We start from the raw sequence: 57,671 nt of genomic DNA, 5'->3' as shown, positions 1-57,671 counted from the left end.
GGTCGAGCAGGCTGGCCAGTTCGTCGATGAACTGACGCAAGCGGTCCAGGCGAAGGGGGTCGGTCATGGTCGGGGCTCTGGCTACGGTTTCGAATCACCCTAGCAACCGCCTGATGATTCTCAAAATTCAAATTGAGCATAAGCTAATATGCGTAAAGTGAATTTTAAAGTCATTTCGTTATAAATCATTTTTTATATTAGGTTATGCCTAAAATGAATTTCACAAGGGGTGGCGGGCTCGGTAGCTTATAAGCGTTCGTTTTGAAGAAAGAACCTTCTATAACCAATAAGCTTTCTTCGCCCTCTTCAAGGAGCCCCCCATGAGCGTTCAATTCATCGGCATGATCGGCCACCGCCTGTCTTCGGAGACCCTCGATCCGGCTGGCCCGATCTTCGACAAGGCGTACATCACCCGTTTTGCCCAGGTGCACGAGCAGGCAGGCTTCGACCGGATTCTGGTGGGGTACTGGTCGGATCAGCCCGACGGCTTTCTGGTCACGGCCCTGGCCGGGCTGGCGGCGCCGCGTATCGGCTTTCTGCTGGCGCATCGCCCCGGCTTCGTGGCGCCGACCCTGGCCGCGCGCAAGCTGGCAACCCTCGATCACCTGCTCGACGGACGCCTGGCGCTGCACGTGATCAGTGGCGGCAATGACGGCGAGCAACGCAAGGACGGCGACTACCTCGACCACGACCAACGCTATGCGCGCAGCGACGAGTTTCTGGAGGTGGTGCGCAAGGTCTGGACCCAAGACACCCCCTTCGATCATCACGGCACCTTCTACCAGGCGCAGAACGCCTTCTCTGCCATCAAGCCTGTGCAAAAGCCGCACCTGCCGGTGTTCTTCGGTGGTTCTTCGGCGGCGGCCCTGGAAGTGGCCGGCAAGCATGCCGATGTATTCGCGCTGTGGGGCGAGTCGCTGGAGCAGACCCGCGAAACCATTCAGGCAGTACGTGCCCAGGCGGCCTTGCACGGGCGCCAGGTGCAGTTCAGCGTGTCGTTCCGGCCGATCATCGCCGATACCGAAGCTGCGGCCTGGGCCAAGGCCGATGCCATTCTCGATACCGCTCGCCAGCGCCTGGAGCGCGCCGGCCCGGTGGTGGCCAACAAGCCGCAGAGCGTCGGTGCGCAGCGCCTGCTGGACACCGTGGCGCAAGGCGAGCGCGTGGATGAGCGCCTGTGGACCGGTATGGCCGCACTGGTTGGCGGTGGGCACAACTCCACCGCGCTGGTGGGAACCCCCGAGCAGGTGGCCGATGCCTTGCTGGCGTACTACGACCTGGGCGTGACCACCTTTCTGATTCGCGGGTTCGACCCGATCAACGACGCCGCCGACTACGGCCGCGAGCTGATCCCGCTGACCCACGCCAAGGTCGCGGCGCGCCAGGCACAACGCAGCGCCTGAACGGCGCAGCTACCCCAACCCCACCCCGAGACCGCACGCGCGGATCGCCTTGCCTTGTGCCGTACCGGCACCTGGAGACCTGCGTGCGAGATGCTCTGCAACGGGCCGCCACTGCGCGCCCGCATTCCCTGACCCTGAACCTCGATGCCCGCGAAGTGCTGGCCGGCTGCCTGTTCCTGGGCTTCGGCCTGACCGGGCTGCTGGTGGGCAGCGCCTATGCCAGCGGCACGGCGATGCGCATGGGCGCAGGCTACTTTCCCTGGCTGGTGAGCCTGGCCCTGTGCGGGCTGGGCGTCGCCTTGCTGGTGCGCGGCCTGTGGCTGGGCCGCGAGAAGGTCACGCTGGACGGGGTGTTCATCGTCCGCCCGGCGCTGGCCATCAGTGCCAGCGTGGTGGCGTTCGCGCTGCTGCTGCCCAGCCTTGGCCTGGCGCTGGCGACCCTGTGCATGACGCTGCTCAGCGGCCTGGGCCGGCACAAGGCGCACCTGGGCGAACTGCTGGCGGTGGGCAGCGCGCTGGGGCTGTTCAGCGTGCTGGTGTTCGGCTACGGGCTGGGCCTGAACCTGCCGGCCTGGCCTGTCTGAGGAGTGACCCATGGAGCTGTTGGCACACCTGGGTATCGGCCTTGAAGCCGCCTTCACCCTGAACAACCTGCTGTACTGCCTGATCGGTGTGACCCTGGGCACGCTGGTGGGGGTGCTGCCCGGCCTGGGGCCGGTGGCCACCATCGCCATGCTGCTGCCGATCACCTACGGCCTGAGCCCGGCCGCGGCATTGATCATGCTGTCGGGCATCTATTACGGCGCCCAGTACGGCGGCTCGACCACGGCGATCCTGGTCAACCTGCCGGGCGAGTCGTCCTCGGTGGTGACCTGCCTGGACGGCCATGCCATGGCACGCAAGGGCCGGGCCGGGGCGGCCCTGGCCATTGCCGCGATCGGTTCGTTCATCGCCGGCAGCCTGTCGATCCTGCTGCTGGCCGCTGCTGCCGCACCGCTGGCCGAGGTGGCGCTGAAGTTCGGCCCGGCCGAGTACTTCTCGCTGATGCTGCTGGGCCTGGTGGCCGCCGTGGTGCTGGCCCAGGGCGACGTGCTCAAGGCCGTGGCCATGACCCTGCTGGGCCTGCTGCTGGGCCTGGTGGGCACCGACGTGAATTCCGGGGTGGAGCGCTTTACCTTCGGCCTGCCCCAGTTGAGCGACGGCATCAGTTTCGTGGTGATCTCGATGGGCATCTTCGGCATCGCCGAAATCATCGCCAACCTGGAGCGCAGCCGCGGCCAGCCGCCCCAGGTGGCGCGGGTGGGCAGCCTGATGCCGACCCGCGAAGACTACCGGCGCAGCTGGAAGCCGATGCTGCGCGGCACCGGCCTGGGCGCGGTGCTGGGCGTGCTGCCGGGGGGCGGGGCGATGCTGGGCGCGTTTGCCTCGTACATGGTCGAAAAGCGTATCGCCAGGCACCCCGAGCGCTTCGGCCAGGGCGCCATCGAGGGCGTGGCCGGGCCGGAGTCTGCCAACAACGCCGGGGCGCAGACCTCGTTCATCCCGATGCTGGTGCTGGGCCTGCCTTCCAACGCGGTGATGGCGCTGATGGCCGGGGCCATGATGATCCACGGCATCGTGCCGGGCCCGCAGGTGATCGACGAGCGCCCCGAGCTGTTCTGGGGGCTGATCGTGAGCATGTGGATCGGCAACCTGTTGCTGCTGGTGCTCAACCTGCCGCTGGTGGGGATCTGGGTGCGGCTGCTGTCGGTGCCGTACCGCCTGCTGTACCCGTCGATCCTGCTGTTCTGCTGCATTGGTGTGTACAGCGTCAACAACAGCCTGTTCGACGTGCTGCTCACGGTGGCGTTCGGGTTGCTGGGCTACCTGTTCATCAAGCTGCGCTGCGAGCCGGCGCCACTGCTTCTGGGTTATCTGCTCGGCCCGTTGATGGAGGAGAACCTGCGCCGGGCGATGCTGCTGTCGCGGGGCGACCCCACGGTGTTCGTCACCCGGCCATTGAGCCTGACCCTGTTGATTCTGTGCGTGCTGGCGGTGGGGCTGATGCTCATCCCGCGGGTGCGCGCCACGCGCAATGTGGCCTTCAGTGAAGACTGAGGGCTGCTTCAACCCTGACTGTTCCAGGACCCTTGCATGAAAATCATCCTACCGCTCAAGTTTGCCCTGGCCGCACTGGCCCTGGGCGTTGCCGCACTGGCCCAGGCCGATACCTACCCGAGCCGCGCCGTGACCCTGGTGGTGCCGTTCCCGCCGGGCGGCGCTGCCGATACCGTGGGGCGCTACTACGCCGAGCAGTTGTCGGCCTCGCTGGGCCAGCCGGTGGTGGTCGACAACAAGCCCGGTGCCGGCACCGCAATCGCCGCCGAGGCGGTGGCCAAGGCCAAACCCGATGGCTACACGCTGTCGCTGGCCACCGCCGGGCAGCTGACGATACTGCCCAACCTGCAGAAGGGCCTTCGCTACGACCCGCTGCAGGACTTCACGCCCGTGGCGGTGCTGGCCTCGGTGCCCAACGTGGTGGCCGTACCGGCTGCCAGCAAGGTCGACACGCTGCAAGCGCTGATCGACCAGGCCAAGGCGCGCCCGGGCGCGTTGAGCTATTCGTCGTGCGGCAACGGCACCCTGTGCCACCTGTCCGGGGAGTTGCTGAAGAACCTGGCGGGCATCGACCTGCTGCACGTGCCGTACAAGGGCAGTGCGCCGGCGGTCACGGCGGTGCTGGGCGGCGAGGTGGATGTGGCGGTGGATACCCTCACCGTGCTGGCCCCGCAGATCCAGGCCGGCAAGCTCAAGGGGCTGGTGCTCAGCAGCGCGCAGCGCTCGCCGTTGCTGCCAGGGGTGCCGAGTGCCAGCGAGGCAGGCCTGCCGGGGTTCGAGGCATCTGGCTGGTTCGGCCTGGTGCTGCCCAAGGGCGCTTCGCCGCAGCTGGTCGAGCAGTTGAGCGCGGCGATTGCCGCGATTGCCCAGGCGCCGCAGACCGCCGAGCGGTTCGCGCAGAACGGGATCAGCGTCGAGCACAGTACCCCGGCGGGGTTTGCCAAGCTGATCGCCGATGACGGCGCACGGTGGGGCGAGGTGATCCGGGCGGGCAACATCACGCTGGAGTGAGGCCCGCTGCCTTGGCTGATGCGGGGCAGGGCGGGGCTGCTACAGCGCCAGCCGCTGCGCCGTGACGCTGCCGAACAGCTCCACCGGCTCCTGCAGGTTGCCCAGGTAGCTGGGGTGAAACAGCCACAGGTCGACCTGGGGCTTGAAGTCGCTGACGTTGACCACTTCAAGCAGGTCGCGATGACGGCTGGCGGCCAGCAGCGGCTCGGGCACCAGCCCCAGGCCCTGGCCGTTGGCGACCAGGCCCAGTTGCAGTTCGGTGCCGAAGGTTTCCAGGTTGATCTGCAGCGACAGCCCCTGCTCGCTCAAGGCGCGCTGCAGGCCGGCGCGAAACCCGCAGCCGTCGGGGTTGAGCACCCAGCCCTGGCTGTAGCAGTCCTTGAGCTTGTAGCTGCGCTTGCTGGCGCTGCCCTTGGCGGCCACCACCCGCAGGTGCATGCGGCCGATGGAACGGCTGGCGATACCTTCGGGGAAGATCTTGCCGGAGGGGAACAGCGCGGCGGCCGCATCCAGCTCGCCGTTTTCCATCCTGGCGATCAGCGCGCTGCCCCAGCCGCTGGCGACCTGGGTCCGCAGCTCGGGGTAGGCCTGGCGAATCTGCGCCAGGGCATCGAGCAGCACCACATCGCCGATGGTCTGCGGCACGCCCAGGCGCAGGGTGCCGCTGGGCGAGCCGTGGCTGGCCACCAGCTCGCGCAGGGTGTCGATCTCGCGCAGGATGGCCTTGCACTGTTCGTACACGCGCCAGCCCATGGGCGTGGGCTTGAGCGGCTTGGTGTTGCGGTCGAGCAGGTTGGTGCCCAGGTCTTCCTCGAAGTTCTGCACGCGTCGTGTGATGGCCGGCTGCGTCAACTGCAGCGACTGCGCCGCAAGGTTGGTCGACTGGCAGCGGATGACGGCGACGAAGGCGTCCATGTCATCGATCTTCATATTCGGCTCTCACATAGTCTGGCGTTGAAAAATGTCATTCAAGAATAATCTTTTTTGCTCGGCCAGGTAGAAAGCGTGTACAGGTTTTTTCAACGCGCCAGCGCTGCCCAGATCTTGCTGCGCAAGTCGCGCTCGCTGAACGGCTTCTGGATCACCGTCGAATGGCTCAGCCCCAGCACGTCGGTATTGGCATAGCCAGTCACGAACACCACCGGCAACTGCGGGTAGGAGCGCTTGACCAGGGCTGCCAGCTCGCCGCCGGTCATGCCCGGCATGGCGTAATCGGTCAGCAGCAGGTCGATCTCGGGGCTCAGCATGTTCAGTGCATCCGGGCCGTTGCGCGCCTGCACCACCTTCAGGCCAAACGATTCCAGCAAGGTGGCCGTGAGGGTACGCACGGTGCTGTCATCGTCCACCAGCAGGATGGTCGAGCCCAGCGGTTGATGCGGTTCACTCACCGGCGCAGGGCTGGGCAGCACGGCCACGGCGTCGCCCTGGATCCGCGGCAGGTACACGCTGACCGTGGTGCCGACATCCAGGGTGGTTTCGATGCGCACCCCGCCACCGGACTGCTTGGCGAAACCGAACACCTGGGCCAGCCCCAGCCCCGATCCATGCCCCACCGGCTTGGTGGTGAAGAACGGCTCGAAGGCCCTGAGCAGGGTGTCCTCGTTCATGCCGCTGCCCGAGTCGACGATGGAGAACACCACGTAGTGGCCGGGTTCCGGGTCTTCGGGCCGCAGGGGCGCGGCCTCCACGGTGACGTTGTGAGTACGCAGCAGCACCGAGCCGGGCCCGTTGGCCATGGCGTCGCGGGCGTTGATGATGAGGTTGAGGATGATCATCTCGGTCTGGGTCAGGTCCGCCGAGGCGGTCCACAGGTCCGGGGCCAGCGACATCTCTACCCAGATATTGGCCCCCAGCGCCTTGTTCAGCAGGCTCTGCATGCCGCGCACGGTGGCGTTCAGGTCCACCGGGCGCGGTTGCAGGCGCTGGCGGCGCGAGAACGACAGCAGCTGGGCCGTGAGCCGGGCGCCACGTTCACCGGCGTCGGTGATGTGTTCCAGCCGGGTGCGGGCCTTGTCCAGGTTGCCGCGGGCAATGTCGCGCGTGGCAAAGGTCGCGCTGGTGAGGATCACCGTGAGCAGGTTGTTGAAGTCGTGGGCCACTCCAGCCGTCAGCTGGCCGACCACTTCCAGGCGCTGCATCTGCTGCAGCGTGGCTTCCACGCGTTCCTTCTCGTCGATCTGTTCGCGCAGGCGCTTGTTGGTGGCGGCCAGTTCCTCGACCACCGCACGCTCATCGGTGATGTCGCGCACGGCGGCGTACATCAGGCCGTTCTCCGGCACGATGGTCCAGGACAGCCACCGGTAGTCGCCGTTGGCGTGGCGCATGCGGTTGACGAAGCGGGTCGATACGTTGCCGCTGGCGATGCTGCGGGTTTCCTTGATGGTGGCGTCCAGATCGAGGGGGTGGATCAGCTCCCACAGGCGCAGGCTGCCGATCTGGTCCCGCGACCAACCCAGCGCCGCCTCCCAGGCCGGGTTGAAGTTGATCGGGGTCATGTCGAAGCGCAGCACCCCCAGCAGTTCACGCGACAGCTCCCAGGTGCGGTCGCGCTCGCGGGTGCGTTGCTCTACGCGCTCGCCCAGGGTTTCGGTCAACTGCACCAGGGCCTGGGTGGCGACCTTGCGCTCGCTGATGTCCTGCATCACCCCGCTGAAACGCACGCAACGGCCATCCTTGAACAGCGAACGGCCGTTGGAGTTGATCCAGCGCAGGCGACCGCCCGACAACTGCACGCGGTATTCGGCATGGAACACCGATTCGCAGCTCAGGGCCTGCTCGACCTTGGCCCGCAGCATAGCCCGGTCGTCGGGGTGGCAGTGCTCCAGCACCTGGTCAAGGTGCAGGTTGCAGCTGGGCGTGACTTCGTACAGGGCGCGGCAGCGCTCGTCCCACAGCACCGAGCCGCTGGGCACGCTCAGTTCCCACACGCCCATCTCGGCAGCCTGGATGGCCAGGCGGGCGCGGGTCTCGACCTCTTCGAGGGCGTTTTCCGCAGCGCGGCGCTTCTCGCGTTCGCGCACTTCGAGCACGGCGCGGCGGATGGCCTTGGGCAGCACCTTGAGGTTCTGCTTGAGCACGTAGTCGACCGCGCCCAGGCGCATGGTCTCCACCGCCTGCTGTTCGCCGAAGATGCCGGACAGGAAGATGAACGGCGTTTCCGGGGCCGCCCGCTGGGCCACCTCGAGCACCTGGATGCCCGACGAGGAGGGCAGCAGGTAGTCGCACACGATCACGTCGAAGGTGTGCTGCTGCATGGCCTCGCAGGCGCCGATGTGATCGTGCACCACCACCGGGTCGACCTGCAGGCCATAGCGCTCCAGCGTCAACAGCGTGAGCTCGACGTCGTGGGTGCTGTCTTCGATCAGCAGCAGCTTTATTCTGGGGAGCGGCGTCGGCGCTCCGGGCTCTCGTCTAGGCATGTGTTGTCATCATGACTTGGGGCGACGCACGACCCGGGTGGAACCGGGCGGTGGCTCGTTGAGCACAGCCCAGAAAATCCCCAGGTCGGAGATGGCGCCGACGAACTCCTTGAACTCCACGGGTTTGACCACGTAGGCATTCACGCCCAGCTGATAGGCGCGGTCCAGGTCCGGCTCTTCGCGGGACGAGGTCAGCATCACCACCGGAATGCTGCGCAGGTCGGCCGAGTCGCGCACCTGCTCGAGCACCTCCAGGCCATCGACCTTGGGCAGCTTGAGGTCAAGCAGCAGCACTGCCGGGTTGCCTTGCGGGCGGTCGGCATGGCTGTTCCTGCGGAACAGGTAGTCCAGCGCCTCGGCGCCGTCGCGTACCACGATCACCTCGTTGGCCAGCTGGCTGCGCTCGAGCGCGAGCAGGGTCAGTTCGAGGTCGTTGGGGTTGTCTTCTACCAGGAGTATCGGTTTGAGCATGGAGCGCCCTCGTGTGGGTCATGCAGTGGGCATGAGGGTTTTCTTTGGAAGTGAAAAATAGAACGTCGCGCCCTGGTCCGGGACACCGTGGGCCCATACCGTGCCGCCATGGCGCTCGATGATGCGCCGCACATTGGCCAGGCCGATGCCGGTGCCTTCGAACTCTTCCATGCGGTGCAGGCGCTGGAACACGCCGAACAGCTTGTTGGCGTACTGCATGTCGAAGCCGACGCCGTTGTCGCGCACGCTGATCACGTGGGCGTCGTCGCGTTCCTGCACGTCGACCTCGATCAGCGCCACCGGCCGGCCGCGGGTGTACTTGATGGCGTTGGCGATGAGGTTGCGCAGGGCCAGGTGCAGGAAGGCCGGGTCGGCCACCACGATCGGCAGGGCGTTGAAGGTCCAGCGGATGTCGCGGCCCTCGTAGTCGGGCAGCATCTCCAGCTTGATGGAGGCGACCATCGCCGACAGGTTGACGTCGGACAGGTGCATGGCGCACCGGCCCATCTGCGAGAAGCTCAGCAGGTTGTCCACCAGGGTGCCGGCGAACTTGGCGGAGTTCTCGATGGTGCCCAGAAAGCGCAGGCTGCGCTCGGACATGTTGGCGCCTTCGGCATCGCTGAGCAGCTCGGCGTAGCCGGCGATATGCCGCAGCGGCGCACGCAGGTCGTGGGAGACGCTGTAGGAGAAGGCTTCCAGTTCCTTGTTGGTCTTTTCCAGGGGTTCGGACAGTTGCGCCAGTTCTTCGGCCTTGCGCAGCACGATGCCGAGGATGGCCTGGCGCAGCTCCTGCACGCCCTCGATTTCGCTGGGGTCCCAGGGGGTCGAGAAGCCTTCGACGATCTGCTGCCACTGCTCGAAGCTTTCGCGCGGGTTCAGCGAGCCGCTCTGGGCGATGCTTTTTTCCGGGCGGCCGGCCCAGTGCACCACCTGGGACTGCTGGGGTTTGAACCAGATCAGGTAATGCGGGTGCAGTTCGGAAATGGACACGGCAAGGATGCCGCTGGCCATGTCGGCCAGCCCCGTCAGGTGCGGGATATCGCGCCCGGCGTTGTCGGTATGGAACACCTCGGCGTCGCCGCGGGCGGTCAGCCAGCCCACCAGGGCCATGATCCGCGCCTGGGGCGGGGTGTGCCCGTAGGTATCGCAGCCGGTGCTGGACACCACTGCGGCACCGGCGGCGCCGACGAAGTCGGTGAAGATGTCGGGCAGGGCGCGCAGGCCCAGGCGCACGCTGTCCTGGTCGGCGATGGCGCCCAGCAGTTGCACGATGCGCTGGCGGATCTCGAGCATGCGCGCGTGGCGCAGGTGGGCTTCGCGGGTCTCGATCTGCAGCGACAGCACCCGGCCCAGCAGTTCGCAGGCGGTACGCACCTGAAAGCTCACGCTGCGCGGCGTGCGGTGATGACACGACACCAGCCCCCATAACCGGCCCTCGACCACGATGGAAACCGACATCGAGGCCCAGGTCTGCATGTTGCGCATGTATTGCAGGTGCACGGGCGAGACGCTGCGCAGGGTCGAGAAGCTCAGGTCCAGGGGTTGGCCGGTGAGCAGGTTGGCGGCCGGCAGCAGGCGCGCCGGCTGGTAGTCGGCATCCTCGATCACGCGGATGCGGTTGGCACAGTACAGCGCCCGGGCCTGCGCCGGGATGTCCGAAGCAGGGAAGCACAGGCCCTTGTAGCTGGGGTAGTCGTCGTCGACCAGCTCGGCGTTGACCAGCCCGTTGCCCTCGGTGTCGAAGCGGTAGGACTTGACCCGGCCGAACCCGGTCAGGCGCTTGATCACGCGCACCGCCCGCTCGCACAGCTCGTCGATGCTCTCGCTGTCCGGTGCGCCGCCAACGAAGGAGCGCACCAGCGGGTACAGCCGCGAGCTTGGCGCCGGCACGGCGGCCGGGCGCTGGAATTCGGCGATCAGCACCTGGTCGTGGCGGTGCAGCATCATCGGCAGGCGCTGCGCCTGCTGGCCGATCAGAAACTGTACGTCGGCCACGTGATAGGGCTGGGACTGGTCTTCGTCGAGTTCGCCCAGCTGCTCGACGAAACTGCAACCGTCCTGCACCACCGCATCGAAATGCACGCCCAGCAAGGCGTCGATCTCCACCCCCAGCCAGTCCGGCAGGTTCTCGCTGACCTGGCGGATCAGCATGGCCGGCTCCTGCACCACGACCATGAACCCCTGGGGCTGAATGCTGCCGGGGGTACGGATCTGTTCACGGGCGCAGTTGGCCAGGGCGATCTGGAAAGCGTCGCTGGGGTGGGTGGTGGTCACAAGATCCCTCCTGAAGGCGTGTTGGCAGGCCGTGCAGGGGAAGGGCACAAGCGATCCCGGCCAAGTGTAGAAAGCGCGGACAAGGTATCAAATCCTGTGGTTTCACGATGCTAAAACTGATCCTTAGCTGATGAATTGGTTCAGTTTGATAGCGTTTTGCCCGTGCCCTGGCGCCGCCGCGGCCCGATCCAAGGGAACCCCACTGACTGCACCGGGTCGCTTGTACGGCTTGTCATGCGCGATCCATGAGCCACACTCACTGGATCGTCTCGTAATGCAATTGGGGGGATATGCCATGAAGTTCGCAAGGAACGTGGCCACATTGGGCCTGGCCGTGTCACTGGCGGCCGGCCAGGCGCAGGGGGCGGAATCGAAGAAGGTCGATGTACTGCTGGTGGGAGGCGGCATCATGAGCGCCACGCTGGCAATCTGGCTCAACGAGCTGGAGCCGGGCTGGTCGATGGAGATGGTCGAGCGCCTGGACGGGGTGGCCGAGGAAAGCTCCAACGGCTGGAACAACGCCGGCACCGGGCACTCGGCGCTGGCCGAGCTGAACTACACGCCCGAGGACAAGGACGGCAAGATCAACATCACCAAGGCGGTCGAGATCAACGAGGCGTTCCAGGTGACGCGCCAGTTTCTGGCCTGGCAGGTCAAGAACGGGGTGCTGAAGAACCCGCGCTCGTTCATCAATTCCACGCCGCACATGAGCTTCGTGTGGGGTGACGACAACATCAGTTTCCTCAAGCGCCGCTACGAGGCGCTGCAGGCCAGCCCCCTGTTCCGGCCGATGCAGTACTCCGAAGACCCGGCGCAGATCCGCAAGTGGGTGCCGCTGATGATGGAGGGCCGCGACCCCAACCAGAAGATCGCCGCCACCTGGACGCCGATCGGCACCGACGTGAACTTCGGCGAGATCACCCGCCAGTTCGTGGCGCACCTGCAGCAGCAGGAGAATTTCTCGCTCAAGCTGTCCAGCGAGGTCGAGGACATCCGTCGCAATGACGACGGCTCCTGGCATGTGGAGTACAAGAACCTCAAGAGCGGCGAGAAGTCGACCGCCGATGCCAAGTTCCTGTTCATCGGTGCCGGCGGCGCGGCGCTGCCGCTGCTGCAGAAGTCCGGCATTCCCGAGGCCCAGGACTACGCGGGCTTCCCGGTGGGCGGCTCGTTCCTGGTCACCGACAACCCCACCATCGCCCAGCAGCACATGGCCAAGGCCTACGGCATCGCCGCCACGGGCGCGCCGCCGATGTCGGTGCCGCACCTGGATACCCGGGTACTCGATGGCAAGCGAGTGATCCTGTTCGGGCCGTTCGCGACCTTCTCCACCAAGTTTCTCAAGGAAGGCTCGTACCTGGACCTGTTCTCCAGCATGACCACCCATAACCTGTGGCCCATGACCAAGGTGGGGATCGACCAGTTCGACCTGGTGCAGTACCTGGCAGGCCAGCTGATGCAATCGGACGACGACCGCTTCGAGGCGCTGCAGACCTACTTCCCCCAGGCCAAGAAGGAAGACTGGCGCCTGTGGCAGGCCGGGCAACGGGTGCAGATCATCAAGCGCGACAAGGAAAAGGGCGGGGTGCTCAAGCTGGGCACCGAGGTGGTGAGCGCGGCCGATGGCAGCATTGCCGGGCTGCTGGGCGCATCGCCCGGCGCATCCACGGCGGCGCCGATCATGCTCGAAGTGCTGCAGAAGGTGTTCAAGGACAAGGTCGCCAGCCCGGCCTGGCAGCAGAAGCTGCACCAGATCGTGCCCAGCTACGGCACCCACCTGAACGACGACCCGGCCCGGGTGCAGCAGGAGTGGGCCTACACCAGCGAGATACTGCAGCTTGCGCCGCCACCGGGCATCGATACCCAGGCGCCGCAGCAGTCGCCGGCCACCGACCCGATCGGCCAGAAGCACAGCGACTCGGACCCTGACCTGGCGCCATGACCGTCGATGGCTACCTGTCAGCGGGGGGGCGGGTTCAGTCCAGCGCAATCTCCAGGGTTGCGCACAGCCCGCCGGTGGCCATGTTCTCCAGCCGGACCTGACCGCCCAGCCGCATGGCGACCGCTTGGACGATGGCCAGGCCAAGGCCGGAGCCCTGTGCATTGCCACGACTGTAGAAGCGTTCGAACAGGCGCTCGCGTTCAGCTTCGTCGATACCAGGCCCCTCGTCCTGTATCGACAGCACGAAATGCGTCGGCTGGCGGCTCAGGCGAACGCTGATGATCCCTCCCTCGGGGGAGAAGTTCGCGGCATTGGTCACCAGGTTGTTGAGTGCGATATCGATCGCCCCGCCATCCACTCGGGCAAGGTAGTTGCCCGGGGCGGCCTCGAACACCAGTTCAAGGCCCTGGTCCAGTAGCCATGGGGTCATCTGCACCAGGCTGTCGCGCACAGTGTGTTCAAGGTCGATTCGCGGGGCATGGGCATGACCCGGCTGCGGTTCCAGGCGTGCCATGGTGAGCAGTTGGTTGACCAGTCGGCTGGCGCGGTCCACCCCGTGTATCAGGTGCGCCAGCGATTCACGGTGCTCCTGTTCGGTCCCGGCCTCCTGCAGGTTTTGCGCGTGCACCCGCAGGACCGCCAGGGGCGTGCGCATTTCATGAGCCGCGTCGGCAATGAAGCGGCGCTCGCGTCCCAGCACTTCCTGGATCTGCGCCAGCATGCGGTTCAGCGCGGCCTGCATCGGTTCGAGTTCTGCAGGCAATGGCATCAGTTGCAGAGGTTCAAGCGACCCTGAATGACGGGCACGCAGGGTGGCTGCCATGTTGGCCAGGGGTTTGAGCCCCCAGCCAATGGCCAGCCAGACCATTGCTGCCAGGATCAGGCTGCCGAGCATATTGGGCCACAGGGTGTGGCGTACGATGCGGTCGACCAGGTCAGTGCGTACGTCGTCGCGCTCGCCCACCCAGATCCGCACCTGGTTGATTTTGTCTTCGAGCAGGAAGGCGCGCCACTGCCGGCCATGCAGGTCATGCACGTCACTGAAGCCCGGTGCCGACGGTGGCGAGGTGAAGGCGGGGGCGCTGTTGGTATGTACCAGCACCTGGCCCTGCGCATCCCACACCTGAAACGCGATCTTGCTTTCATAAGGGTGGCCGTCAAGCCTGGGTGTGGCTTCGCTCAGGGCCTGGTTGAACGCCTGGTACAGTTCGGTGTGTTGGTCGCCAGCCAGCGGCATGCGCATGACGCCCTGCAGCAGCCGCGCATTCTGGGCCAGTTGTGCGTCATACACCTCGGCTATCTCGTGGTTGCTGTCATGCAGGTTGAAGGCGCTGAGAATCACAAGGCCGGTAAGCATCAGGCCGATGATCAGGGTCAGGGTACGGCGTCGGATCGACATCATCGGCGCTCCTCCACCAGATAACCCACGCCGCGTACGGTTCGGATCAGGTCGGCGGAGAATTTTCTGCGCAGGTGATGGATGTGCACCTCCAGGGTGTTGCTTTCTGCTTCTTCGTTCCAGCCGTAAAGCAACTGGGTCAGCCGCTCGCGGGTCATGACACGCCCCGGCGGTGAAAGCAGCTCATGCAGCAGCTGATATTCCTTGGGCGTCAGGGGCACGTTCTGCCCATGGAAGGACACCTGCTGAGTGCCGGGGTCCAGGCTGATGCCTGCATGCTCGATTCTTGCCTTGGCCCGCCCGGCGCTGCGGCGCAGCAGGGCCCGCAGGCGCGCCTTGAGCTCCGCCAGGTCGAAGGGTTTGATCAGGTAGTCGTCGGCACCGGCATCCAGCCCGGCAATGCGGTCTTCGGTGGCATCGCGCGCGGTGAGTATCAGCACCGGCAGGGTGGAGCCGCTATGACGCAGGCGACGCAGCACCTGGAGGCCGTCCATACGCGGCAGCCCCAGGTCGAGCACCGCCAGGTCGAAGGTTTCACTGAGCAGCGCATGCAGGGCGCTGCTGCCGTCCCGGAGCCAGTCGACGGTGTAGCCCTCGCGCCCCAGGGCCTGATGAATGCCTTCACCCAGGGCCACGTCATCTTCTATCAGCAGCAAGCGCACGGTGACTCCTGTCAGTCGAGTTTCTTGTCGATGTCCGCCAGCAGCGCGTTGATTTCATGGCGACGTCCGCTATCGGCGATTTCACGCCCTGGCCTCGGGGTGGCTTGCAGTGCCTTGAGCAAGGCTGCCCTGGCCTCGGGGTAACGCTTTTGACGGTAGAGGTGATCGCCCCAGAAGTACAGGCTGTCGATGCCATCGGGATTGATCAGCAAGGCCTGCTTGAGCAGCTGTTCGGCCTTGTCGGCGTCACCAAAGCCGATTGGCCAGCCTGGTACGCGATCATACAGGGCTGCAAGGCTGGTGTAGGCGGAGCCCTGCAGCGCCCTGGGGTCCAGCGTCAGCGCCTTTTCAAGGTCGGCCTTGGCCGTCTTGGCCTTGCCCAGCGCGCCCAGCCCGCCCTGCGCACCGGCCCAACTGCTGGTGACGATGCCCGACCAGATCCAGGCTTCAGCCGTGGTCGGACGTTCCCGGGTAAACGCCGAGGCCTGGCTGGACAATTGCTCGAAGGCTGTCGCGCGTTGGTCTGGCGGCAATTGGTATTGGATGTGTGCCCAGCTTTGCTGAAGCATGTTCAGGCGTTGCTGGTCGGCATTGTCCAGGGCCCAGGCGCCTTGGCTCAGGCCCCAGACCAGCAGGCAGGTGGCAATCTTTTTCATGGTTTGGGCGGCTCGCGGTCGGTCTTGTGGCTGAGGCGGCGGATCAGTGGCAACTGCTTGCGCAGACCGCGGTCCACCAGGTGCGGCAGCAGGTTGTTCAGGCGCACGAAAAAGCGCTCCTGCCAACCCAGGTAAAGGTCGCGCCGATCACCGGCAATGGCGTGAATCACGGCGCTGGCCACGGTTTTCGGATCATCGACATTGGCCTTGAGGGCAACGTTCAGGGCCTGCGCCGCCGGGCTGTTCATGGGGGTGCGGGTGGCCCGCGGGGCGACGTACAGGACGTTGACCCGGGTGTCGGCCAGTTCCCGGCGCAGCGCTTCGGAAAACCCGCGCAGGGCGAACTTGCTCGCGCAGTAGGCCGCGTAGCCGGGGTAGCCGATCGAACCGTAGGTAGACCCGACATTGACCACCATGGCGCTGTCGGCCTGTTTGAGCAGCGGCAACAACAGCCTAGTCAGGCACATGGGGGCACTGATGTTCACTGCCAGCATGGCATTGATGTCACTGTCGTCCAGTTGCTCGAACATGGCGAAATGGTTCACGCCCGCGGCATTGATCAGCAGGTTCGCGCCGCCCAGGGCCTGGGCCGCGTTGAGCACCTTGCGCCTGTCCACGAGAAAGGTCAGGTCGGCGCCCATCCAGGTCAGTTGCGCAGGGTACTCTTGCAGCAGCGATTGCAGGGGTTCGGCATGCCGGGCCACCGCCAGCACGCGGGCGCCGTTGGCGCAAAGGGCGGCGGCTATGGCCAGGCCGATCCCGCCACTGGCACCGGTCAGGACCACGCGGGCGTCAGACAGGCGCATGCTGTGCTCCATCGTGCGGCAGGCCGCGAAACATGTCGGCATACAGGCGGTAGACCACGCGCGACGCATCGATCACCGCGGCCTGGTCATCAGGGGCCTGCAGGGTGTTCATCAAACGGCGATAGGTCTGCATGTGCTCGAGGTCCAGCGAGCCATGGGAACTGAGGTAGCTGAAGGCGGCCTCCGGCAGCGCCAGGCGCGCGCGGATGCTGTGCGCGGCATGGGTGGCCAGGGCAATACTGGTACCTTCCAGCACATTGACCATGCCGAACAGCCCTACCGGGTTGCCCCGCGCGATCAGGTCGTAGAGGTAGGCGACCATCAGCTCGATCGGCAGTGAAGGCCGACCTTCGCGCACGGCATCCCTGTCACCGCCGCAGGCAGCAATGTCGTTGAGTATCCATTGCTCGTGGCCATACTCCTCTTCGATGTACTCGCACACGGCTTTGCGCAGCCACTCCAGCCGCGAGGGCAGGCGGGCGCCGCATGCCATCATCAAGGGTACGGTGTGACGCACATGGTAGTAGGCCTGGGCCAGGAAGGCCTGGTAGCTATCCAGGCTGACCTTGCCTTCGAGGGCATCGCGAATCACCGGCAGGCTGAACAGCGCATGGCGTTGCTGATGGGTTGCTTCTTGCAGCGTGTCGAAAAAGCTCATGGTCGGGTAGCCTCGCAGGCAAGGGGGTCGGTGAGTTGGGAGCGGTAGCGCTCGACGATGGCATCGCGGCGCGGGCGGCCATTGGCCGTGAGCAGGCCATTGGCGGTCGTGAACGGTTGTTCCAGGCGCGTCCAGCGATGCACCTGGGCGTAATCGGGCAGGGCCTGATTGGCCTGGGCCACGGCCGCTGCCAGTTCGGTGTCGGTGCAGCCCGGTTGATGTGGCCACAGCAATGCGTGGTTGTGAGCCATGGCTTCGCCATAGACGAAGGCCTGGGCGAACACCCCTCGCTGGGTCAGTTCGGCTTCGACCCATTCGGGGTTGATGTTGCGGCCGAAGCTGGTGACGAACTGGTGTTTCTTGCGCCCCTTGATGTACAGGAACCCTTCGGCGTCCAGCTCGCCCAGGTCACCGCTGGGCAACCAGGCGTCGGTGTGCGGCGGTTGGCCCAGGTAGCCGAGCAGGGCCGAGCCCTTGATCAGCACCTCGCCGTCTTCGGCCAGCCTGACCTGCAGGTGGGGCAGTGGCTGACCCACGCTGCCGGGGCGATGGGCCTGTGGCCGGTTCAGGCACACCACCGAGGCGCATTCCGACAGGCCGTAGCCTTCATACACCGGCAGGCCGATGCGCTGCGCGCGGATCAGCAGTTCGGTGGCGACCCTGGCCCCGCCCACCGCGGCAAAGCGCAACGTGCGCGGGTCGAAGGCGCGCTGTTCAGCGGCGCTGACCAGCACCAGCAGCAGTTGCGGCACCAGGATCAGGCTGTGGGGCGCACGGTCGGCGAGGGTGCCGAGCAGGCGCGCAGCATCGACGCCACTTGCGCCCTGGATGCCCAGAGCCGCCAGGCTGGGGACACTCACCGTGGCCCCGGCCATCAGCGCGGCGTAGCCACCCAGGTTCTCCAGCAGGATCGCCAGCGGCAGCAGGGTCAGGTGGTGCTGTGGCGCGGTGATTCGGCTGGCCTGCTCCAGCGCCCGGGCAACGCGCAGCATGCTCTCGGCGCCCAGGCATACGCCCTTGGGGGTTCCGGTGGTGCCGGAGGTGAAGGTCAGCTTGGCGGTGCCCTCGGGCATCAGGTCGGGCCCCGACCATTGCCTGCGCCAGAACGCGCCGTCTTCGACATAGCCGCACGCCAGCAGTTCGGGGGCCAGGGCCGGCTCGGCAATCACCAGGCTGGCCTGGCTCTGCGCCAGGCAATGGCTGCGCTGTGCGGGGCTGAAAAAGGGCGGCAGCAGCACGCAGGTCACGCCTGCAAACAGCAATGCCAGATCCCACAGCATGGCTTCCACACCGTTATCCAGGGCCAGTGCCACGACCCTGGCCGACTCATCGCGCAGGCGTTGCTGGCGGTACTGCACCTCGGCCTGCAGCGTGGCGTAGTCCAGCTTCAACTGGTCGCCCCACAACGCAATGGCGTTGGGCGTGTGTTCGGCGTGCCTGCGCAGCACCTGTTCGAAATGCTGCAGTTCAGGCGACATGACAGGCCTCCCCGACGGCGGTAGGCAGGCCCAGGCGTGTGAACACGCCCATGTTGCGCAAATGGATGAAGCCTGCACGGATGTTGCCAACATGCACCTGGGGCTGGCTCTGGTAGTAGCTGCCCCAGTTATGGCGTTCTTCGCCCAGGCGCAGGGGGTCGGCCGTGCACAGCCTCACTGGCTTGAGCCCAAGGCGGTGGAAGCTGTTTACCAGGCCGATGCTGCCGGTGAACGCTACCCACTCCAGACCGCCCATGGCCAGCAGGTAGGTAACGGCAATGATGCTCAGGCGCGCGCTGCCGGTATCGGCGGCCGCCAGGTTGCCGACCTCGACGATGGCGCTGCGATCGACAGGGTTGTTCTCGGTGGCGCTGATCAAGGGGGCGATCGGCTCGTCCAGGTAGCGCTCCAGAAACAGCGCCTCACTGCTGGCCAGCCGCACACCGGCCACGGCGCACAGCGCGCCGGAGGCATCGCTGATGCCGAACAGCTGCGGCATGAAGTGTGCGATATGCGCACCATGGGCCTTGCGAAAGCGCTGCTGGATGAAGGCCTCGTAGGCCGGGCGCAGGCTATCGCCGGGCAAGGCCCTGGCAAGGCTCATCACCGAACCGCCTGCGGCTGCGAAGTGCAGGGGCAGGGGGATGTTCCAGTCAGAATCGGGCATCGATCACGCCTCCCGGGGTGTGTGTCGGGAGGAGTATCCGAGGCAATTCTTAACGGAGTCTGAAGATCGCGAAAACAGCCAGCGGTCTGTTCAGACCGCGGCTTTCGATGCCTGTCGCATCATTGCCAGGTACCGGCCGGGGCGTCGCGCAGCGCGGCGTGCAGCAGGCGCAGCACCGGGTGCTCCAGCGCAGTGCCGCTGTAGCACAGGCCCACCCGGCGACTGGGCAGCGGGCTGTTGAGCGCATGCACCTGCACCCCTTGTGCCGCGCTCACCAGCGAGTGCGGCAGCGCCGCCACGCCGACCCCGGCCGCCACCAGCAGCAGCGACTGCTGCAGCGAGCCGCTGCTGGCCACCGCCGACGCGGTGGAGTTGCCATACAGCGCCATCAGGCGCTGGTGGGAGGGGTGTTCGGGGCAGATGACCCAGGGGTACAGGCTGGTGACCGTGCCCGGCTGCCTGCCGGCTGCGCTCACCAGCACGAACGGGTCGTCCCACACCGGCAGGAACAGCTCGTCTTCGCAGCACTGTTCTTCCACCGCCAGGCGCGCATCGCCGGCACAGCCCTCGTGCAGCGTGATATACAGGTGCGCCACCACCTGGTGGGCAAAGCGCAGAAACGCAGCGACCTGCGCGGGGCTCAGGTCCGGCTCGATGCCCAGGCTCAGGTGCTGGCGCGCATCGCTGGTGCGAAAGCGCTGGCGCAGGGCCTCGGCCTCGCTGACCAGCGCGCAGGCCTGCGGGTACAGCGAACGCGCTGCCTCGCTCACCTCCACCCCTCGCGACTGGCGGTTGAACAGGGTGGCGCCCAGGGCTTCTTCGAGCTGGCGGATGGTCACCGACAAGGTCGGCTGGCTGATGCACAGGCGCTGGGCGGCGCTGGTGATGTTGCGTTCTTCGAACACCGCCACAAAGGCTTTGAGGTGCCGGATATCCATAGGTAAGGCCGATGTCTGCAAGAGGAATTAAGCATTTTATCTGCTGTGGCCGGCACTATACGCTTTGCGTCATCTGATAAACCAATGACGGAAGCACTTTCATGAACAAACCCCTGATCATCGTGACCGGCGCCAGCTCGGGCATCGGCGAGGCCGTCGCGCGCCTGTTCTCTGCCCAGGGCCACCCCCTGCTGCTGCTGGCCCGGCGCGTGGAGCGCCTGCTCGCACTGGGCTTGCCCGCCACCCTGTGCAAGGGTGTCGACGTCACCGACCGCGAGGCGCTGCTGGCTGCGGTGAAGGAGGCCGAGGCGCAGTACGGCCCGGCCGATGCGATCGTCAACAATGCGGGGGTGATGCTGCTGGGTGATACCGCCACCCAGGCCCCCGAGCAGTGGGAGCGCATGCTGGATGTGAACGTCAAGGGCCTGCTCAACGGCATCCATGCGGTACTGGGCGGCATGATCGAACGCAACCACGGCACGGTGATCAACGTCGGCTCGGTGGCCGGGCGCAAGACCTTCCCCAACCATGTGGCCTACGTGGGCACCAAGTTTGCCGTGCACGCGATCTCGGAAAACCTGCGCGAAGAAGTGGCGGCGCACAACGTGCGGGTCATCACCATCGCGCCGGGTGCGGTGGAAACCGAGCTGCTCGGCCACACCACCGATGAGGCGATCAAGTCCGGCTACCAGGACTGGAAGGCCGGCATGGGCGGCGTGGTACTGTCGGCGGACGATGTGGCCAATGCGATCCGCTACGCCTACGAACAGCCTCAGGGCGTGTGCATCCGCGAGATCGTGCTGGCGGCGACCCGCCAGCAGGCCTGATGGCGTGCGCGTTGCGCGTCAGAAGCTGTACCTGACGTTGAACATCACGTTGCGCGGGTCGCCGTAGTAGACCGAGTAGTAGTTGCCGATGCCGCTGTAGTACGTCTTGTCGAACAGGTTGTTGAGGTTGGCCGACACCTTCAGTTGCTTGCTCACGTCATACGCGGCCATCAGGCCGACCACGCCGTAGGCGTCCTGGAAGAACTTGTGGCTGGGCAGCGCCACGTCGTTGACGTCGTCGTAGAAGGTGTCGTCGACGAAGTAGGTGCGGCTCTGCCACTGCCAGTTGCCGCCCACGGTGAGCTTGTTCAGCTCGGCCGGCAGGCGGTAGCTGGTGGCGACCTTGAGCAGGTGCTGGGGCTGGTTGGTCGCCACGCGCCGGTGATCGGCGTCGTAGGAGGCCTGATAGACGTAGCCGGCGTTGATGTTCCAGTCGGGCAGGATCTCGCCGGACATTTCCAGCTCCACACCGCGGGTGGTGGCGCCCTGCACGGCGCGCATCACTTCATTGCCGAACTCCCCGGTGGTGCCGGTCGACTGCGCCAGGTTGTCCTGCTTGAGCTCGAACAGCGCCAGGCTGGCATTCAGGCGACGGTCGAAATACTCGCCCTTGATTCCCACTTCGTAGCTTTGCCCGGTGAGCGGGTCCAGCGGCTTGTTGTCGGCACCCCGGTTGTAGGGCTGCGGCTTGAAGATGTCGGTGTAGCTGGCGTACACGGTGTGCTGGTCGTCGAGGTCGTAGGTGATGCCGGCATAGGGGATCACTTCACCGGTGTCGCGGGTGGCGGTGCGGCTGCTGCGCGGCAGCGCGTTGATGCTGTCCAGGCTCCACGCGTAGTCGGTGACCCGCGCCCCCAGCACCAGGTTGAATGCGTCGGTGGGCTTGAGCACGACCGCAGCATAGCCGACCTTCTGCGTGGTCTTGATATCGAAGGTCGACCACCAGGCCCAGTCGGTGGGGTAGGCGGCGTTGTTGTTCCAGTCGAAGGCATCGGGTGCCACGGCGTCGGTGCTGCCGTCGGTACGGTCCGATTGCGCGGTGGTGTGGGCATAGGTGTAGCCCACCACCAGGTCGTGGCTTCTGCCCAGCAGCGAGAACGCGCCCTTGGCGTAGATATCGAAGGACTTCTCGTCGGTATCGGTGTTGAACTTGGCCGCACCGCCCGGGTAGTAGCCGTGGGCGACGCTGTTGTCGTTCGGGTCGACATGGGCGGTGGCCAGGCCTGCGATGATCTCGCGCGAGGCATAGTTGCGGTAGCTGGCGGTGGCCTTGAGCGACCACTCGTTGTCGAACTGGTGATCGATGCTGGCGAATGCGCGCTGGGTGCGATGGTTGCGGTAGGCCCACTTGTCCGCCGGGTTGGTGGAGCGCGAGAAGCGCACCGGCGTGCCGTTCTTGTAGAAGGCCGGCAGGTGGGTGGTGGAGGACGCGTCGTTGTCGTTCTGCTGGTACTCGTAGCCCACGCTCAGCACGGTGGCGTCAGACAGGTCGCCGTCGAGCACGCCGTAGAAGATGTCCTGCTGCTGCTTCTGGTAGTCGATGAAGGTGTGCTGCTGTTCACGGGCCGCGACGAAACGCCCGCGCAGGGCGCCGCTGTCGAGCAGCGGTCCGGACACGTCCAGCTCGGTGCGGTAATGATCCCACGAGCCTGCGCCGGCGGACACATGGCCCTGAAACTGGGCAGTGGGCCGCTTGCGCACCAGGTTGATCACCCCCGACGGGTAGCCGATGCCGTTGACCAGCCCGGTGGCGCCCTTGAGCACCTCGACGCGGTCGTAGATCACCGAGTTGGTGATGCTGTAGTTGTCGCGCAGGTTGCCGGCGTCGGTGCTCAGGCTGGGCACGCCGTCGTACTGGAAGTTCTGGATCTCGAAGCCGCGCGAGTAGAAGGTGAAGCCTTCGGAGTTCTCGCGGTTGACGGTGATGCCCGGGGTTTGCTGCATCACCTCTGACAGGTTGTTCAGGCCCTGGTCGTCCATCTGCTGGCGGGTGATCACGCTGATCGACTGCGGGGTCTTGCGCAGCGACATGTCCAGGCGCGTGGCGGTGCTGGTCTGCCCGGTGGTGTAGGAGCCGCTGCCCTCGGTGGTGCTGCCCAGGCTCCAGGCGCTGTTGATGGTGGTGGCGCCCAGTTCGATGTTGTTGCCGGCGCTGTCTGGCAGCGGTACCAGGTACAGGGTCGAGGCGTCACTGCGCCCGAAGGTGAAGCCGCTGCCGGCCAGCAGTTGGGCCAAGGCCTGATCGGCGGAGTAGCTGCCCTTGACCGGTGCGCTGCGCAGGCCGGCGTCCAGGTTGCCGTCGAGCATCACGTTCTGCCCGGTCTGCTGGCTGAACACCAGCAATGCCTGGCGCAGTTGCTGGGCGGGGATATCGAATGCCGTGTGCACGCTGACCGCCCCTGTACCGGGCGCGGGCAGCTGGGCCTGGGCCGGTTGGGCCAGCAGCGCGCAACTGATCGCGGCGCCCAGCGCCGACATGCGCCAGCACGAACCCTGGGGGAACAACGTCTGGGGTGTTGCCATTTCCTTGACTCCTCGGCAGAACGACTTCGCCTGTTTGCGAATGGGTTTCATCTGCTGGTGATGACGCACGAGGAGTGCAAATGTCTGATGGGTACTGCAAATAATTTTCAATCAGCCATCGGCGGGTCAGGCAGGGCGGATGATGGTCACCAGGTCGGTGTAGCGGCTCAGGCGAATCGGCAGGGTGCGTGCCAGCACATCGAGCATCTGCTCGGGGTGCTGGCGATTGAGGATCAGGCCCACCGGGCGTGCCGCCAGGCGCTCGTCGGCGATGAAGATGCGGCCCTCGCGCCAGCGCTGCAGGTGATTGACCACCTTGGCCAGGGGCGTGTCGAAGAACACCAGGCTGCCGTTGCGCCAGGCCAGCACCTGGTCGAGTTCGGCGCGCTGCACCGGGCCGAGCCCGGCGGCGCCGAAGGTCACGGCCTCGCCCTGGCCCAACTGTGCCTGCTGGCCGGGGATTTGCACCCCGGCATTGTGCTCACTGACGGCCAGGTCGGCGCTGCCGGCGTCGCAGGACAGGCAGAACGCACCCTGGTGGCTGACCACGGTGCCGGCCTCGGTGTCGATGCGCAGCGGGCGGGTATCGGCGGCCACCTTGAAATAGGCCTGACCACGCAGCATGCGCAGGCGCCGCGTGGTGCCGGAAAAGTCGAGGTCCAGGGCGGTGTTGCCGGCCAGTTCGATCACGCTGCCATCGGGCAGGCGCTCGGTGCGGGTTTCACCCACGCGCGTGTGCAGGTCGGCAAACGACAGGCCGTCGCCCTTGAGCCACAGTGTGGCCGAGCCGGTGGCCACTGCGGCGGTGCACGCCGCCATGGCCAGTTGCATGAAGCGCCGCCGCGAGACGCCGCGGGCCTTGGGGGCAGGCGGCGCCTGCACGGCAGGCAGCTCGGCGGCCAGGGCCCACAGCGCTTCGAGTTCCAGGTAGGCCTTGGCATGGCGCGGGTCGGCCAGCATCCACTCAAGCCACTGCTCGTGCTCGGCCTGGCTGGCCGAGCCTTCGAAGATCAGCGCGAACCAGGCGCAGGCCTGCTGCGAGATGGGGTCGGCCTGGGGCTCGTCGGGCGAGGCCGGGGCCGGCGTGGGGAAGGGCGGTTCAGCCATGGGTCGGGTCACTGTGCGGCGGTGAGGTGTACAGGGGCGCATGATAGTCCACTCTCACTCGGACATGCCCAGCTTGAGCAATTCCAGTGCCCGCACCATGCGGCTGTAGGCGGTCTTGGGCGAAATGCCCAGGCGTTCACCGATCTCCACGTAGGTCAGGCCTTCGCCGCGCGCTAGCAGAAACACCTCGCGGCAAGGCTCGGGCATGCGCTGCATCACGCGGTTGAGCGTGGCCAGCTGGTCCTGGGCGATCACCGTGCGTTCCAGGCTCGGGGTCTTCTGCTCCAGCGCCTGCAGCTCGGTGGGCTCGACCACCTCGCCCTTGCGGTGGCGCTCGCGACGCAGGTAGTCGATGAACAGGTTGCGCGCGCACAGAAACAGGTACGCGCGAAAGTTGTCGATGGGCGTGCGCCCCAGCTGTTCGGACAGGCGAATGAAGGTTTCCTGAGTCAGGTCTGCGGCGGTGTCCTTGCAGCGCACCTGACGATTCAGGTAGTCCTGAATTTCTTCACGGTGGGCAAGGTACAACGCCTTGAGGTCTGCGCTTGACACGAAACACCTGCGAGCTGGGGGTCAGGGAGCGCAGGAAGATAACAGGAATTAATATCATTTAAAACAACGCGGCCGAGGCGCTGGGGTAGCGTCTCTAGCGGTTCGGGAGCAATCGGGTCTGGGCCCGCTGGAGCCAGACGCTGCCCTTCAACGCTGGTTGAGCCAATGCTGCTGGTAGGCCCCTTGCGGGTCCTGCACCGGGCCGTGATCGGGAAAGGGCAGGTTGGCGATGCACGCAAGCTGGGCCTGGGTTGGCGCTTCGCGTCGGATGTCTGCGTGCTGCCCGGGCGGGTAGGCCCCCACCACCAGAAAGCCCGGGCTGCAATCGAGTTTGCAGTGGCCCGTGCCGGCGGGCAGCAACAGCACATCGCCTGCACTCACCTGTACTTCGCGGCCCCGCGGGCCGCCCAGCATCAGCCTTGCCTGGCCACACACCACGCCGAGCGCTTCGTGGCCCTCGGTGTGGTAGTGGTGGTAGGCGTAGATGCCATCGCGCCATTGCGCCGGCCAGCCATTGGCCTCGAAAGTGCGTTCGATTTGCGCCGCCGGATCACTGCCATGCAGCGCAATCGCGTGGGGGTAGATCAGCACCGGCAGCCGGGTGTTGTTGGGCACCCAGTCGTCGGGTTGCAGCCGCAGTACCTGCGAGGCTGTTGAAGGTGTGTGTCGAGTGTTCATGGTCGACCCTCGGCGATGAAGCCGGGGCGGCATCGGGTTGCCAGCCCGGCGTGGTGAGAGGGAGGGGCAGGTGGATGCCTGCCCCGGTCGCCTAGCTTCGCAGGAACGCGAGCAGATCGGCGTTGATCGTGTCGGCGTCGGTGGTGGGCATGCCATGCGGCAAGCCCGCATAGGTTTTCAAGGTGCCGTTCTGCAACAGCTTCGCTGACCGCGGCCCTGAGTTTGCATAGGGCACGATCTGGTCATCGTCCCCGTGCATCACCAGGACGGGAATCGTGATGCGCTTGAGGTCGTCGGTGAAGTCGGTCTGGGAGAAGGCCACGATCCCGTCAAGGTGTGCCTTGGCGCAGCCCATCATGCCCTGGCGCCACCAGTTCAGGATGGTGCCCTCGCTGGCGTTTGCGCCTGGGCGGTTGTAGCCATAGAACGGGCCCGACGGCAGGTCATGGTAGAACTGTGCGCGGTTGGCCTTGAGCTGCGCCTGCAAGTCATCGAATACCGACCTGGGCAAGCCGTCCGGATTGTTCGGGGTCTGGACCATCAGCGGTGGCACGGCACTGATGAGGGCAGCCCTCGACACACGCTCCTGGCCATGGCGAACGATGTAGCGGATCACCTCGCCGCCGCCGGTGGAGTGCCCCACGTGGGCTGCACCCTGCACGCCAAGATGGTCGACCACGGCCGCAACGTCGTCCGCATAGTGATCCATGTCGTGCCCGTCCCACACCTGGCTGGAGCGCCCGTGGCCGCGGCGGTCGTGCGCGACGACCCGGTAGCCGTGATCAAGGAAGAACAGCATCTGCGCATCCCAGTCGTCGGCACTGAGTGGCCACCCGTGGTGAAAGACGATCACCGGGGCATCGCGTGGGCCCCAGTCCTTGTAGAAGATCTCGACACCGTCCCGCGCAGTGACATACCCCATGTTCGTGGCTCCCGAGTGAAGTGGAGGGCGTGGTCAGTATCGTGTTGTGATCATGACCAGGTGAACAAAGTGCAGATCAGCGGATGAACGGCCTGCGCAGACGCTGCGATAGCCGTTGACCACGGACCATCGCAGGCTTGTACGGCTCAGTCCTGATGCATGGCCTGTGCTACCCCCTGATCCTCACCCAGGAACCCGCCACTCTGGTGGTGCCACAGCTGCGCATAGGTGCCATTTCTGGCAAGCAACTCGGCGTGGGTACCCTGCTCGATGATGCGCCCGTCATCCATCACCACCAGCCGGTCCATGGCCGCAATGGTGGACAGCCGGTGGGCGATGGCGATCACGGTCTTGCCCTGCATCATCTCGTCGAGGCTTTCCTGGATGGCTACTTCGACCTCGGAGTCCAGTGCGCTGGTGGCTTCGTCCAGCAGCAGGATCGGGGCGTTCTTGAGCATCACTCGGGCGATCGCGACGCGCTGGCGCTGGCCCCCCGACAGCTTGATGCCGCGCTCGCCCACCAGGGTGTCGTAGCCGCTATGGCCTTGCTGGTCGCTCAACTGGCTGATGAAACCGTCGGCCTGGGCACTGGCGGCTGCGCTGCGGACCTGTTCGTCGGTGGCGTCGGGCCGGCCATAGGCGATGTTGTCGCGAATGGAACGGTGCAGCAGCGAGGTGTCCTGGGTGACCATGCCGATGGCGCTGCGCAGGCTGTCCTGAGTCACATGGGCGATGTCCTGCCCGTCGATGCGGATCTGGCCGCTGTCGACGTCATAGAAGCGCAGCAGCAGGTTGATGAGCGTGGACTTGCCCGCGCCGGAGCGCCCCACCAGGCCGATCTTTTCACCCGGGCGAATGCTCAGGCTCAGGCCGTCGAGCACCTGGCGCTCGCCGTTGTAGTTGAAGCTCACCTTGTCGAAGGTGACCGCGCCGCCGCGGGTCTGCAGCACCTTGGCGTCCGGGGCATCCTTGACCTTGGGGCCGCGGGTCAGGGTGGCCATGCCGTCCTGCACGGTGCCGATGTTCTCGAACAGCGAGGTCATCTGCCACATGATCCAGTGCGACATGCCATTGATGCGCAGCGCCATGGCGGTGATCGCCGCCACGGCACCTGCGCCGACCTCGCCCTGGTGCCACAGCCACAGGGCATAGCCGCCGGAGGCCATGATCAGGGCCACCACCAGCGCCTGGTTGACGATCTCGAACTGGCTGACCAGGCGCATCTGGCGAAAGCCGGTCTGCTTGAAGTCTTCCATCGCCGCACGGGCGAAGTGCGCCTCGCGGTTGGAGTGGGAGAACAGCTTCACCGTGGTGATGTTGGTGTAGGCGTCGGAAATGCGCCCGGTCATCATCGAGCGGGCGTTGGCCTGCTCCTGTCCGACCTTGCCCAGGCGCGGCACGAAGTACAGCATGGCCAGGCCGAACAGCACCACCCAGGCAACGAAGGGCAGCATGAGCTTGAGCGCGAAGCCGCCGGCCAGCGCGATGATCGCGATGAAGTACACCCCGATGCCGGGGGCGATCTCGATCAGGGTGAACAGCAGGTCGCGCACCGCCAGTGCGGTCTGCATGACCTTGGTGGTGACGCGCCCGGAGAATTCGTCGGAAAAGAACGACAGGCTCTGGCGCAGCATCAGGCGGTGGAAGTCCCAGCGCAGGCGCAAGGGCAGGTTGATTGCCAGTATCTGGTGCTGAACCATGGTGCGCAGGGCCACCAGCCCGACGCTGCACAGCATCACGATGCCGATGCCCCACAGCACGCGGCGTTCCTGCGCTGCCGCATCGCCCCCGGCCTGCCAGGTGGAGAGCAGGTCCACGACCTGGCCCAGGAACGAAAACAGCCAGGCTTCATAGATGGACACCGCAGCGCTGAGCAGTGCGAACGCCAGAATGTAGCCGCGCGCACCCCGCGTGCACGCCCACAGAAAGCGTGCCAGGCCCACGGGCGGCGGGGGCACCTCGTCAGGAGGGAAAGGGTCGAGCCTTCGTTCAAATGCACGAAGCATGGTGGTCTCCAAAACGATCGAATGGGGGCAATTCTGACATCGAACGGCGGGCTTGCGGGACTTGTGGGGAGTGAAGAGGCGGTGGTGGTGTGCTGCGCTGGTTGAGAGAAAGGCCGCAATCGACCCAACGCGGGTTCCCGTTTCAGGATTTCAACAATAAATTGATAATTCAACGCCTGGTTGATATTTTCTGGGCCAGACGATCATTACTTGGGTGCCCGATGCAACTCGATATTTTCCAGGTGGACGCTTTTTCTTCCGAGACGTTCGGCGGCAACCCGGCGGCTGTGTGCCCGCTGGACGCCTGGCTACCTGATGCGACGCTGCAACGGATCGCAGCAGAGAACAATGTGTCCGAGACGGCCTATTGGGTACGCAACGGTGAGGTGTTCGAGCTGCGCTGGTTTACCCCCGCAGTGGAGGTCGATCTGTGCGGGCACGCCACGTTGGCCGCCGCCTGGGTGCTGTTCGAACAGCTTGGTGAATGCCGCGACACGCTGCGGTTTTCCACCCGCAGCGGTGAATTGCGAGTGCGCCGCGAAGGCGGTCGCCTGGCCATGGACTTTCCGGCCAAGCAGCCTGAAGCCGTAGCCCTGCCGCCTGGCCTGCTGCAGGCCCTGGGGCTGCAACAGGCCGAGGCGCTGTATCGCACGGACGATTACCTGGTAGTGGTCGAGGATGAAAGCATCGTCGCCGGGCTAGACCCCGACTTTGCCGCCCTGGCCGCATTCGAGGTGCGCGGGGTTGCCGTGACCGCGCCGGGTCGTCACATGGATTTCGTCTCGCGCTGGTTCGGGCCGCGAGTGGGGGTCAACGAAGACCCTGTCACCGGCTCGGCCCACACTTCGCTGGCGACCTACTGGGCCCAACGCCTGGGCAAGCGCAGCCTGAGTGCCGAGCAGGGCGGGGCGCGCAAGGGCCAACTGCACTGCGAAGTCCTGGACAACGACCGGGTCATCATCAGCGGTCACGCGGCGCTCTACCTGCGCGGCACCATCTTCATCTGAGGCGGGCCCGCCAAATCACTTCAAACTTTTCCTGCCTCACGGGTTCTGCTTAGTAACACCCCGCACTCGAAGGAGAACCCGATGAAACCCACCGATACCAAGCAGGGCGACAAGGTCCCGCGGCCACTCTCGTCGGACCAGGCGCAGAAGGGCACGCCATCCCCCGACCCGGTGCTGGAACAACCGGACCCGGATACCGAGGCAGTGGACAAGGTGATCACGCCGACGTCCATCAAGGAGCAGGAAGAAAAGACCCGCGAAATCCAGCGGCGCCTGGCCGAGGCGCAAGGGAAGGGCTGAAAGCGGCCCTGCCGGGCCCTGCGTGCCTTGGCGTGCCAGCGCCAGTCACAGCTTGGCGAGCAGGTGCTGCAGTTTTTTCGTGGCTTCGCGCCCGGAACAGGCGCGGCTGAGCAGGTCGCTGGACATGTTCTTGTACATGTCCACGGCCTGGGCAGAGGAGGTGACGCTGGCAATGCCCACATGCAGGTTGGGCAGCTCCCCTAGCCGGTAAGGGCTCACCGCCACGTAGCTGGTGGTCTTCTGCTCGAAGATCTGGAAGGTGGCGCTGGGCAGTGCCTCGTCGATCAGGTAGATACCCGGGTGATCGCTATTGGTCTCGACGATGGAGATCAGGTTCTCGATTTCCTTGCGTGCCAGCAGGGCGCGCTCCATTCGCACGCTGGGGGGCAGGTCCAGGCGGCCTACCAGGCCGATGTGCAGGTAACGCTCGATCTGACGCAGGCTGACAATCGACCTGACCTGGAATTTTTCGCGAAAGAAGGTGGATTTGCGCTCGTCCAGAATGCTCAGAATCTGGCTCTCCATCGCTTCCTGTGCCGGGCTGAAACCCTGTGGTCGAGCCTCGTGGAGCATGGTCTGAAACAGCGCCGAGTATTCGGGCGTGGTCAGCAGGTAGGAAAACGGGTCGAAGTAGGAGATGACGCTGCTGGAACGGGCCTCCAGCTGGCGCATGCGCTCGAAGTAGCCGAGGGCGTTGTCGAAGTACTCCGTATCGGAACCCAGCAGGCTGGTCAGCGACACCTTCAGCAGGTCGGCCAGGCGCTCCAGTGTGTCGAGTTTGACGATCTTGCCCAGTTCCAGGCGGTACACCGCAGCCCGCGAGATGCCGAGCTTGTCGGCCACCTGGTCGGCGTTGAGCTGGCGGCCGATGCGAAAGGCCCGGAGGCGCTCGCCGATTGCCTGGTAATCAATCTGGTTCACTGGGGGATCCTTGTCGTTTTTCGTGGTGGCATGTTCTACCAGATCGGCTTGACGAGGCCATGGCGCGAGTGTATCAATATTTAGACATGAACTGTTGCTTGTCCAAAAAATATAAAAAAGGCCGACACATGTCCACACCACCCTGCAGCTGCTGCGGCATCGCCTGCGCTGCCACCTGATACCACAACTCCACCCCCCACCTGATAGGAGCTTCCCTGATGAAGACTCGCATCGGCGCGCCCGCGTTCGCGCTTTTCATGACCCCTATGGTGATGGCTGGCCCGCCGCCAGCCTTCAGCGATACCTTTATCGGCTATCGCTACAGCAGCCATTTCTCGGACCCGGGCAAGCGCCAGGACATAGCCAAGCACATTGTCCAGCTTGCCCATGTGAGCAGCTACGCCCTGGGCCAGCAGTTCGCCAACGTGGATGTGTTCAAGTCCGACCGCGATGACCCGCGCAAGGACAGCAGCAGCGGCGCCACCGAGGTCTACCTGACCTACCGCAATCAGTTGCAGCATGCACGGGTGTTCGGTGGGCCGCTGGCGTTCGGGCCGGTGAAGGACGTCGCGCTGACCCTGGGCCTGGACTGGAACACCAAGAACAACGCGTTCCAGTCGCGAAAGCGCATGATTTTGATAGGCCCGACCCTCAAGTTCGCGCTGCCGGCAGGGTTTCTCGACCTCAGCCTGTTCTATGCCAGGGAATGGAACCACTGCGGGCTCGACAGCTGCCGGCAGCCGGGCAACCATTCGCGCATGGCGTTCGACCCGTTCTACCAGCTGAACCTGACCTGGGGCATACCGTTCGCGCTGGGCAGCCTGCCGATGAAGTTCCAGGGCTTCTACAGCTACAGCGGCGAGAAGGGCGATGACTACCGGCGCAACCCGACGGCGGATGAACAGCTGATGCGCACCTCGCTGATGCTGGATGCAGGGGCTGTGCTGGGCGGCGCAAGAAACACGCTATGGGTCGGGCCCGGATATGAGTACTGGCGCAACAAGTTCGGCAACCGCCGTGGCGACGGGATCGACGTGGACGCCTTGTCGATCAACCTGGAGTGGCATTTCTGAGCGCGGCGTTTTTTTGCGAGCCCGCAATCTAAATATTTAGACAATCGCACAGGCTGGCAGTACGCTTTGTGAAGCCTTGCACGGGCGGACCGGCGGCGATCCTGGGCGGGTTCAGGCGTCAGCTGTCTAAAAAACCATACAAAAACAAGAGGTAAACCAAGATGGCTTCTTCCGAAAAGCGTCCGAAGAAGGACGCGTCACCCAAGAAGGCCCTGATAGCCAGCGTGACCGGCTATGCGATGGACGGTTTCGACCTGCTGATTCTCGGGTTCATGCTGCCGGCGATCACCATCGGTCTCGGTCTGAGTTCCTCGGAGGCTGGCTCGCTGGTGACATGGACGTTGCTGGGCGCCGTGGCCGGGGGGCTGATCTTCGGCCAACTGAGCGACCGCTATGGCCGGGTACGCATGCTGACCCTGTGCATCCTCACCTTCTCGATATTCACCGGGCTGTGCGCATTCGCCCAGGGCTACTGGGACCTGCTGATCTATCGAACCCTGGCCGGGTTCGGCCTGGGCGGGGAGTTCGGCATCGGCATGGCACTGATCGCCGAAACCTGGCCGGCCAATCGACGCAATCGTGCTTCTTCCTATGTGGGCATGGGGTGGCAGGCCGGCGTGCTCGCCGCTGCATTGCTCACGCCATTGCTGCTGCCCTACATCGGCTGGCGCGGCATGTTCCTGGTCGGGTTGCTGCCGGCGTTCGTCTCGCTCGTGGTTCGCCATACCATGAGCGAGCCGGCAGAATTCGTGAAGGCCGCAGCCGACCCGGTGCCTTTTGCACGGCGCTTCACCGACCTGTTCAAGGACCGGCAGACCAGCAAGGCGAGCCTGGGGGTGATGGTGCTCACCTCGGTGCAGAACTTCGGCTACTACGGGCTGATGATCTGGATGCCCAGCTACCTGTCGAACAAGTTCGGCTTCTCGCTGATGGCCTCCGGAACCTGGACCGCAGTGACGGTGCTGGGCATGGCGTTCGGTATCTGGCTGTTCGGGCACCTGGCCGACCGTTTCGGACGCAAGCGCATGTTCCTGCTGTATCAGGCCGGCGCAGCGTTCATGGTCATCGCCTATGCCAACCTCGACAACCCCACGGTCATGCTGTTTGCCGGCGCGATCATGGGCATCTTCGTCAACGGCATGATCGGTGGCTACGGCGCATTGATCTCCGATCTGTACCCCGCGCAGATCCGTGCCACGGCGCAGAACGTGCTGTTCAACGTGGGCAGGGCCGCCGGTGGCTTCGGGCCGCTGGTGGTGGGCGCCGTAGCGCTGCACTATTCGTTCTCGGCGGCCATCATGCTGCTTGCCTCGTTGTATGGGGTGGCGATGCTCGCGACGGTGTTGCTGCTTCCCGCCTGCCAGGCCCACGACGTGCCGAAGCCGCAGCCGGCCTAGCCCGGCGGGATGGTTATGAATTTGCCCTGGCTTATTCGTATCAAAAATTAGACATAAACACCGAGCTGCAGTACAGTCGTCTTAAATAATCGCTGAAACACTGCTTCATCTGCCGCTTCGTCACTGAGGCGGCATTTACTTTTGACCGTGCTGTATAAAAATTTAGACAAATGCGAGGCCACCTCAATGAACGTGATTTCCGGCTGCTGCCAGGCGAGTGCCCTGACTCCCCCAGACGACACCTTGGCGGTCGTGATTTCCAACCAATGGATCAACGATGAATACAAGCGCCTGGTGCTACAGGCCGACGGCGCCGCCAGCCAGTCGTTGCCGGGGCAGTTCTTCAACCTGCTGTGCCCGAGTGAAGGCGAGCACAAGCCGTACTTCCGTCGCCCCATGAGCACCTACAAGGCCGACCCGGCCACGGGCCAGGTGGAGTTTCTGTACAAGGTGACCGGCAAGGGCACCTATGGCCTGGAGACGCTTGGCCAGGCGCAGACCGTGGAGATCCTAGGCCCGCTGGGCAAGGGCTTCGACCTGCAGCCGGGGTGGCAGCACATGATCATCGTGGCCCGGGGTGTGGGGCTGGCCACCCTGGCGCCGCTGGCCGAAGCGGCGCATCGGCTGGGCATCCGCCTGACCGCAGTGCTGAGTGCCCGCAGCGAGAAGAGCCTGCTTTCGCGCGAGCGCTTCGCCTCGCTGGGGGCCGACGTGCGGGTGGTGCTGGATGAGGATGGCAGCAGCTCGCCCGAACGGCTTGAACCGCTGCTGCGCCAGATCATCGCCCGTGAAGGCACCGATGCGCTGTTCACGTGTGGCTCCAGGCGGCTGACCCAGTTGCTGAAGAAGCTGAGCGCCGAGCTCGGCCTGGTGGGCCAGGTAGCGCTGGAGCAACAGATGGTGTGCGGCCTGGGCATGTGCCAGTGCTGCGTCGAGGTGTTCGAGGTGGACGGGCTCAGGGTGGGCAAGCGGGTATGCCTCGAAGGCCCTGTATTCGACCTGGCGGAGGTGGTGTGATGATCAATCTGAGCGTACAGGTCGGCGGGTTGCGCCTGAAGAACCCGGTGATGCCGGCATCGGGCACCTTTGCCGAAGAGCTTGCCCACCTGCTGGACTTCAACCAGCTGGGTGCACTGGTGACCAAGACCATCACCACCGAAAAGCGCAGCGGCAACCCGATGCCGCGGGTCTGCGAGCTGAATGACGGGATGATGAATGCCATCGGCATTCCCAGCAAAGGCGCGCAGCTGTTCATCGACAAGGTGGTGCCGTTCTACCGCGACTACGACGCGCCGTTGATCGTGAGCATTTCGGCGCCCACGGCCCAGGGCTTTGCCGACCTGGCGGCGCGGCTGAGCGATGTGCCAGGCGTGGCCGGCATCGAGGCCAATATCTCGTGCCCCAACCTGGAAGCGCATGGCCAGTCGTTCGGCATGCAGGCTGAAAGTACCCGCGACGTGGTGGAGCTGATGCGCCAGGTCACCTCGTTGCCGCTGTGGGTCAAGCTGACCCCCAATGCCGGCGAGGTGGTGCCGGTTGCCCTGGCTGCGCAGGAGGCCGGGGCCGATGCCGTCGTGGTGGGCAACACGCTGCTCGGGTTGTCGGTGGACATCGAGCGAGGCCGCGCGCGGCTGGGCAACTTCATGGGCGGCATATCCGGCGCCGCCATCCGCCCGCTGATGGTGCGCCTGACCTATCAATGCGCCCAGGCGCTGGAAATTCCGGTGATTGGCTGCGGTGGCATTGCCACGGCCGACGATGCGCTGGAGTTCATCTATGCCGGTGCCTCGGCGGTGCAAGTGGGTACGGCCACCTTCCTGCACCCGAAAACCATGAACACCATGGTGTCTGAACTGGAGGCCTACTGCCGGCGCAAGGGCGTTGCCTCGATCAGCACCCTGATCGGCGCCCTCGACGATTTGCCCGCCGAGCCGTTTGGAGCCTTGCCATGATCGCGCAATGGCCTGAACAGGCCGCCAGACTGTTCGACACCATCGCCGCCTTGTCACGCGATGCCCAGGTGGGGATCACCCGCGAAAGCTACGGCCCCGGCGAGAGTGACGCCATCGCCTGCCTGAGCGACTTCGCCTTGACCCAGGGGCTGGAGGTGGCAACCGACCGTGCGGGCAACGTGATCTTCACGCGCAAGAGCGACAATGGCCAGCCCGCGCTGTGGTACGGCTCGCACCTGGACTCGGTGCCCCAGGGCGGCAACTACGACGGCCTGGCCGGCGTTGTGGCGGGCCTGCTGTGCCTGTGCCGGCTCGACCGCGAGGGCGTGGCCACGGCGCAGCCGGTGCGGGTCATCGGGCTGCGTGGCGAGGAGAGCGCCTGGTACGGCAAGTCGTACATCGGTTCGCGTGCGCTGGTCGGCGGGTTGAGCGAGCACGACCTGCAGCTGACCAACCGCTTCAGCCAGCGCACCCTGGGCCAGGCCATGCAGGCCGTGGGCGCCGACCTGGCAGCGATTGGCCGTCGGCAGTGGCTGGTCGATCGCACCCAGTTTGCCGGCTATCTGGAAGTGCATATCGAGCAGGCGCAGTCGCTGGAGCGCATGGGGCAGGCCGTGGGGATCGTGCCCGGCATCCGCGGCAACCTGCGCCATAACCAGGTTCGCTGCCTGGGCGAAGATGGCCATTCGGGCGCCGTGGCTCGGGAGGACCGCCACGACGCCGTGTTTGCCGTGAGCGAGCTGGTGGCCCGCATCGACCAATGCTGGCGTGAGTACCTCGCCGCCGGGCGAGACCTGGTGGTTACCGTCGGCACACTGGGGACCAACGCGGCGCACCATGCCGTCTCGCGTATTCCCGGCGAGGTCAGCTTCAGCCTCGAGATGCGCAGCCTCGACATGGCCACGCTCGAGGCCTTTCACGCGGTTGCGCTGCACGAGGCAAAGGCCATCGAGCAGGCCCGCCAGGTTCGCTTCGAGTTCGACCTGCGTATCGACACGGCCCCGGCGGCCATGCACGCCCCCTGGGTCGAGGCGCTGGTGCGCCAGGCCCGCCAACAAGGCTGGCAGGGCGTGCTCACCCCCAGCGGTGCCGGCCATGACGCTGCGGTTTTCGCCAACGTCGGCATCCCCAGCGCCATGCTGTTCATCCGCAACCAGAACGGCTCGCACAACCCCCACGAGGCCATGGCCCTGGACGACTTTCTGGTGGCCACCGAGGTGCTCTACCACACGACACTGGAGCTGACACCATGAGTGTACCCCGCAATGCCTGGCTGATCCGCAACGCGACCCTGGTCAACGAAGGCCGCACCTGGGCGGCCGATGTGCGGCTGCGCGAGGGCCGCATCGACTGCATCGGGCAGGCCCTGCAGCCGCTTGCCGGGGAGGGCGTGATCGAGGCGCACGGCCTGTGGCTGCTGCCGGGAATGATCGACGATCAGGTGCACTTCAGGGAGCCCGGCCTGACCCACAAGGCGGACATCGCCAGCGAGTCGCGGGCCTGTGCAGCGGGCGGCATCACCAGTTTCATGGAGATGCCCAACACCAACCCGCCCGCGCTCGATCGGGCCAGCCTGGAAGCCAAGTACGCCATCGCCGCCGCATCGAGCGCGGTCAACTACGCCTTCTACATGGGGGCAAGCAACGACAACCTGGCCGCCATTCGCGCCATCGACCCGGCCAGCACGCCAGGGCTGAAGGTGTTCATGGGGGCCTCGACCGGCAACATGCTGGTGGACGACCCCGAGGTATTGAACGAGATCTTCCGAGTTTCGCCAGTGCCGATCATCACCCATTGCGAAGACACGCCCATGATCAATGCCGAGCTGGAAAAGGCCAGGGCGCGCTTTGGCGAGGACATTCCGGCCCGCGAGCACCCGCTGATCCGTTCGCGCCAGGCGTGCATCAGGTCCACTCGGCTGGCCATCGAGCTGGCGCGCAAGCACGGCACGCGCCTGCATGTGCTGCACATCTCCACGGCAGAAGAGCTGCAGCTGTTCGAGCCCGGCCCCCTCAGCGGCAAGCGCATCACCGCCGAAACCTGCGTGCACTTTCTGCACTTCACCGATCACGACTACGAGCGGCTGGGCTTTCTGATCAAGTGCAACCCGGCGATCAAGTCGGCCAGTGACCGCGCCGCCATCGTCAAGGCGCTGGCCGAAGGTCGGCTCGACGTGCTGGCGACCGACCACGCCCCGCACCTGCTCGAAGAAAAGCGCAGCACCTACGCCAAGGCGCCGTCAGGCATTCCGCTGGTGCAGTACGCGCTGCAGGCCGCCCTGGAGCGCGTCTTCTGCGGGGAGCTGAGCCTGGAGCGCCTGGTCGAGGTGGTCAGCCACGCACCGGCGCAGCTGTTCCAGGTCAGTGGCCGGGGCTACCTGCGCGAGGGCTATGCCGCCGACCTGGTGCTCGTCGACCCGCAGCGCCCGCACCGGGTGAGCAATGACCAGGTGCTGTCCAAATGCGGCTGGACGCCGTTTGCCGGTACCGAGTTCTCATCGAGCATCGTCGCCACGTTCGTCAATGGCGAACGGGTGTGGGACGGCGCCACGGTGAACAGTGCAGTCCGTGGGCAACGACTTTCCTTCAACCGCGCCACGCCTGCCTAGTGGCGCAACAAGAGGTACGAACAACGATGAATTTTCATGAAATGGTGCAACGCTTCGCCGCCGCGCTACCGGGCACCGACTCGTTCAAGCAGGCCAACGCCGACTGTGAGGCCATCATCCGTGACGAGCCGTTCCAGGCCGGCGCGGCCTTTCTGGTCGCGGGCTTTTGCCGCAGCTACGTGCTCATCTACGAGGATCAGGGGCTGGAGCACGACTTCGCCCTGCGCAACCAGCGCCAGCTGCTCGAGTACATGAACAGCCTGCAGGCGGCCCTGGCGACGTGCGATCACGCGATTGCGCACCAGGCACTGATCGAGGTGGTGACCCATTACGCCAGGAGCGAGCGGATTTTCTAGGGCGGCGGCTGGCGGCGCCAGCAGGCCGGAGCCAACGGCCTAGAGCGCCGTCCAGGACTGCCTCGAAGCCTGCAGCTGGTTCTTGATCCAGTTGGTAAAGGCCCGCACGGCGGGCCGCTCGCACTTCTGCAGGTCGGTGACCAGGTAGTAGCCGCGGTGCGAGTGGATGACGATATCGAAGGGGCGCACCAGCAGCCCCTTGGCCATGGAGTCGCCACACAGCAGGTTGTCGCCCATGGCAACGCCCTGGGCCGCGATGCACGCCGCCTGTGCGCAATGTGCATCGGAAAACAGGATGCCCGTGGCCACGTTCAGCTCCGGGGTGTTCGCCGCCGCCTGCCACACCCGCCAGTCGCTGTAGTCGCTCATGTGCAGCAATGGGAACGCGGCCAGGTCCTGCGGGGTCTTGAGCCCGCCCAGGGCGTTGATCAGCCGCGGGCTGCAGACCGGAAAGTAGTTCAGCGCCGCTATCTGTTCCACCTGCATGCCAGGCCAGTCGCCGATACCGTAGGAGATGAACAGGTCGGCGTTGTGGTTGCTTACGTCATCCGCCGTGGTCGGTGTGACCATGTGCAACTGGACCTGGGGGTATTCCTTCACGAAGCCGCCGATGTGATGGCACAGCCAGTAGGTGGAAAACCCCGAGCTGCAACTGATGGTCAACTTGCCATACACCTCCTGGTCATCGACCCGCCGGCCTGCATCCTCCAGGTTGGCCAGCAGGCGCTGGATCTCCCGGGCGTAGCGTTCGCCGCGAAACGTCAGCGAGATACCCCGGCCCTGGCGCTCGGTCAGGGCAAAGCCGAGGGTGTCCTCCATGCCCGTGATCTGATGGCTGATGGCGCTGCGGGTGAGGTTGAGCTCAAGCGCCGCGGCAGTCACGCTGCCCAACCGGGCAACCGCTTCCAGGGCACGTAACGCGGGCATCGAGGGTAGACGCATGGGGCGCTCCACTGACTTATTGTTGAGCAAATATAAACATTAATGGCGAAATAAATCGATTGTCGTATTTTCTGGTTCAACAATACTAGGCAGGCCCTGCGGGTCCGAGCCGCTCAGCGGGGTCACATACCAATAAGGAATGCCCTGCATGATCGAGCCCAAGGCCTTTGCCCAGAACTGGGTGGACCAACAGCAAACGACCCTGTCCGACTGGCACCAGGTGATCTGGCATTATGCCGAGCCGGCCTTTCGCGAGTACAAGTCCTGCGCCTGGTACGTCGAGCTGCTGCGCAGGCAAGGGTTCGAGGTGGAGGAGGGCAGCGGCGGCATGCCTACCGCCTTCTGCGCCACGTTTCGCAACGGCGACGGCCCTGTGCTGGCGACCTACGCGGAGTACGACGCGGTGCCGGGCAACAATCAGGCGGCGACCACCCGGCGCCAGCCGCGCGAAGGGCTGTCGCGTTTCGCCCCGGGGCATACCGACCCTCATTCGGCGCTGGGCATCAGTGCCCTGGGTGGCCTGCTGGCCGCCAAGGCCGCCATGCTCGAACATGGCATCGCGGGCACGCTGAAATTCTTCGGCGAGCCGGCGGAAAAGCTGCGCGCCTCCAAGCCGGTGCACGCGGCCAAGGGTTATTACGATGACCTGGACGCGGCCATCAGCTTCCACCCCACGTATATGCTGCCGCTGAATAACACCACTACCTGGGATACGCACTGCGGCATCGCCTACGCCTACATCTATACCTTCACCTGCGATTCGCCCCAGGACTGGATCGCAGCGGACAAGTACAGCCCGATTCCGCAGAACCACCTGGCCGCCAGGGCGCCTGGGGCCAACGACGCGCTGGTGCACTTCTATACCCTGAACGAGAGCATGCGCCGCTCCACGTTGCCGTTCACCGGGCTGTGGAGCTACAACGAGGCGATCCTCACCGCCGGCCAGGCCACGGCCGACAACCTGCCGCCGCACATCGCGCAGATCCAGTACCTGTCGCGCTGCGACTCGCTCGAGCAGGCCGAGGCCATCTCCCAGGTGATGGACAACAACGCTGCCGCCGCCGCCCTGGCCACCGGCTGCCAGTGGAACAAGACCTGGGTGTGCAAGTCCCGTGGCGGGCTGTCCAACCATGTGCTGGCGCAGGCCACCTACGACAACCTGCAGGCCATCGGCGCCCCCACCTGGGACGACGAGGCCATCGCCATCGCGCAGCAGATCCAGGGCAACCTGGGGCTCGAACCCATGGCCCGGCCGTTTCTGCCCGAAACCGAAACCCTGATCGACCCACAGGAGTGCGAGCGCCTGCTGCGCCAGCAGATGCCCGCCTGGCAAAAGCACCTGACCTCGGACGACTACCCCGAATACACCTGGCATTGCCCGACCGTGCGCCTGCTGGTGGCCCGCCCGATGCTCTCGGCACCGCCTGGCTACACCTACCCGGACTGGGTGCCCAATGCCCTGGGCGGCATCCGCCAGACCATCGACCCGATGATCCAGGTGGCGGCCAAGACCATCGGTGCCACCCTGATCGACCTGCTCACGCGGCCCGAGCTGCTGGCCGCCGCCCGCCAGGAATTCACCGAGCGTACCGGCGGCGGCATTGGCGGCACACGCTGGCAGGCGCCGCTGCTGCCCCGGGACTTCAAGGTCCCGCATGACTTCCGCTGGCCCGAATACATCCGCACCGCCCGTGGCGAGGAGTGGTGGATTCCGGCCCGGGACGACGAATAGCCGACCGGCGACGGCGCCTGCGGCGCCTTTTACCCAACCTGGTTTTCTTGGACTGGTGCCGCGCGGCGGTGCCATGCAAAGGTGTTCCCTGCGATGAGTGCGATGACCGATTACCGCTCCAGCCATGTGCCCGGCCCCCAAGGCGCCGCCGACCTGGTGTTTCTGAATGGCCGCATCTATACGGTCGATGAGTCTGCCCCCTGGGCCGAAGCCGTGGCCATTCGCAATGGCAGCTTCGTCGCGGTGGGCAGCAACGACGAGGCGAAGGCGTTCGTCGGCCCGCGCACCCAGGTGGTGGACCTGGACGGCCGTTTCGTGATGCCGGGTATCTACGACATGCACACCCACCCGGACCTCAAGCTTGCGCCCGGGTACTCCGGCTACCTCGAAGTCGGCGTCAGCGATCCGACCCCGGAGCAGGTGCGCCAGGCCATTCTCGACTATGCGGCCGAGCACCCGGGCGACGGCTGGGTGTATGGGCAGTACTTCGTGCGCTACACCTTCAAGCAGGCCGGGCTGGTGCCGTCGCGGCAATGGCTGGACAGCGTGCTGCCGGACCGCCCGGTGGCGATCCTGGATCGCTCCTGGGGCTGCATGATGGTCAACTCCAGGGCGCTCGAGATCGCCGGGATCGACGCCGACACCATCGACCCGCGCCACGGCTACATCGAGCGCGACAGCGTCACCGGCGAGCCGACCGGCATCCTGGTGGACGGTGCCTATGCACTGATGCACGCCGCCATGCCGCCCACGCCGCAACACGCCCTGAAGCGTGCCTACCGCGAAGGGGTGTGGTTCCAGAGCGGTCATGGGGTGGTGGGCACCAAGTATGTGCACGTGTGCGAGCACCGTCTCAATGCGCTCAAGGCCATCGACCACGCGGGCGAGCTGTCGGTGCGCGTGGAGGCCGCGATCAGCTGGCAGGACGACATCTTCCCGGTCAAGCGGCGCTGGGAGCTGCTGGCGGGTGAGCGTCACTTCTATCGCAGCGCACGGCTCAACGCCAATGCGGTCAAGTTCCACTTCGACGGCACCCACGAATCGCGCTCGTCGTACCTGTCCAGCGCATGGCCGGGGGAGGAGCGCTGGCGCGGCCACCTCAACCTGACCCCCGAGCACATCACCGACATGGTGGTGGACATGGACCGCCGGGGTATCCGGGTCATCGCCCATTGCACCGGTGACGGCGCCTCCGACCTGTTCCTCGATGCCGTGGCCATGGCGCGGGCCAAGAACGGGCCCGACGGCGTGCGCCACCAGTGCGCCCACAGCACCACCTTGCTGGATGCCAACCTGCCGCGTTTTGCCGCGCTCAACGTCACCGCCGAGTTCTCCCCGGTGGGCTGGTTCCCTTCATCGTTCGCCAACGCCCGCGCCGTGTTCGGCGAGGACCGCATGCAGCGCGCCTACAACTTCAAGGGCGTGTTCGAGCATGGCGGCGTCGCGGTGATGGGCACCGACTGGCCGGTGTCCAGCATCAACCCCTGGATCGGCTTCGAGGCCATGGTCACCCGGCAGAACCCGTTCGGCGAGGAGCAGGGCAGTTTCTACGGCTCGCCCATCAGCCTGGAGCAGGCCATGCGCGTGATGACCATCAACGGGGCGTGGTGCATGGGTATCGAGGACAAGGCCGGCTCCATCGAGACGGGCAAGTCCGCCGACCTGATCGTGCTCGATCGCAACCTGTTCGAGGTGGAGCCCAAGGGCAACATCCACAACACCCAGGTGCAGATCACCGTGCTCGAAGGTGAAATCACCTGGGACCGCAACGGCGAGTTCGATGCCGGCACCCACGCGGCCACCTGGCGCCGTGAACTCCCCAACTTCTGAGGCGGGCCGTTTTGATGAACAAGCAGTCTCCCATTCCGGTGACGCTGGTGTCGGGGTTTCTCGGCTCCGGCAAGACCACCCTGCTCAACAAGATCCTGGGCAGCGATCACGGCTTGCGCATCGCGGTGATGGTCAATGACTTTGGCGCGATCAACATCGACAGCGAGCTGATCGTCAGCCAGACCCAGACCACCCTCAGCCTGGCCAACGGCTGCATCTGCTGCACGGTTGAAAGCGACCTGATCGAGCAACTGGGGCGCCTGCTCGGCGACCGGCAGAACCGCCCGGAGTACATTCTGATCGAGGCGAGCGGGGTGTCGAGCCCGGGCAAGATCGCCCGCACGCTGAAGTACCCGCAGTTTCGCGATGCGCTGTCGATCGACAGCATCATCACGGTGGTGGACACCGAGCAGTTCGGGCAGCTCGAGGGCGAGATGGCGCAGTTGGCCATGGACCAGCTGGACGTGGCGGACATCATCGTGCTGAACAAGGTGGACCGGGTCGAACGCAGCCAGATCGAGGCGCTCAAGAGCCGCTGGCTGTACCCCCGGGCGCGAATGCTCGAATGCCAGTATGGCGATGTACCGCTGGAGCTGGTGCTGGGCGTGGGGCGCGGCAACCCGCTGGCGTCCTTCACGCCGGCCAAGGCGGCCTCAGCGCCGAGCATGGGCGGGCACGCGGCAGATCACGCCAGCGTGTTCGAGTCCTGGAGTTTCGCCAGCGACAGACCGATGGCGCTCGACACGCTGCGCGCGACGCTGGCGCAACTGCCGGCGTCGATCTATCGGGCCAAGGGCACGCTGCACATCGCCGAAGTGCCAGGCAAGCGGTTCATCATGCACCTGGTCGGCAGCCGCTGCGAGATCCTGCCCGACCGCGCCTGGGGCGATGAAACGCCCCACACCCGGCTCGTGTGCATCGGCAAGCGCGGCACCCTGGCCCCCGAGGCGCTCGAGGCCGGCTTCCAGGCGTGCGTTGTCCACACAAATGACAAGCTTTATTCACATCATGGGTGAAGCGGAATTGGCGACGGCCTCCGGCAGGTTCAGCAATGTGGGTGGTAGTGGCCTTCTGGCCTGTGCGGAGGTGGCAGGAGTGGTGAGCAGATATCAACAATCAGCCAAATTTAATTCGATTGTGGTTGCCCAGCATCTACTGAAAAATGCCTCGGCGGTCTGGTAAAAATAACAGGAGAAGACCCAATGACTAGTTGTGCTCAGGCGCTCGTCAAACTGCTTGAAGGTTATGGTGTGGACACCGTGTTCGGTATTCCGGGCGTGCACACTGTTGAGTTGTATCGCGGATTGCACGGTAGCCGGCTTCGCCATGTCAGCCCTCGCCACGAGCAGGGCGCAGGGTTCATGGCGGACGGCTATGCCCGAGCCAGTGGCAAGCCGGGGGTGTGCTTCATCATCACAGGCCCCGGCATGACCAACATTCTGACCGCCATGGGCCAGGCCTACGCCGACTCGGTGCCGATGCTGGTGATTTCCACCACCAGCCGTCGCGAGCACCAGCGGCTGGGGCACGGTTACCTGCACGAACTGCCTGACCAGCGCGCCATGGTGGCCGGCGTGTGTGCCTTCAGCCATACCCTGCAGCGCCCGCAGGAACTGCCGGAGGTGATTGCCCGTGCCTTCGCGCTGTTCTGTTGCGCCCGGCCGCGCCCGGTTCATATCGAGATCCCGCTGGATGTGCTGGAAATGCCGGCCGATGGCCTGGACCTGAGCCCTCGCGCATTGCCGCTGGCCAGCGCGCCTGCCGAGGCGGCCGTACAGCAGGCCGCCGCCTTGCTGGGCGCGGCACGGCGGCCGCTGATTCTCGCCGGCGGCGGCGCGCGCGGTGCCAGTGATGCACTGCGGGCACTGGCCGAGCGTCTCCAGGCCCCCGTTGCGCTGACCACCAATGCACGCGGCATCCTGCCGCCTGCGCACCCGCTGCTGCTCGATGGCGTGCAATCGTCCGCCCATGGCCGGGCACTCTTTGCCCAGGCGGATGTGGTGCTGGCGGTGGGCACCGAGCTGGGCGAAACCGACTACGACTTCTTCGGCCTCGGGCCACTGGCCCTGCAGGTGCCGGTGATTCGCCTGGACATCGACCCGATGCAGATCCTGGGCGTGCAACGCGCAGCCGTCGGGCTGCTTGGCGACGCACGGTTGGGGCTGCAGGCCCTGATCGCAGCGCTGCCCGGGGCGGCCGCAGACAGTGACTGGGCCGCGTTGAACGTGCCGCGGGTCAATGCCGCCGAGCGCGGCAGCTGGACCGGCAGGCAGCAGGCCATGCAGGCGCTGCTGGATACGCTGCGCGACAGCCTGCCGGCGCCGATCCTGGTTGGCGATTCGACGCAGCCGGTGTACCAGGGCGCGCTGGGCTACCGCGCACCGGCCCCGTGCACCTGGTTCAACGCCGGTACCGGGTACGGAACGCTGGGCTACGGCCTCCCGGCGGCCATCGGTGCCAAGGTTGCCCTGCCTGAACGTGCCGTGGTGGCGCTGGTGGGCGATGGTGGTTTGCAGTTCTCGAGCGCCGAACTGATCGCGGCGCGCGAGCACGGCATCGGGGTCATCCTGGTGCTGTGGAACAACCAGTGCTACGGCGAAATTCGCGACTACATGACGGCGCGCGACATTGCGCCCCTGGGCGTGGACATCCTCACGCCGGACTTCGCGGCGTTCGCACGCTCCTGTCATGTGCAGTACCACACCGCCGGCAGCCTGGACGGGTTGCGCGATCTGCTGCAAGGCCTGGAGAGCGGCGAGCCGCATGTCATCGAACTGAACGCCTCGGACTTTCTGCCTGCCTGACGGGGCTGTCCGGTCGGGTTGATCAACAACAATGGGACATCGAAGCATGATCCACGAAAAAGGGCTGCCAAGCATGCAGTCGACCCCCGTCGTCGCCATCGATGACCTGCACAAGAGCTACGGCGACCATCACGTCCTCAAAGGGATCTCCCTGCGTGCCCATGAGGGGGACGTGGTGTCCCTGATCGGTTCCAGCGGCTCGGGCAAGAGCACCTTGCTGCGCTGCATCAACCTGCTGGAGATTCCCAACGCCGGCAGCCTGCGCGTGAACGCCGAGGAAGTCAGGTTCAGGCAGGGGCGTGGCGGGGTGCGCGAGATCGCCGACCTGCGCCAGGTCGAGCGGCTGCGTGCGACCCTGAGCATGGTGTTCCAGAACTTCAACCTGTGGCCGCATCGCACCGTGCTGGAGAACGTGATCGAGGCCCCGGTGCATGTACTGGGTGAGAAGCGCCAGGACGCGATCGCGCATGCCGAGCAGTTGCTGGAGAAGGTCGGGCTGGCCCACAAGCGCCACGACTACCCCTCGTTTCTGTCCGGTGGCCAGCAGCAACGGGTCGCCATTGCGCGGGCACTGGCGGTACGGCCCAAGGTGATGCTGTTCGACGAACCTACCTCGGCGCTGGACCCGGAGCTGGTGGGCGACGTGTTGAAGGTGATCCGCGACATCGCGCAGGAGGGCCGCACGATGATCCTGGTGACCCACGAGATGGCGTTCGCGCGGGATGTCTCCACCCAGGTCGTGTACCTGCACCAGGGCCAGATCGAAGAGCAGGGCCCACCGCAACAGGTGATGCTCGACCCGCACAGCGAGCGGTGCCGCCAGTTCGTGATGGCGCAGAACAATCGCTCATAACAACACTATTCATCCGCGGGGGCGTGCCCCTGCATTGTCCGCTGCCAAAAACCAAACAATAGCTGCATAAGGACTGTTAAATGAAAAAGACACTCGTTGCTGTCGTGCACTCGCTCCTGCTGGCCGGGGCGATCAATGTCGCCCACGCCCAGGACAAGGTGGTGTTCGCGATTTCCCAGGAACCCTACCCGCCGTTTTCCTTCAGAAACAGCAATGGTGCGTGGAGCGGTTTCGAGCCTGACCTGATCAGCGAAGTATGCAAGCGCATGCAGGCCGAGTGCTCGCTCAAGGGAATGGCCTGGGACGGCCTGATTCCGGCGCTGCGCTCCAAGCAGGTGGACGTCATCATGAACTCGATGTCCATCACCCCCGAACGCGAGCAGGTGGTGGACTTCAGCGACCCGTACATCGAGACGCCCGCACTGTGGGTCGGGGATGCCGCCCTGGAACTGACGCCCACCCCGGAAGGGCTCAAGGGCAAGATCATCGGCGTGCAGGGCTCGACCAGCCATTCTGCCTACGTCAAGGAGTACTTCGGCAAAGGCTCGACCATCCGCTACTACAACGACCAGGACGACCTGCTGGCCGACCTGCGCAGCGGCCGCATCGACATCATGCTGGCCGACAAGATCTCGGTGGAGCCGATGCTGGCACTGCCCGACAACGCGATGCTGGCCGGCAAGGGCATCGCGCCGGCCGACCCGCTGTTCGGCAAGGGCATCGGCGCGGCGGTGCGCAAGGGCGACGATGCCCTGCGCGAGAAGCTGAACCAGGCGCTCAAGGCCGTGCGTGAAGACGGCACCTACGACGCCATTGGTGCGCGCTACTTCAAATCCAGTGTCACAGCCGCCCAATGAGGCGGTTGAAACCTGCGCGGGTGATCGGGTGCCTGTATGACCATTTCTGAAATGTCCAATCTGCTGTTCGCCGAGGGCTGGATTCAAACCCTGGCCCAGGGCGCGGTGAAAACCCTGGGTATCTCCCTGGGGGCCTTCGCGCTGGGCCTGTGCATCGGCCTGCTCGTCGCGTTGATCAAGCTCAGGGGGCCACGCTGGATGGTCGCCTGTGCCAACTGCTACACCACGCTGTACCGCGCCGTGCCGGAACTGCTGCTGATCCTGCTGCTGTACTACGCAGGCACCGACCTGCTGAACCTGGCGATGGCCGCGATGGGCCGGCCCAGTGTCGAGATCAACGGGTTTCTGGCTGCGGTCGTGGTGCTGGGGATTGTCCAGGGCGCCTACTCGGGTGAGGTGATTCGCGGCGCCGTCGAGGCCATTCCTGCGGGGCTGGTGGAGGCCGGCAGGGCCTACGGCATGTCGCGGGCAAAGCTGTTGAGCCGGATCATCCTGCCGTGCATGTTGCCGTTCGCCATCGCGGGCCTGTCGAACCTGTGGCTGGTGCTGGTCAAGGAAAGTGCGCTGATCAGCGTGGTGGGCTACAGCGAACTGCTGACCGCCGGGCGTCAGGCGGCGGCCAGCACCAAGCACTACCTGCTGTTCTACCTGGTGGTCGCGGCGTTCTATTACGTCATCACCCTGGTTTCCAGCATGGTGTTCCGCAAGTTCGAGGCCGGCTTCGAACGCTGGATGCCCAGGAACGTATAAGGGGACGATCATGGATTTGACTTGGCTGAATGATTTTTCCAGTGAACTGCTGCGCGGTGCCGGCCTGACCGTGCAGTTGCTGCTCATCTCGGCAGGCTTCGGGTTTGTACTGGCCATCGCGATGGCCCTGGGGCGCCTGTCCAACAGCGTTGTGCTGGCCAACGCCTGCCGGTTTGTCAGCAGCGTGATTCGCGGTACGCCGCTGCTGGTGCAGATCTACATCCTGTATTACGGCGTCGGCAGCCTGCTGGCCAGCTACCCGCTGATCAGGGGCGGGGTGTTGTGGCCCTACCTGCGCGAAGGGTTCTGGTATGTGGCCCTTGCACTGACCTTGAGCGTGGGGGCGTATGTGGGCGAAGTGCTGCGCAGTGGCCTGCGCGCCGTACCCAGGGGCGAGCTTGAAGCGGCACGCGCCTATGGCATGCGCCGCGGGCAGATCCTGCGCAGGGTGTGGTTGCCGCGGGCATTGCAGATGGTCAGGCCGACCCTGGCGGGGGAGAGCGTGATGCTGCTCAAATCCACGGCGCTGGCCTCCACCGTCGCGGTTACCGACCTGCTCGGCGCCGCCAACATCGTGCGTTCGCAGACCCTGCGGGTCTATGAGCCGCTGCTGTTGGTGGCGATCACCTACATCGTCCTGGCCCTGATCATCGAAAAGAGCTTCAAGTTGATGGGCACCACCTCGCAGCGTCGAGTCTAGTGGCTAACGTATTGGCGTCGGTCTGCACGCCACAAGGAATTCAAATGAAGTATTCATCTCTGGTTCAACGCATCAGCGGCGAGAGCGTAGCCGCATGGGACATTCACTATGCTGCCTGCCAGGCGCAGGAGCGGGGCGAGAACGCGATCATCCTCAGCATCGGCGACCCCGATTTCGCGACGGACGATGCGATCTGCGAGGCCGCGATCCAGGCCCTGAAGGCCGGCGATACCCACTACACCCCGGTAGTGGGCCGGGAAAAGCTGCGCGAAGCCATCGCGGCCAAGCAGCGCAAGCTGCTGGGCATACCGGTGGCCGCCGAGAACGTCGCGCTGGTGGCCGGTGCGCAGAACGGCCTGTACGCCGCAGCCATGTGCCTGTTCGAAAGCGGTGATGACGTGCTGGTGCCCGAGCCGATGTACCTGACCTACGCTGCCAGCGTGCAGGCATCCGGTGCGCGGCTGGTGTGCATCGAGCAGCCTGCCGAGAAGGACTTTCGCCTCACGGCCCAGGCGCTTGAAGCCGCACTGACCCCCAACACCCGTGGCATCGCCCTGGCCACGCCGAACAACCCCACCGGCAACGTCTACACCCGCGAGGAGCTGGAGGCGGTGGCGCAGGTGGCCCGGCGTCACGACCTGTGGGTGATCTCGGACGAGGTCTACTGCCAGCTGACCTACGACGCGCCGCACATCAGCATCGCCAGCCTGGAGGGCATGGCCGAGCGCACGGTGGTGCTCAACAGCCTGTCCAAATCCCACGCCATGACCGGCTGGCGGGTCGGCTGGGTGGTGGCGCCCACGAGCCTTGTCCAGCACCTGGACAACCTGCTGCTGTGCATGCTCTACGGTCTGCCGGGCTTTGTTCAGGAAGCCGCGCTCAAGGCCATCGAGCTGGACGATGAGATCGTCGCCTCGGCCCGCGAACTCTACACCCGCCGCCGTGACCTGATCGCCCGGGAGCTGGACGGGGTGCCGCTGATCAAGGGCAAGGTGCCCGAGGCGGGCATGTTCATGCTGCTGGACATTCGTGCCACGGGCCTGTCGGGCGTCGATTTTGCCTGGGCGCTGTTCCGCGAGACCGGCGTCTCGGTGCTCGATGCCCAGGCCTTTGGCGCCAGTTGCGCGGGCTTCGTGCGGGTGTCGTTCACCGTTGCCGACAAGGACCTGCTGGACGCCTGCCAGCGGATCCGCCAGTTCATCGAGAAGCTGCAGGCCGGCCTCTGAGCCGCTTGCGAAGGAATGACGATGCTCCCTCCTGAATGTTCATCCGAAGTGCTCGCCGGCGTGCTGATCGGCGAGCAATGGCTCGCCGACGGCCCGCCGCTCGAGGTCATCAACCCCTCCACCGAGGCGCTGATCGCCACGGTGGGCGGGGGCAACGCTGAAACCGTCGAGCTTGCCGTGCAAAGCGCCGCTGCAGCGTTTGCGCAGTGGTCAACCAGCACTGGCGCGTTGCGTGCCCAGGTGTTGCGCCGCATTGCCCGGGGCATACAGCAGAACCGCCAAACCCTGATGGCGCTGCAATCGCGCAACAACGGCAAGCCATTGGCCGAAGCGGGGCTGGACGTGGACGACGTGATAGCCACCTTTGACTATTACGCCGACCTGGCCCAGGGCCTTGACGCTGCACAGGACCGTGGCGTGGAGCTGCCTGCCAGCGACTATGCCGCGCGCTTGCGGCGCGAGCCGTGTGGCGTGGTTGCGCTGATCGTGCCGTGGAACTTCCCCATGGTCACCACGGCCTGGAAACTGGCGCCGGCCCTGGCGGCGGGGTGCACGGTGGTGCTCAAGCCATCGGAGGTCACGCCGTTGCCGGAGCTTGCACTGGCGCGGATCATTCTCGAGGCGGGCCTGCCGGCGGGCGTGTTGAACATCGTGTGTGGTACCGGCCTGGCCGTGGGCGCACCCTTGTCGGCGCACCCGCAGGTGGCCAAGATCTCTTTCACCGGCAGCAACGCGGTGGGGGTTCAGGTAATGCAGCGCGCGGCAGAGACAGTGAAGGGTGTCAGCCTGGAGCTGGGCGGCAAGTCTGCGTTGATCGTGCTGGAGGATGCCGACCTGGAGCTGGCGGTCGAGCTGACCTGTGGCGGCGGCTTCTACAACGCCGGCCAGATGTGCTCGGCCACCAGCCGGGTGCTGGTCGCCGAGCACCTGGCGGACGCCTTCGTGGCAAAGGTCAGGGCCCGCGCCCAGGCGATCACCGTTGGCGACCCCTTTGTCGACGGGGTGCAGATGGGTGCGCTGGTCAACCGTGCCCAGTACGAGCGTGTGCTGGCGCACATCGCGCGCGGGCTGGCTTCGGGCGCCCGGCTCGAGTGCGGCGGTGGGCGCCCGCAGGGCTTGGCGCAGGGGTTCTACGTTGCGCCGACGGTGTTCACCGACGTGGCGCTGGACAGCAGCTTGTGGAACGAGGAGATCTTCGGCCCGGTGATCTGCATCCGCCGTTTCGGCACCGAAGCCGAGGCCATTGCGCTGGCCAACCAGGGTGATTTTGGCCTGGTGGCCACGGTGGTCGGCCGCGACCGAGTTGCGGCCAACCGGGTAGCGGATGCCTTGCAGGCCGGCATGGTCTGGATCAATGCGCCTCAGGTGATCTTCCCGCAGACCGCCTGGGGTGGGTACAAGCAGAGCAGCATCGGGCGCGAGCTCGGCCCCTGGGGGCTGGCAGCGTTTCAGGAGTTGAAGCATGTGGTGAGTGCTGGTTGATTGGGGGGCTGATGGCGTGCTGTTGCGTCGGTAATTCACTGCATCGGCAGCTTTGAGGGGCTGCATCCTGTCGCTCGATTGCCAGCTGGTATTGGCGGTCCGTCTGTGGCTTGTCGTGATGTGGCAGGCCGGCAGGGGGCTGTTGCAGGCTGTCAGGATCCCCAAAAAACATTTGGACAGGGCTCTAGATCGGTGGTTTAAGTATGAAATTCTTAGCCTGTGCCCCCAATTTTGCCCCTAGTCCCGACCGGTACGCGCGCCAATCGTGATTGGCGATCTCTGACGCGGATCAGGATGGTTGTCGGTGGCTTTTAGTGTACGTCAGTCCCTGCTTGCTCGGAGGTTGTCGGCATAATTGGTTGTCAGGACAGTGCGCCAAGTGTCTCGTAGGAGTGCATCTAGATATCTCTTATTGGTGCTTGATGGCATGATGATGCCCATCACTTCCATCGTTCATGCGTTGAATGATGATTGTCGCAATAGCTGAGCAGGGAATGCCCGTTTGATGTCGTCACTTCCTCAACCCAAATGCCTTATTTTCGATCTTGAGGTGGTGCCGCCCAAGAGCAATGAGCCTGCCCAGATCATGATGGTCGGTGCCCTTCGGCCTGACTCGGGGGCGGAGTTGGAGCTGAAGGTATCTGGAAACCCGTCCCTAGCCTTGCAGCAGTTGGATGCACTGTCCGAGGGGGCGAGCTTCGTACTCGGACACAATGTTATCGATCACGATCTGCCTATCTTGCGCGAACATTTGCCTGGTATGGCTTTGCATGCTCTGCCGGTCATCGATACTCTGCGTCTGTCGCCACTGGCGTTTCCACAAAACCCATATCACCGGCTGATCAAGGATTACAAGCTTGTCCGTGACAGCCTGAACTCGCCGTTGTCAGACTGCCGCTCGACGTTGGTTCTTTTTCAGGATCAACGCCAGGCCTTCACGCAGTTGAACGAGATCAACCAGATGGAGCTTCTCTGCTATCAGGCGTTGCTAACGCCGAGTATGAGGGGAGACCTGGGAGCTTTCTTCGCATCCTTGACTGGGCAGTCTCCGGTATCTGTACCCGAGCTCAAAATGCTGGTTCCGCAATTGCTGCAAGAGACGGATCCTTCTCAACTGCGGGATTTGAAGGTATGTCGGGCACGACTGGAGCAACTGCTCGACGACGATCTTCAAGGGGAAGAATTGCATTGGTCACTGGCCTATGTGTTGGCCTGGCTCCGGGTATCTGGCGGCAACTCGGTGTTAGCGCCTTGGGTTCGACACCAGTTTCCGGAGGTTGGACGGTTAATCTCCGAGCTACGTGATGTGCCGTGTGAGCGCGAGGATTGTCAGTACTGTCAGACGACTCATGATCCACGTCACGAACTGAATCGCTACTTCGGCTTCCCTGATTTTCGCTACGAGAGGCCAGGGGAGAGTCTTCAGCACGACATCGTGCTGGCCGGTATGCGTGGCCAGCACGTATTGGCCATCCTGGCGACCGGCGGGGGCAAGTCGCTATGTTATCAATTGCCGGCATTGAACCGGTTTCATCGTAACGGCAGTCTCACCGTCATCGTTTCGCCGTTGCAGTCACTGATGAAGGATCAGGTCGACGGACTGCTGGAGCGCAACGTCCAGTGTGCCGCAGCACTGAATGGCCTGCTTACTATGCCGGAGCGCGCAGAGGTACTGGAGAAGATCCAGATGGGCGACGTCGGCATTTTGCTGGTGTCGCCCGAGCAGTTCCGCAACAAGGCTTTCCGGCGAGCGATCCGTCAGCGTCAGGTTGGTGCTTGGATTTTCGATGAGGCGCATTGCCTGTCGAAATGGGGCAGCGACTTTCGGCCAGATTACCTTTATGTGTCCCGCTTCATCCGGGAGTACACCGATGACCAACCGCTAGCGCAGATCGGCTGTTTTACCGCGACGGCCAAGCCCGATGTGCTAGCGGATATTCAGAGCCACTTCAGGGAAAGCCTAGGCATTGAATTCAAGGTGTTCCCTGGAGGGCACGAGCGAACCAATCTGCATTTTGACGTGCTGCCCTGCACCAAGGCAGAGAAGTGGTCGCGTACGGATGGGTTACTGCGTGAGCACCTGAACGCTCAGGAGGGCGGTGCAGTCGTCTTCGTTTCCAGTCGTAAGAGTGCTGAGGAACTGTCCGATTTCCTGATTGGCCAAGGCTGGTCTTGCAAACATTTCCATGCCGGTCTTGAGCCCAACACCAAAACGGATATTCAGGACGATTTTAAGGCTGGGCAACTGAAAATCATCGTTGCCACCAACGCTTTCGGGATGGGCGTGGACAAGGCAGATATCCGTCTCGTTGTACATGCCGACATACCAGGCTCGCTGGAGAACTACTTGCAGGAGGCGGGCAGGGCTGGGCGTGATCAGGGTGATGCGCGCTGTGTGCTGTTGTACGACCCACAAGACATCGAAACTCAGTTCGACATGAGCGAGCGCTCGAAGCTCAGCATCCGTGACATCCAGCAGATCCTGCGCAAGTTGCGTAACGAGAGCAGTCGACGCAAGAGTGGCAAGCTGATCATCACGGCGGGCGAAATCCTGTTAGACGATAACGTTGAAACCAGTTTCTCCGCGGATGAACGTGATGCCGAAACCAAGGTCGTTACGGCGGTTGCTTGGCTGGAGCGTGGTGATTACCTTAAACGTGAGGAAAACCACACGCAGATTTTCCCAGCACGGCTGGATGTGAGCGAGGAAGAGGCCGAGAAACGTTTGCTGAAGGCCGAGTTGCCGCAACGTCGATTGGAGGAGTTCAGGGCTATTCTGCGCTTTCTCTACGGCGCCGATGCTGATGAGCGGGTGAACACCGACCAGTTGATGCAGTTGACCAGCCTGGAATCGGAGGAGGTTGCCAGCGCACTCAAGCAGTTGGAGGAGATGGGGCTGCTGGTCAATGACTCGCAGGTAACGCTGTATGTGCGCCATGGTGTGACGGGGGCTTCCAGTCAGCGCCTTCAGAACACCCTGGAGCTGGAAAAGGCATTGCTGCGGTGCTTGCCAGAGCAGGCGCCGGACGCCGAGCAGGGCGGTTGGCAGGATCTGAATCTTCCGTCACTGACCGCTGAACTTAAGGCAGCGACAAAGCTGGAGGAACTGCTCCCGCTGCACGTGCTTCGGTTGTTGCGCAGCCTGGCACAGGATCATGATGCGGATGATCAGCAGCGCAGTAGCTTTGAGCTCAGGCAACTCAATCGTGACTACCTCAAACTGCGCATCAAGGGTGGTCATTCCTGGGCGAAGATCGTTGGCTTTGGTGACGTGCGGCGCGTATTGGCGAGCAAGTTCCTGGAACTGTTGGTCGGTAAGCTACCGGCAGGATTGCGTGGCGCGGATCTGCTGGTCGAAACGAGTTTTGGCGAATTGCTCCGGGTGATCGAAAGTGACCTCGAACTGCCGCATCTGATTCCGCCTAACAGGCGCCGCAAGGTGATTGAGCATGTCCTGCTCTATTTGCATCGGCAGGACATTTTGACCCTCAACCACGGCATGACGGTCATGCGCCGGGCTATGACCATCGAGGTCAAGAAGGAAGACAAGCGCAAGACCTTCCTCAAGGAGGACTACTTGCGACTCGACGAGCACTACCGCGAGAAGCTCATTCAGGTTCATGTGATGCGTGAATATGCGGAAGTGGCGCTGAAGGAGATGGCTGAGGCGTTGCACCTGGTGCTGAATTACTTCACCGACTCCAAGCAGGCATTCATCAAGCGGCATTTTAATGGGCGGGAGGACGTGCTCAAGCTGGCGACCAGCGAGGAGTCATGGAAATCAATCATCGAGTCGCTGAGCACCACTCAGAAACTAATCGTCGCTGACGATGACGACATCAATCGGCTAGTGCTGGCTGGACCGGGCTCCGGCAAAACACGTGTGATCGTGCATCGCATCGCTTACCTGTTGCGAGTGCGGCGAGTACCAGCGACCAGCATTGTGGCGTTGACCTTCAACCGTCATGCAGCGAACGAGATCCGCAAACGGCTGTTGGCCCTGGTCGGGGGCGACGCCTATGGTGTCAGTGTTCTGACTTATCACAGCATGGCCATGCGTTTGACCGGAACCCGTTTCGAACGAGGCGCGACGGTCGACGAGCGAGCTCTCAAGCAGGTGTTAAGCGATGCCGTCGAGTTGCTGGAGGGTAGGCGCAATATTGAGGGCGAGGACGACCTCCGCGAGCAGCTACTGCGCGGATACCGTTATATCCTGGTCGATGAATATCAAGACATTGATGATCTGCAGTACCGCCTGGTCAGTGCTCTAGCTGGGCGGCACGCGGAAGAGGATGGCCGGTTGTGTATCATGGCGGTAGGCGATGATGACCAGAACATCTATGCCTGGCGCGATACCAACAATCGTTATATCGAACGCTTCCGCGACGACTATGAGGCGTCGACCAGCTTCCTGGTCGATAACTACCGTTCTTCCCTGCGCATTATTGAGGCGGCCAACCAGCTCATTGGCCAGAGTTCGGCTCGACTGAAAGAGGCCGACCCAATCCGGATCGACAGGGCTCGGCAGGAGCTGCCGGCCGGCGGGCTATGGGAAGAGCAGGATGAGCAACGCAAGGGCCGGGTACTGAGATTGCTGATCGACCCGAGTGACCGTGAGCGCGGTAATCTGCAGGCTCAGGCGGCCATGATGGAGTTGGAGCGGTTAGTGATGCTCGAGCCAGGGAGTTGGAACGGTTGTGCGGTTCTGGCGCGGACGCACCGCTATCTTTGGCCAATTCAGGCCTGGTGCGAGCAGCACGAGATTCCTTATTTCCTGGCAGCAGACAAGGAAACGGCATTACCCATTACTCGGCAGCGCAGTTTTGTGGCTGCAACCGACTATCTGCGAGAAATCGAAGGCGCTTTGTGCGCAGCGAACGCATGGCAGCGTTTGTCGTGTAGTAATCAACTGGTGGAAGCCGAGTGGCGGAGTTTTTTCCAGACAGCCTTTGAGCAAATGCGAGGAGAGTTGGGCGAATGCCAACTTGGCAGTGGTGCCTTGATCGACTGGTTGTACGACTACGCCCGTGAATTGCGCCAACAGCCGAAGGAAGGCCTATGTCTTGGCACCGTGCACTCGGCGAAAGGGCTGGAGTTCCGCCATGTCGTTCTGTTGGATGGTGGTTGGAGTGCTCAGGTCGATACGCTGGCTGATGAGCGACGTTTGTACTACGTGGGGATGACGCGAGCCGAGCAGACCCTTACGTTGTGCGAGTTCGCTGACGGCAATCCATTCAGTCGCAGTCTGATGAGGGATGTTCAGCAACATGGTTTTCAGGGGCAACCTCTTCCTGAGTTGGAAGTGCGCTTTCAGCAACTGACGCTGAAGGAGATCGATATTGGCTTTGCCGGTCGTCAATCACTGCATGCCCGGATACACAAGGCGGTTGAGGTACTTCGCGAGGGGGATCCCCTGACGCTGAAGGAAGAGGCTGGCCGCTATCAACTGCTCGACAAGCAAGGCAACGTGGTAGGGCGAACCGCCAAGTCTTTCCAACCACAGATCGGCTTCGATCAATGCGAGGTCGCTGCCGTCATGGTTCGGTTTGCAGAGGATGGTGAGGAGCAATTTAGGGATTTGAATAAGTGTGAGCGTTGGGAAGTGGTTGTGCCGAGAGGGAGATGGTAGGTGAGGTTCTTAAAAAACGGGATTGTAGTGGTCAACTAATCCCGGACACTGCGTTAAGTTTTTCCTCGGCCACAGCGGGCGCCAGCCCGCTGTTAAATTGATGTGGCCGTTGCCAGTTGTAGCGCTGCATCAAAAACCGGCCGATATCCTGCTGTGCTAACGAAGCGCTCATGTAGCCCACGGTCGGTATCCATTCCGTTTTCAGGCTGCGAAACAACCGTTCCATCGGTGCATTGTCGTGGCAGTTTCCACGTCGACTCATGCTCTGGTTGAAGCGATAGCGCCACAGTCGCTGACGGAAGCCTCGGCTGCCGTACTGGCTTCCTTGGTCGCTGTGAAACAGAACGTTTTGAGGCCGACCACGCTGCTCATAGGCCATATCCAAAGCCTTGATAACCAGGTCAGCGTCAGGCTTCGATGAAAACGCCCAGCCCACCACGCGACGGGCGAACAGATCGATCACAGCCGCCAAATAGTGCCAGCGACCTTGAGCCCAGACATACGTGATGTCACCGCACCAGACCTCATTCGGCGCCGACACGGTGAACTCTCGATCCAACACGTTCGGGATATCCGGCCGCTCCACCGTCGCCTTTTTATAGGCATGTGAGCCAGGTTGCTTGCTGATCTGAATCGCCCCGGGTTTCGTAGACACCTCTTTGCCTTAAACTGAGGCCAATTAGGAGGTGCCATGAGCAACCCGCGTTACCCCGAAGAATTCAAAATCCAAGCAGTCAATCAAGTGACCGAAAAGAA

47 protein-coding genes and 1 pseudogene (1 of these 48 running past the window's edge) are annotated in these 57,671 nt (G+C 64.5%); 26 read left to right on the top strand and 22 right to left on the bottom strand.

Annotation, left to right across the window (positions count from 1 at the left end; translation table 11 throughout):
• Positions 1 to 67: the 5' portion of a cysteine dioxygenase gene (locus tag MF6396_RS17705; protein WP_078481139.1), read on the bottom strand. The gene continues 542 nt to the left of window position 1, outside the view; the window shows 67 of its 609 coding nt (coding positions 1-67); it begins with the start codon at positions 65 to 67; its stop codon lies off the left edge, out of view.
• A 253-nt stretch (positions 68 to 320) separates the two neighbouring features.
• On the opposite strand from MF6396_RS17705, the gene MF6396_RS17700 reads away from it, so the two are divergent.
• The 4 genes from MF6396_RS17700 to MF6396_RS17685 all read left to right on the top strand — a co-directional run bounded on the left by MF6396_RS17700 (position 321) and on the right by MF6396_RS17685 (position 4,511).
• The gene (locus tag MF6396_RS17700) at positions 321 to 1,403 is read left to right on the top strand and encodes an LLM class flavin-dependent oxidoreductase (protein ID WP_078481137.1); all 1,083 of its coding nucleotides are present in this window, start codon (positions 321 to 323) and stop codon (positions 1,401 to 1,403) included.
• Between the two features lie 83 nt (positions 1,404 to 1,486).
• Positions 1,487 to 1,987, top strand: a complete 501-nt coding sequence (locus tag MF6396_RS17695) for a tripartite tricarboxylate transporter TctB family protein (protein WP_238596455.1) — start codon at positions 1,487 to 1,489, stop codon at positions 1,985 to 1,987.
• A 10-nt stretch (positions 1,988 to 1,997) separates the two neighbouring features.
• A complete protein-coding gene (locus MF6396_RS17690) occupies positions 1,998 to 3,500 on the top strand; it encodes a tripartite tricarboxylate transporter permease (RefSeq protein ID WP_078481136.1) in 1,503 nt (500 codons plus the stop codon).
• A gap of 36 nt (positions 3,501 to 3,536) precedes the next feature.
• On the top strand, positions 3,537 to 4,511 hold the full coding sequence (locus MF6396_RS17685) for a Bug family tripartite tricarboxylate transporter substrate binding protein (protein WP_043864034.1): 975 nt from the start codon (positions 3,537 to 3,539) through the stop codon (positions 4,509 to 4,511).
• A 39-nt stretch (positions 4,512 to 4,550) separates the two neighbouring features.
• On the opposite strand, the gene MF6396_RS17680 is transcribed toward MF6396_RS17685, so the two are convergent.
• The 4 genes from MF6396_RS17680 to MF6396_RS17665 form a co-directional block, all read right to left on the bottom strand.
• Positions 4,551 to 5,441, bottom strand: coding sequence for a LysR family transcriptional regulator (locus MF6396_RS17680; protein WP_054914352.1), 891 nt, complete (start codon positions 5,439 to 5,441; stop codon positions 4,551 to 4,553).
• Between the two features lie 89 nt (positions 5,442 to 5,530).
• Positions 5,531 to 7,930, bottom strand: coding sequence for a hybrid sensor histidine kinase/response regulator (locus MF6396_RS17675; RefSeq protein ID WP_043864032.1), 2,400 nt, complete (start codon positions 7,928 to 7,930; stop codon positions 5,531 to 5,533).
• 9 nt (positions 7,931 to 7,939) lie between these two features.
• Positions 7,940 to 8,401: a response regulator gene (locus MF6396_RS17670; RefSeq protein ID WP_043864031.1), complete on the bottom strand. Its 462-nt coding sequence runs from the start codon at positions 8,399 to 8,401 to the stop codon at positions 7,940 to 7,942.
• An 18-nt stretch (positions 8,402 to 8,419) separates the two neighbouring features.
• Complete coding sequence (locus MF6396_RS17665; protein WP_238596454.1) at positions 8,420 to 10,675, bottom strand: ATP-binding protein; 2,256 nt, start codon at positions 10,673 to 10,675, stop codon at positions 8,420 to 8,422.
• A 295-nt stretch (positions 10,676 to 10,970) separates the two neighbouring features.
• On the opposite strand from MF6396_RS17665, the gene mqo reads away from it, so the two are divergent.
• Entirely contained in the window at positions 10,971 to 12,617 is a 1,647-nt protein-coding gene (gene mqo, locus MF6396_RS17660; RefSeq protein ID WP_058540324.1) for a malate dehydrogenase (quinone), read from the top strand.
• 34 nt (positions 12,618 to 12,651) lie between these two features.
• Here the strand turns inward: mqo and MF6396_RS17655 are convergent, their stop codons facing one another.
• From MF6396_RS17655 to MF6396_RS17620, 8 genes are all read right to left on the bottom strand, one after another.
• Positions 12,652 to 14,019, bottom strand: a complete 1,368-nt coding sequence (locus tag MF6396_RS17655; RefSeq protein ID WP_078481134.1) for an ATP-binding protein — start codon at positions 14,017 to 14,019, stop codon at positions 12,652 to 12,654.
• The gene (locus MF6396_RS17650) at positions 14,016 to 14,678 is read right to left on the bottom strand and encodes a response regulator (RefSeq protein WP_054914356.1); all 663 of its coding nucleotides are present in this window, start codon (positions 14,676 to 14,678) and stop codon (positions 14,016 to 14,018) included. Before MF6396_RS17650 ends, MF6396_RS17655 begins: the two co-directional genes overlap by 4 nt.
• An 11-nt stretch (positions 14,679 to 14,689) precedes the next feature.
• Entirely contained in the window at positions 14,690 to 15,334 is a 645-nt protein-coding gene (locus MF6396_RS17645) for a tetratricopeptide repeat protein (RefSeq protein WP_078481133.1), read from the bottom strand.
• Positions 15,331 to 16,140 carry an SDR family oxidoreductase gene (locus MF6396_RS17640; RefSeq protein ID WP_058540321.1) on the bottom strand — a complete coding sequence of 270 codons (810 nt, stop codon included), beginning with the start codon at positions 16,138 to 16,140 and terminating at the stop codon, positions 15,331 to 15,333. The genes MF6396_RS17645 and MF6396_RS17640 overlap by 4 nt, the downstream gene beginning before the upstream one ends.
• Positions 16,127 to 16,798 carry a TenA family transcriptional regulator gene (locus tag MF6396_RS17635; RefSeq protein ID WP_058540320.1) on the bottom strand — a complete coding sequence of 224 codons (672 nt, stop codon included), beginning with the start codon at positions 16,796 to 16,798 and terminating at the stop codon, positions 16,127 to 16,129. The genes MF6396_RS17640 and MF6396_RS17635 overlap by 14 nt, the downstream gene beginning before the upstream one ends.
• A complete protein-coding gene (locus MF6396_RS17630; protein ID WP_078481131.1) occupies positions 16,795 to 18,276 on the bottom strand; it encodes an AMP-binding protein in 1,482 nt (493 codons plus the stop codon). The genes MF6396_RS17635 and MF6396_RS17630 overlap by 4 nt, the downstream gene beginning before the upstream one ends.
• Positions 18,266 to 18,943, bottom strand: coding sequence for a thermostable hemolysin (locus tag MF6396_RS17625; protein WP_078481130.1), 678 nt, complete (start codon positions 18,941 to 18,943; stop codon positions 18,266 to 18,268). Before MF6396_RS17625 ends, MF6396_RS17630 begins: the two co-directional genes overlap by 11 nt.
• 119 nt (positions 18,944 to 19,062) lie before the next feature.
• Positions 19,063 to 19,881, bottom strand: a complete 819-nt coding sequence (locus tag MF6396_RS17620; RefSeq protein ID WP_054914362.1) for a LysR family transcriptional regulator — start codon at positions 19,879 to 19,881, stop codon at positions 19,063 to 19,065.
• 101 nt (positions 19,882 to 19,982) lie between these two features.
• Here MF6396_RS17620 and MF6396_RS17615 point away from each other — a divergent pair, with 101 nt between their 5' ends.
• Positions 19,983 to 20,708, top strand: coding sequence for an SDR family oxidoreductase (locus MF6396_RS17615; protein WP_043864027.1), 726 nt, complete (start codon positions 19,983 to 19,985; stop codon positions 20,706 to 20,708).
• A gap of 18 nt (positions 20,709 to 20,726) precedes the next feature.
• Here MF6396_RS17615 and MF6396_RS17610 read toward each other — a convergent pair whose 3' ends face one another.
• From MF6396_RS17610 to MF6396_RS17585, 6 genes are all read right to left on the bottom strand, one after another.
• Positions 20,727 to 23,231, bottom strand: coding sequence for a TonB-dependent siderophore receptor (locus tag MF6396_RS17610; protein ID WP_078481128.1), 2,505 nt, complete (start codon positions 23,229 to 23,231; stop codon positions 20,727 to 20,729).
• Positions 23,232 to 23,357: 126 nt separating this feature from the next.
• Entirely contained in the window at positions 23,358 to 24,338 is a 981-nt protein-coding gene (locus MF6396_RS17605) for a FecR family protein (RefSeq protein WP_078481127.1), read from the bottom strand.
• Between the two features lie 54 nt (positions 24,339 to 24,392).
• Positions 24,393 to 24,890 (bottom strand): RNA polymerase sigma factor, encoded by a 498-nt coding sequence (locus MF6396_RS17600; RefSeq protein ID WP_043864025.1) that lies wholly within the window; start codon positions 24,888 to 24,890, stop codon positions 24,393 to 24,395.
• Between the two features lie 147 nt (positions 24,891 to 25,037).
• A complete protein-coding gene (locus MF6396_RS17595) occupies positions 25,038 to 25,568 on the bottom strand; it encodes a cupin (RefSeq protein WP_078481125.1) in 531 nt (176 codons plus the stop codon).
• 91 nt (positions 25,569 to 25,659) lie between these two features.
• On the bottom strand, positions 25,660 to 26,490 hold the full coding sequence (locus MF6396_RS17590) for an alpha/beta fold hydrolase (RefSeq protein ID WP_078481124.1): 831 nt from the start codon (positions 26,488 to 26,490) through the stop codon (positions 25,660 to 25,662).
• 146 nt (positions 26,491 to 26,636) lie between these two features.
• Entirely contained in the window at positions 26,637 to 28,496 is a 1,860-nt protein-coding gene (locus tag MF6396_RS17585; protein ID WP_078481123.1) for an ABC transporter ATP-binding protein, read from the bottom strand.
• Positions 28,497 to 28,717: 221 nt separating this feature from the next.
• On the opposite strand from MF6396_RS17585, the gene MF6396_RS17580 reads away from it, so the two are divergent.
• Positions 28,718 to 29,503, top strand: coding sequence for a PhzF family phenazine biosynthesis protein (locus MF6396_RS17580; protein ID WP_043864020.1), 786 nt, complete (start codon positions 28,718 to 28,720; stop codon positions 29,501 to 29,503).
• Positions 29,504 to 29,584: 81 nt separating this feature from the next.
• Complete coding sequence (locus MF6396_RS17575) at positions 29,585 to 29,803, top strand: hypothetical protein (RefSeq protein WP_078481122.1); 219 nt, start codon at positions 29,585 to 29,587, stop codon at positions 29,801 to 29,803.
• 45 nt (positions 29,804 to 29,848) lie between these two features.
• On the opposite strand, the gene MF6396_RS17570 is transcribed toward MF6396_RS17575, so the two are convergent.
• On the bottom strand, positions 29,849 to 30,724 hold the full coding sequence (locus tag MF6396_RS17570; RefSeq protein WP_052504313.1) for a helix-turn-helix domain-containing protein: 876 nt from the start codon (positions 30,722 to 30,724) through the stop codon (positions 29,849 to 29,851).
• Positions 30,725 to 30,942: 218 nt separating this feature from the next.
• Here MF6396_RS17570 and MF6396_RS17565 point away from each other — a divergent pair, with 218 nt between their 5' ends.
• From MF6396_RS17565 to MF6396_RS17535, 7 genes are all read left to right on the top strand, one after another.
• Complete coding sequence (locus tag MF6396_RS17565; protein WP_078481121.1) at positions 30,943 to 31,797, top strand: hypothetical protein; 855 nt, start codon at positions 30,943 to 30,945, stop codon at positions 31,795 to 31,797.
• 161 nt (positions 31,798 to 31,958) lie between these two features.
• Complete coding sequence (locus MF6396_RS17560; RefSeq protein WP_043864017.1) at positions 31,959 to 33,194, top strand: MFS transporter; 1,236 nt, start codon at positions 31,959 to 31,961, stop codon at positions 33,192 to 33,194.
• Positions 33,195 to 33,380: 186 nt separating this feature from the next.
• Positions 33,381 to 34,211 (top strand): dihydroorotate dehydrogenase electron transfer subunit, encoded by an 831-nt coding sequence (locus MF6396_RS17555; RefSeq protein WP_078481120.1) that lies wholly within the window; start codon positions 33,381 to 33,383, stop codon positions 34,209 to 34,211.
• Positions 34,211 to 35,146, top strand: a complete 936-nt coding sequence (locus tag MF6396_RS17550; protein ID WP_043864015.1) for a dihydroorotate dehydrogenase — start codon at positions 34,211 to 34,213, stop codon at positions 35,144 to 35,146. The genes MF6396_RS17555 and MF6396_RS17550 overlap by 1 nt, the downstream gene beginning before the upstream one ends.
• The gene (locus MF6396_RS17545; protein WP_078481118.1) at positions 35,143 to 36,399 is read left to right on the top strand and encodes a Zn-dependent hydrolase; all 1,257 of its coding nucleotides are present in this window, start codon (positions 35,143 to 35,145) and stop codon (positions 36,397 to 36,399) included. Before MF6396_RS17550 ends, MF6396_RS17545 begins: the two co-directional genes overlap by 4 nt.
• Positions 36,396 to 37,754, top strand: a complete 1,359-nt coding sequence (locus MF6396_RS17540; protein WP_078481117.1) for a dihydroorotase — start codon at positions 36,396 to 36,398, stop codon at positions 37,752 to 37,754. The genes MF6396_RS17545 and MF6396_RS17540 overlap by 4 nt, the downstream gene beginning before the upstream one ends.
• 26 nt (positions 37,755 to 37,780) lie before the next feature.
• Positions 37,781 to 38,110 (top strand): hypothetical protein, encoded by a 330-nt coding sequence (locus MF6396_RS17535; protein ID WP_078481115.1) that lies wholly within the window; start codon positions 37,781 to 37,783, stop codon positions 38,108 to 38,110.
• 39 nt (positions 38,111 to 38,149) lie between these two features.
• Here MF6396_RS17535 and MF6396_RS17530 read toward each other — a convergent pair whose 3' ends face one another.
• Entirely contained in the window at positions 38,150 to 39,052 is a 903-nt protein-coding gene (locus tag MF6396_RS17530) for a LysR substrate-binding domain-containing protein (RefSeq protein WP_058540305.1), read from the bottom strand.
• Between the two features lie 148 nt (positions 39,053 to 39,200).
• Here MF6396_RS17530 and MF6396_RS17525 point away from each other — a divergent pair, with 148 nt between their 5' ends.
• The 11 genes from MF6396_RS17525 to MF6396_RS17475 all read left to right on the top strand — a co-directional run bounded on the left by MF6396_RS17525 (position 39,201) and on the right by MF6396_RS17475 (position 56,915).
• On the top strand, positions 39,201 to 40,784 hold the full coding sequence (locus MF6396_RS17525; protein ID WP_078481114.1) for a peptidase M20: 1,584 nt from the start codon (positions 39,201 to 39,203) through the stop codon (positions 40,782 to 40,784).
• Between the two features lie 93 nt (positions 40,785 to 40,877).
• Positions 40,878 to 42,614 carry an amidohydrolase gene (locus MF6396_RS17520; protein WP_078481112.1) on the top strand — a complete coding sequence of 579 codons (1,737 nt, stop codon included), beginning with the start codon at positions 40,878 to 40,880 and terminating at the stop codon, positions 42,612 to 42,614.
• Between the two features lie 14 nt (positions 42,615 to 42,628).
• The gene (locus tag MF6396_RS17515) at positions 42,629 to 43,630 is read left to right on the top strand and encodes a CobW family GTP-binding protein (RefSeq protein WP_054914375.1); all 1,002 of its coding nucleotides are present in this window, start codon (positions 42,629 to 42,631) and stop codon (positions 43,628 to 43,630) included.
• Positions 43,631 to 43,816: 186 nt separating this feature from the next.
• The gene (locus tag MF6396_RS17510; protein ID WP_078481111.1) at positions 43,817 to 45,418 is read left to right on the top strand and encodes a 5-guanidino-2-oxopentanoate decarboxylase; all 1,602 of its coding nucleotides are present in this window, start codon (positions 43,817 to 43,819) and stop codon (positions 45,416 to 45,418) included.
• 73 nt (positions 45,419 to 45,491) lie between these two features.
• Positions 45,492 to 46,271 (top strand): ABC transporter ATP-binding protein, encoded by a 780-nt coding sequence (locus tag MF6396_RS17505; protein WP_078481181.1) that lies wholly within the window; start codon positions 45,492 to 45,494, stop codon positions 46,269 to 46,271.
• An 80-nt stretch (positions 46,272 to 46,351) separates the two neighbouring features.
• A complete protein-coding gene (locus MF6396_RS17500) occupies positions 46,352 to 47,128 on the top strand; it encodes a transporter substrate-binding domain-containing protein (protein ID WP_054914377.1) in 777 nt (258 codons plus the stop codon).
• Positions 47,129 to 47,164: 36 nt separating this feature from the next.
• Positions 47,165 to 47,878 carry an ABC transporter permease gene (locus MF6396_RS17495; RefSeq protein ID WP_043864005.1) on the top strand — a complete coding sequence of 238 codons (714 nt, stop codon included), beginning with the start codon at positions 47,165 to 47,167 and terminating at the stop codon, positions 47,876 to 47,878.
• Between the two features lie 10 nt (positions 47,879 to 47,888).
• Positions 47,889 to 48,578, top strand: a complete 690-nt coding sequence (locus tag MF6396_RS17490) for an ABC transporter permease (protein ID WP_078481109.1) — start codon at positions 47,889 to 47,891, stop codon at positions 48,576 to 48,578.
• Between the two features lie 44 nt (positions 48,579 to 48,622).
• Positions 48,623 to 49,804 (top strand): pyridoxal phosphate-dependent aminotransferase, encoded by a 1,182-nt coding sequence (locus tag MF6396_RS17485; RefSeq protein WP_043864003.1) that lies wholly within the window; start codon positions 48,623 to 48,625, stop codon positions 49,802 to 49,804.
• 21 nt (positions 49,805 to 49,825) lie between these two features.
• Complete coding sequence (locus MF6396_RS17480; RefSeq protein ID WP_102063815.1) at positions 49,826 to 51,286, top strand: aldehyde dehydrogenase family protein; 1,461 nt, start codon at positions 49,826 to 49,828, stop codon at positions 51,284 to 51,286.
• A gap of 505 nt (positions 51,287 to 51,791) precedes the next feature.
• Positions 51,792 to 56,915 (top strand): RecQ family ATP-dependent DNA helicase, encoded by a 5,124-nt coding sequence (locus MF6396_RS17475; protein WP_078481106.1) that lies wholly within the window; start codon positions 51,792 to 51,794, stop codon positions 56,913 to 56,915.
• A gap of 31 nt (positions 56,916 to 56,946) precedes the next feature.
• Here MF6396_RS17475 and MF6396_RS17470 read toward each other — a convergent pair.
• A pseudogene (locus MF6396_RS17470) lies at positions 56,947 to 57,543 on the bottom strand (IS3 family transposase); the annotation flags it as partial.
• Positions 57,544 to 57,671: the final 128 nt, after the last annotated feature.

It is taken from the genome of Pseudomonas sp. MF6396 (assembly GCF_002018915.1).
Taxonomy (GTDB): domain Bacteria; phylum Pseudomonadota; class Gammaproteobacteria; order Pseudomonadales; family Pseudomonadaceae; genus Aquipseudomonas; species Aquipseudomonas palmensis.
The sequence above is the reverse complement of the archived record's forward strand: the minus strand, read 5'-3'. Positions and strand labels throughout refer to the sequence as shown.

Excerpts from the sequence above, each read along its gene's own strand:
- MF6396_RS17615 (WP_043864027.1), top strand. The coding sequence starts at position 19,983 with ATGAACAAACCCCTGATCATCGTGACCGGCGCCAGCTCGGGCATCGGC.
- MF6396_RS17560 (WP_043864017.1), top strand. The coding sequence starts at position 31,959 with ATGGCTTCTTCCGAAAAGCGTCCGAAGAAGGACGCGTCACCCAAGAAG.
- mqo (WP_058540324.1), top strand. The coding sequence starts at position 10,971 with ATGAAGTTCGCAAGGAACGTGGCCACATTGGGCCTGGCCGTGTCACTG.
- MF6396_RS17575 (WP_078481122.1), top strand. The coding sequence starts at position 29,585 with ATGAAACCCACCGATACCAAGCAGGGCGACAAGGTCCCGCGGCCACTC.
- MF6396_RS17605 (WP_078481127.1), bottom strand. The coding sequence starts at position 24,338 with ATGGCTGAACCGCCCTTCCCCACGCCGGCCCCGGCCTCGCCCGACGAG.
- MF6396_RS17685 (WP_043864034.1), top strand. The coding sequence starts at position 3,537 with ATGAAAATCATCCTACCGCTCAAGTTTGCCCTGGCCGCACTGGCCCTG.
- MF6396_RS17580 (WP_043864020.1), top strand. The coding sequence starts at position 28,718 with ATGCAACTCGATATTTTCCAGGTGGACGCTTTTTCTTCCGAGACGTTC.
- MF6396_RS17700 (WP_078481137.1), top strand. The coding sequence starts at position 321 with ATGAGCGTTCAATTCATCGGCATGATCGGCCACCGCCTGTCTTCGGAG.
- MF6396_RS17690 (WP_078481136.1), top strand. The coding sequence starts at position 1,998 with ATGGAGCTGTTGGCACACCTGGGTATCGGCCTTGAAGCCGCCTTCACC.
- MF6396_RS17555 (WP_078481120.1), top strand. The coding sequence starts at position 33,381 with ATGAACGTGATTTCCGGCTGCTGCCAGGCGAGTGCCCTGACTCCCCCA.
- MF6396_RS17645 (WP_078481133.1), bottom strand. The coding sequence starts at position 15,334 with ATGAAAAAGATTGCCACCTGCCTGCTGGTCTGGGGCCTGAGCCAAGGC.
- MF6396_RS17535 (WP_078481115.1), top strand. The coding sequence starts at position 37,781 with ATGAATTTTCATGAAATGGTGCAACGCTTCGCCGCCGCGCTACCGGGC.
- MF6396_RS17525 (WP_078481114.1), top strand. The coding sequence starts at position 39,201 with ATGATCGAGCCCAAGGCCTTTGCCCAGAACTGGGTGGACCAACAGCAA.
- MF6396_RS17500 (WP_054914377.1), top strand. The coding sequence starts at position 46,352 with ATGAAAAAGACACTCGTTGCTGTCGTGCACTCGCTCCTGCTGGCCGGG.
- MF6396_RS17630 (WP_078481131.1), bottom strand. The coding sequence starts at position 18,276 with ATGTCGCCTGAACTGCAGCATTTCGAACAGGTGCTGCGCAGGCACGCC.
- MF6396_RS17655 (WP_078481134.1), bottom strand. The coding sequence starts at position 14,019 with ATGATGTCGATCCGACGCCGTACCCTGACCCTGATCATCGGCCTGATG.
- MF6396_RS17610 (WP_078481128.1), bottom strand. The coding sequence starts at position 23,231 with ATGGCAACACCCCAGACGTTGTTCCCCCAGGGTTCGTGCTGGCGCATG.
- MF6396_RS17595 (WP_078481125.1), bottom strand. The coding sequence starts at position 25,568 with ATGAACACTCGACACACACCTTCAACAGCCTCGCAGGTACTGCGGCTG.
- MF6396_RS17475 (WP_078481106.1), top strand. The coding sequence starts at position 51,792 with ATGTCGTCACTTCCTCAACCCAAATGCCTTATTTTCGATCTTGAGGTG.
- MF6396_RS17540 (WP_078481117.1), top strand. The coding sequence starts at position 36,396 with ATGAGTGTACCCCGCAATGCCTGGCTGATCCGCAACGCGACCCTGGTC.
- MF6396_RS17490 (WP_078481109.1), top strand. The coding sequence starts at position 47,889 with ATGGATTTGACTTGGCTGAATGATTTTTCCAGTGAACTGCTGCGCGGT.
- MF6396_RS17550 (WP_043864015.1), top strand. The coding sequence starts at position 34,211 with ATGATCAATCTGAGCGTACAGGTCGGCGGGTTGCGCCTGAAGAACCCG.
- MF6396_RS17565 (WP_078481121.1), top strand. The coding sequence starts at position 30,943 with ATGAAGACTCGCATCGGCGCGCCCGCGTTCGCGCTTTTCATGACCCCT.
- MF6396_RS17505 (WP_078481181.1), top strand. The coding sequence starts at position 45,492 with ATGCAGTCGACCCCCGTCGTCGCCATCGATGACCTGCACAAGAGCTAC.
- MF6396_RS17620 (WP_054914362.1), bottom strand. The coding sequence starts at position 19,881 with ATGGATATCCGGCACCTCAAAGCCTTTGTGGCGGTGTTCGAAGAACGC.
- MF6396_RS17670 (WP_043864031.1), bottom strand. The coding sequence starts at position 8,401 with ATGCTCAAACCGATACTCCTGGTAGAAGACAACCCCAACGACCTCGAA.
- MF6396_RS17510 (WP_078481111.1), top strand. The coding sequence starts at position 43,817 with ATGACTAGTTGTGCTCAGGCGCTCGTCAAACTGCTTGAAGGTTATGGT.
- MF6396_RS17585 (WP_078481123.1), bottom strand. The coding sequence starts at position 28,496 with ATGCTTCGTGCATTTGAACGAAGGCTCGACCCTTTCCCTCCTGACGAG.
- MF6396_RS17545 (WP_078481118.1), top strand. The coding sequence starts at position 35,143 with ATGATCGCGCAATGGCCTGAACAGGCCGCCAGACTGTTCGACACCATC.
- MF6396_RS17495 (WP_043864005.1), top strand. The coding sequence starts at position 47,165 with ATGACCATTTCTGAAATGTCCAATCTGCTGTTCGCCGAGGGCTGGATT.
- MF6396_RS17640 (WP_058540321.1), bottom strand. The coding sequence starts at position 16,140 with ATGCGCCTGTCTGACGCCCGCGTGGTCCTGACCGGTGCCAGTGGCGGG.
- MF6396_RS17680 (WP_054914352.1), bottom strand. The coding sequence starts at position 5,441 with ATGAAGATCGATGACATGGACGCCTTCGTCGCCGTCATCCGCTGCCAG.
- MF6396_RS17530 (WP_058540305.1), bottom strand. The coding sequence starts at position 39,052 with ATGCGTCTACCCTCGATGCCCGCGTTACGTGCCCTGGAAGCGGTTGCC.
- MF6396_RS17625 (WP_078481130.1), bottom strand. The coding sequence starts at position 18,943 with ATGCCCGATTCTGACTGGAACATCCCCCTGCCCCTGCACTTCGCAGCC.
- MF6396_RS17485 (WP_043864003.1), top strand. The coding sequence starts at position 48,623 with ATGAAGTATTCATCTCTGGTTCAACGCATCAGCGGCGAGAGCGTAGCC.
- MF6396_RS17675 (WP_043864032.1), bottom strand. The coding sequence starts at position 7,930 with ATGCCTAGACGAGAGCCCGGAGCGCCGACGCCGCTCCCCAGAATAAAG.
- MF6396_RS17520 (WP_078481112.1), top strand. The coding sequence starts at position 40,878 with ATGAGTGCGATGACCGATTACCGCTCCAGCCATGTGCCCGGCCCCCAA.
- MF6396_RS17590 (WP_078481124.1), bottom strand. The coding sequence starts at position 26,490 with ATGGGGTATGTCACTGCGCGGGACGGTGTCGAGATCTTCTACAAGGAC.
- MF6396_RS17635 (WP_058540320.1), bottom strand. The coding sequence starts at position 16,798 with ATGAGCTTTTTCGACACGCTGCAAGAAGCAACCCATCAGCAACGCCAT.
- MF6396_RS17480 (WP_102063815.1), top strand. The coding sequence starts at position 49,826 with ATGCTCCCTCCTGAATGTTCATCCGAAGTGCTCGCCGGCGTGCTGATC.
- MF6396_RS17515 (WP_054914375.1), top strand. The coding sequence starts at position 42,629 with ATGAACAAGCAGTCTCCCATTCCGGTGACGCTGGTGTCGGGGTTTCTC.